The sequence below is a fragment of the Nesterenkonia sp. PF2B19 genome (genome assembly GCF_001758425.2).
In the GTDB taxonomy this organism is placed as follows: domain Bacteria; phylum Actinomycetota; class Actinomycetes; order Actinomycetales; family Micrococcaceae; genus Nesterenkonia; species Nesterenkonia aethiopica.
The window spans coordinates 1-57,671 of sequence record NZ_MDSS02000014.1; the positions used below are offsets into that span (position 1 = coordinate 1).

Genomic DNA, 57,671 nt, shown 5'->3' on the forward strand with positions numbered 1-57,671 from the left:
GGCGGAGCCGCCCCGCGGACCAGCACGAGACCGCCGAGACCACTGTCAGCCCGCTGCCGGCCGCCGAGCTGCACGGTGAGGGAAGCCTCGTCGCGCGGCTGCCGGTGCCGGCGGGCTCCGCGGCCAGGCTTCAGCTGCGCGTCACCGTGGACGGCGCCCCGGCCCATGACCCGCTGCTGGACGGCACGACCCTGCCCAGCCCGCCACGGGAGGAGCTGGCGGCCCGCAGCGTCTTCCGGCTCGGGCCGACGCGGGACACGGGGGAGCCGCAAGGTGCTGGGAAACGGCAGGACACGGGGGAGCGGCCGTGGTCCGCACAGCCCACGGAGGAGCTGCTGGCCGCCGCCCGCACTGGCGACCTCGCCGCCGAGGACGCGCTGGTGGAGCTCGTCTACGCCGCCTCCCGGCACACGGTCATCTCCTCCACGGGGATGCTGCCGCCGAACCTGACCGGCCTGTGGCAGGGCACCTGGACGCCCGCCTGGTCCGGGGACTACACGCTCAACGGCAACGTCACGCTGGGCGCCACCGCTTCGATGATCTCCACCGGCATGCCGGAGCTGCGCCTGAGTCTGCTGCGCCTGGTCTCCCGGCACCTTCCGGCGTTCCGCGAGAACGCCCGCCGGATCTTCGGGGCGGAGGGAGTGCTGCTGCCCGCCCGGCTGAGCACCCACGGGCACGCCAGCCACTTCTCGGTGGGATTCCCGCATCTGTTCTGGCTCGGCGGCGGCCCCTGGGTGCTGCGGCAGGGCTGGGACCTGTTCTCCGCCACCGGGGACACGGCCCTTCTGCCGTGGCTGTGGTCCTTCGCCCAGGAGGTCATGCGCTGCTGCGAGACCGCCGTCCACCACCACGACGGCGTCGCCCACCTGGTGCCCAGCTACTCGCCGGAGAACACCCCGCGCGGGGCGGCGAACCCGCTGGCCGTGGACGCCACCTCCGACATCGCCGCGATCCGCGATGCCGCCGTCGTGGCCACGCGGATCGGCCGACTGATGGGGGACGAGTCGCACGCCGCGGACTGGGCTGGGCTGCGGGAGAGCCTCCCGGTGCCGCGGCTGACCTCCGAGGGTGCGCTCGCCGAGTGGGCGCACCCCGGCTTTCCGGATGAGCCGCACCACCGGCACACCTCTCACCTGTACCCCTTCGGGACGGAAGGGGACGAGGCCTTCGCCGCTGAGGAGATGCGGGCTGCGGCCCTGACCACGGTGCGGCAGCGGCTCGCCTACCGAGAGTCGGACCCGCCGGAGAGCATGGAGATGGCCTTCGGCCTGTGCGAACTCGGCGTGGTGGCCGCCCGACTCGGTGACGCTGACCTGGCCCTGCGGGTGGTGCACACCCTCGCCGGCAACTACTGGCGTCCCAGCATGATGTCCACCCATGACCCCGGATCCATCCTCAACGCCGACGCCTCCGGCGGGTTCCCCGCCGTGGTGTCCGCCATGCTGCTGACCAGCGGCCCCGGCCAGGCCGTGCTGCTCCCTGCCCTGCCCGAGCGGTGGCCCACTGGTGCCGTCACCGGCCTGTGCGGGGCGGAGGGGCTGGCCCTCGAAGAGCTCGCATGGGACGCGGACCGGGCCCGGGCGACTCTGCGCCGTCGCCCCGGCTCCCAGGCGGCCTGGCCGTCACCGTGGCTGAACATCGTCGCAGGGCGCGGGTGGCGGCACGCCGACGGCGGCGAGCAGCCGCACCGTGGAGCTGACCGAGGCCCCGATGACCCTGGAGCTGCGGCGCGGCTGAGCCGCCCCGAGGCCACGAGGGTCAGGCGCTGCGTGCCGCCTGCACCCGTCCCTCGCCGAGCTCCAGGAGCCGATCCACCTCGTCGGCGTTGACCCGGCGGTCCACGACGACGGCGAGCATCTCCACCGGGTACACCTCACCGGATGCCAGCTCCAGCGGGGCGTCCCAGGCCAGTGCTGGGCCCAGGCCGATGTAGTCGGAGGCCCGGACGAACCACGGGACCGGGTCCGCCGACTGCTGGGCCAGCACCAGGCTCGTCCAGTCCTCGCTGTGACGGACGGCCACTGAGACCCACCTCGCCGGCGCACCGTGGATGTCCTGGGCGCCGGCGGAGTTCAGGACCTCCACCTCGTCCCCGGAGGCCAGCCGCCAGAAGAATCCACCGTAGCCCGCCCCCGGACGGCCCCGCACCGCCGGGCTGGAGATGGTCAGAGCGTGCTCGGCCCGCAGCGCGGAGGACCAGCGCAGCGCCCAGGCCTCCGTCTCCTCCAGTCCGGCGCCGGTGACCTCGCGCTGCTCGTGCAGCTGCGGTCGCTGGTCCTGGTCGATCCAGCGGATCTCCTGACGCAGCGTGGCCCCGCGGTGCAGCATCTGGGCGTGGTCCACATGCTGGTGCCCGTGGTTGGGCAGCAGCATCGGGCCGTGCTCCGGGTCGAAGGTGCGGCCTCCCCAGTAGGTGGTGCCGTCCACATCCGGGATGGTCAGCGAGACGCCGTAGTGGTGGCGGTGGTCGTCCGGGCTGCGGTCCGTAAGCAGGCGCCCGCGCAGGCTCCGCACCGGGTGCAGGTGGGGACGCGGGCTGTGGACCGTGGGCATCCGCTCGCCGCCCATGCTGTGGGCCAGGACCAGCTCCCCGAGCTCCAGCTGCCAGCTGGCACCGCGCGCGGACCAGCGGGGCCCGCCGTCGTCGTCAGCGTGCCGGTGGGCCCGGCCCGAGAGGTCCGTGGAGGGAGCGGTGAGCGCGCGCGGGGGCGGCACGGGACCGGTGCTGGTGCGCACCGTCAGCTCCGGGACGAAGGTCTCGGGCGCCGGCCGGAGGCGGGCACGGGCCCGCCGGCGACCACCTCGGCCAGCAGCTGCCAGGCCCGGCGGCCCAGCTCCGCGTGGGGGACGTTGACCGTGGTCAGCGCAGGGTTGGCGAAGCGAGCGAGCTCGATGTCGTCGAAGCCGGTGACCGAAAGGCCGTCGGGCACCCGCACCCCGGATTCGTTGAGCCGCGCCAGCAGCCCGAAGGCAGTCAGGTCATTGAACGCGACCACCGCTGTGGCCTCAGAGGCCAGCACCTGGTCGGCGGCCTCGAAGCCGGCGTCGATCGTCGACCCTCCGGCCAGGTGGTCCACCCGCAGCTCGGGGCGGCGGGCCACGGCATCCGCCAGCGCCTCCCGGCGAGGGATGTCGGAGATGCTGCCGGCCGGTCCGCGCAGATAGGCGAGATGCCGGTGGCCCAGCCCGGCCAGATGGTCCACCAGCCGGTGGATCCCCTGGGCGTGGTCGATGACCAGGCTGGGGATGTCCTCATGCGCGGTGGTGCGGTTGACCAGAACCACCGGGCGCAGCTGGGGGAGCAGCTCCTCCAGGGCCTCCTGCGGCATCCGCGGGTTCACCAGGATCACCGCATCGCAGCGGGCCCGGGCCTCCTGGGCGACGGCGGACTCGTCTGCGGTGCGGTCGGCCGTCTCAGCCACCAGCGTGCGGTAGTCCTCCGCCTCCGAGGCGTCCATGACGCCACGCAGCACCTGATGGAACATCGGATTGCGCAGATCCGGCACGACGACTGCCACCGTGCTGGAGCGGCCCAGGGACAGGCTGCGGGCCAGGGTGCTGGGCCGGTAGTTCAGTTCCGCGGCGGCCTCCCGCACACGGTCGGCGATGTCCGGGGCGACGGTGGACTGCCCGTTCATCACCCGGGAGACAGTGGCCCGGGAGACACCGGCGGCCGCGGCGACCTCGCCGATCTTGGGGCCGTCCTTCAGCACCCGTCCCATCACACTCTCCTGCCGTCCATGCAGACCGTCACGGCCGAGAATACCCCGTGGCCCACGGTGCCCGTCGCGGAGCGGGCACCGCCGGTCAGCGGAGCAGGGCGCCGGGCGAAGAGTCCCACCTCCGCCCCGATCCATCGGCCCTGCGTGGCCGTGAAGCCCGGGTCCACCTGGCGCCAGGGGTCCTGAGGGTGATGGCGCCAGAAGAAGGTGATCCGGGCGTCGTCGTCATGCGTCAGGGCCAGCTCGGCGGCATCGGAGGCGCGCAGCTCGGCGACGGTCGCCTCCGCTGGGCCCGCTGCGGAGGCGTCTGGCGAGGCGTCTGCCGATACGGCGGCGTCAACTGCCGCGCCGCCGGTGCGGCAGACCAGCCAGGTGCCGTCCTCGCGATGCTCCAGGCCGAGCCAGGTATAGGTGTCTCCCAGCACCGCCAGGCCCGCCTGGGCGCCGGGGCTGGGATCCTCCAGGTGGAGGCGGGTGGTCCACCGGCCCGCCCGGCCGGGCAGCTGCTGCCCCAGCACGGCGCCGTGGCGACGGAGGTCGTCCCCGGCTGCGGGCAGGGCGCGCAGCCTCGCGGTGCCGTCTCCGGGCAGGTGCAGCCAGTCTGGCTCGGGGTTGGCCTGCCAGTGCCAGCGTGGTGCCAGCACGGCGCTGCGGAACTCGTCGCTGCGGGACGGTTCGCGCTGCGCGAGGGAGCCAGGGTGCGGCACCGGGTGGGGGACCGGATGCTCGAGGACCGGACGTCCGCTGACCTCGTCCACGGGCTCTCCCAGCCGGGGCCAGCCGTCGTCGTCCCACCGCATCGGCTGCAGGTGGACCACCCGGCCGAACGGGCCGCGGTCCTGGAAGTGGAGGAACCAGTCCTCCCCGGCCGGCGTGGTGACCCAGGCGCCCTGGTGCGGGCCGTTGACGTCGGTGTCGTGCTGCTCCAGGACGACGCGGTGCTCATAGGGCCCGGCGATGTCCCGGGAGCGGAACACATACTGCCACCCGGTGGCGACCCCTCCGGCCGGAGCGAAGATCCAGTGCCAGCCGTCGCGGCGGTAGATCTTCGGGCCCTCCAGGGTGGTGCAGCCGGGGATGGCGTCGCCGTCGATGATGACCCGGGATTCGCTCAGCGGCCGACGCAGCTGCGGGTCCACCTCCACCAGGCTGATGCGGTTCTTCACCCCGGCGCGGCTGCGCGCCCAGCCGAAGACCACATAAGCCCTCCCGTCTTCGGCCCACACGGGGCACGGGTCGATGAGTCCGCGGCCCGGCAGCAGCAGATGCGGCGTGCTCCACGGGCCGCGCGGGTCCTCCGCGGAGGTGACGAAGAGACCATGGTCGGGGTCGGGGTGGACGATGTGGAAGACGCCGTCGTGATGCCGCAGGCTCGGCGCCCAGACTCCTCCGCCGCGCCGCGGCACGGCGAAATGCTCCGACGGCGGCACCGCGGGCAGCGCATTGGTGACGTGCTCCCACCTCACGAGGTCCCGGGAGTGCAGCACCGGCAGGCCCGGCGCCCGGTTGAAGCTGGAGGCGATCATCCAATAGTCCTCGCCCACCCGGACGGCGTCCGGATCCGGCCAGTCGGCGTTGAGGATCGGATTGCGATAGGTCTCATGAGTCGCGGCGGGCGTCGGGGGCTGGGCTGTCTCGACGAGCTGGGCTGTCAGGCGGGGGTGGTCCATGGAGTCCTTCTCCTCCTGCCGGGCCGGACGGAACAGGTCGGCCGGACCGCGCAGGATCGTACGGGCGGGACGGTGGGCCGCCCCTCTCGCACCAGAGGGGCGGCCCAGGGGAGAGGCGCACCGCTCAGGCGCCTCGCCCCGGTTCGGGGGTCACTGGAGGTCGGGGGTCACTGCAGGGCCGTCTGCATCTCGGCCATCATCTCCGCGGCGGCCTGCTCCGGGGTGAGACGCTCGAAGTACACCTCGGACTCATAGCGGAAGAGGGTCTCACGCATCGTGGAGAAGCCGATGGCCGGCACCGGCTCCGGCTCGCCGAGCTCCGGTTCGATCTCCTGGACGAACTCCGCAGAGTGTGCGTCGGCGGCGTCGAGCTCGGGCAGCACGGCAGCGCGGACGTCTTCGTCTGCGGGCAGACCGCGGTCGGTCAGCGAGATCAGGCCGGCCTCCTCGGAGCTGATGACGTGCTCGATGAACGCCCGGACCTCCTCGGGGTGCTCGGTGTCGGCCGAGGCGGAGAGCAGCATGGCGGACTTGAACCACATGCCGCTGTCCTCGGCCTGTCCGGTCTGCGAGGGGAAGCGCAGCAGCTGCATCTCGGCGCCGCTCGCATTGGCCAGCGTGGGCAGCTCGTTGGTCCACCAGCCGCTCAGGGCGACCTGTCCCAGCCCGGCCAGGGACTGTTCCGGGCCCAGCTCCATGTCCTCGGCCAGCGCGTCGGCCGGCGGCATGCCGCCGTCGTCCATGAGGTCCAGGACGTACTGGAAGTAGTCGGCGGCGTGCTGCTCGTCGAAGCCGAGCTCGCCGTCCTCGGTGGTCAGGTGGGCGTCGTGCTGGCGCAGCCACACCTGGAAGGCGCCGGGCTGGTTCAGCGAGACCGCGCCCCAGGCGTCGTCGAGGTGGTCGCTGAGCTCCACCGTGAGGTGGTGGTAGTCGTCCCAGGTCCAGGTGGTGTCGTCCGGCATGTCCACACCGGCCGCCTCGAAGAGGTCCGGGTTGGCCACCAGGGCGAAGGAGTTGATGCCGATCGTCACGCCGTAGAGACCGTCACCGGTGCGCCCGTTGTCCACGATGTCCGGGTCCAGGCCGTCGACGTCCACGGCGGAGAGCTCCAGCAGGGCGCCGCGGTCGGCATACTCCCGCAGGTACTTGTCGTCCATCTGGACGACGTCGGGCATGTCCCCGGCGGCGGTCCGGGTGGCCATCTGATCCCAGTAGCCGGAGTCCCCGTAGGCCGTCTCCACGGTGATCCCCGGGTGCGTGGCCTCGAAGGATTCGATGATCTCCTCGGTGAGCTGGAGTCGGTAGTCGGATCCCCAGAAAGCGAACTCCAGGGTCACGTCCCCGGAGTCCGCCTGCGCGTTCCCGCCGTCGCTGCAGGCGGTGAGCCCGACGACGGCCGCCAGGGCGAGGCCCGTGGGACGAAGCCGCGGGGGTGACGGGGTCCGCGGGGAGCACGTGCTCCAGGGCGAGAGCTGGGGGTGAACGTCATGGTCTCCATCCGCGTCATCATGCTGAGAAACCGGTTTCTCATGGCTGTTGGATCCCGACGTTAGTGAGGGGGACGGGTGGAGTCAAGGGTCAGGGGAGGCTGTGACGGTGCCGGTGCGGCATCGTGGGATGCCGCGCGTGCGGCCGGGCGAGACGCGCCTACGATGGGGGGATGCCAGAGTCCAAGGCCACCATCGTCGCGATCGCGCATCAGCTCGGCCTGTCCAAGACCACAGTGTCGGATGCGTTGAACGGCACCGGACGGGTCTCGCCGGCCACGGTGGCTCGGGTACGGGACGCCGCTGAGGAGGCCGGATACGTGGTCAACCGGGCCGCGCGTGCGCTGCGGCAGAAGCGAGCGGGGGCCGTGGGCATCCACCTGCCCGCCGGCTCGCGAGAGCTCGACTTCTACATGCAGTTCACCTTCGGCGTCAGCGACGTCGTCGGCGAGGCTGACCTCGATCTCAGTCTGCTGCACCGTGGCCGCGGCGAGGAGCGTGGCTTCCACCTCGACGGAGCGCTCGTGCTCGACCCGACGCCCGAGGATCCGGTGCTCGCCGCTCTGCTGAGGGCCCGGGTCCCGGTGGTCACGGTCGGCCGTCACCGCGGAGCCGGCGCGGAGCAGGTGGCCGGCATGATCCGGGCGCGTCATGAGGAGCTGCAGCGCGAGGCGCTGGCCACGCTGCCTCCGCGCGGCCGACGCCGCCCGGTGTTCCTCGGGATCGACGAGGGGCTCCCCGCCTCCTGGGCGCTCGAGGCCCGCGCGGCCTATGAGGCCTGGTGTCAGGAGCATGACGTCGAGCCGTGGGTGGTGGAGGTCTCTCCGGAGCTGCGCATCCCGGAGCTGTCCGACCTGGTCGGCTCCGTGGTGAGCGACGGCGCTGATGCGATCGTCTGCTGCGCCCAGGGGTACGCGGCCCAGTCTCAGAGCATCCTGCAGGGCCTCGGGCTCGAGCCGGCCGGGACGTGGATCTGATCTCCTTCGCCGGTGACGAGCTCCACGAAGTGCGTGAACCACGGATCACCGCTGTCGCGCTGGAGCCGCGGGCCTACGGGACCGCTTCCGCGGACCTGCTGCTGGAGGTCATGGCGCGGCCGCAGGAGAGCGCGCGGATCCGGGATTTCGACGGCGCCCATGTCGCGCCGGCCGAAAGGCCTCCGGGAGAGTGAAGTTGCTATGGTCCTCCCATGGGTATGACACAGACGAGGGGTCCCCACGGATCTGACGTTGGGCGCTCCTCGAGCGGCCTGGCGGCGGTGCTGGTGGCCGCGGTCCCTCTGATTCTGACCGGCTGCGTCACGTTGTCGGAGCCGGGAGAGCACGACCCTGATGCCGATCCCGACGCGATCGCACCGGCCGAGCAGGACCCTGCTGACGACGGTCGCGCTCCGGGCGACGACGGCCTGACGGTGGAGGCCCTGCTGGACGTCGAGACGTTGGAGACGCTGGTCCCCTCGGGCCGGGACGTCCCGGACGGCTACACCCTGGAGGAGCCGAACGCCTCCGAGGACGACCCCGACTGGACCTGGGAGGACTGGCGCAGTCAGATCGCCGGGGAGGACGTCCTCGATGACTGGGAGGCCTCCATTCCGGACGACGCCGACCCCGTGCAGGAGGCGCTGTGCACCGCCTCCATGGCCGAGCACCGCCAGGCGATCCTCGACACGATCGACGCCCTCGAAGCCTCCGACGCCGCGGATGCCACCGGGAACTCCTGGGTCTGGGAGACCTACCGGGGCGAGGACGGGGAGGTCATCGAGGTCACGCTGGAGGGGTATCCGGCCGTCGTCGGCGGTGACCTCGACGAGGCCTGGCATCAGCGCTCCGTGGACTGCTGGCCCGTGATCAACCACGCCCAGGAGGATCCTTACGCTCGACACCTGGAGCTGGACGGGCTCCTCGGCGTCGCGATGGGGTCCACGGACGAAGGCACCGAGATCAATGTGACCGCGGACCACGGCCAGCTGTGGGTGAACTACACGGCGCTCTCAGAGCGGCCCGGCGACGTCGATGCTCTCCTGACGACCGTGCAGGAGATCCACTCACACATCCTGGATCGCCTCGGCGCGCACGCCGACTGAGGCGTCATCGCCGCAGCACGGCCGGCCGTGCCAGCCCGGCGACCTCCACCGTCGGCCAGCGCTCGTCCACGCTGAGCACATCGATCCAGAGCCCGCTGTCGTGTCCCGCGGCCCCGCCGCCGGCGGCGCGCAGCACCACGGTGTCCTCCACCTTCGCGCCCAGGCCGAGCTCCGCGCTCCAACCGGTGGGGTTCCACGCGAACGGCTGGTTCTCCCGGATCAGGTCCGGCACTCCGGGCGCCACGCGAGGATCCCGGCCCTGGTACCCGGCGGCCCCGCCCTGATGATGCTTCGTCCACTCGTCGGCGGGGAACCCATGCCGCACATAGGACTCCTGCAGCGTCTCCAGCACCGACTCCAGACGGGCTCCGGGGCGCAGCGCGGCGAACACGTCGGCCTCCACGCCGAGGATCCGTGCATCCAGGTCGTCCTCCCCGGTGACGGCGCCCCCGAAGCCCACCCAGCGGGTCACGTCGGCGATCAGCCCCTGACGGCGCGCGCACACCACCGCCATGGCGCGGCGGCCCAGCGGCGCATCGGTGGGCAGCGGGTGGCGGTGGGCCGCTCGGGACTCACCGTTGACCAGCAGCACCACCGGGTCGGCGCCGGCGGCGATGATCCGCGGCGCCAGGGCGGCGGCCAGCTGCCGCTCGGTGGTCTCCGGGGTGACCTCGGAGAGCACGTCGGTCAGTGCCTTCGCGGAGGACCGGCACAGCGCCCGGTAGCGCTCCACCTCGACGTCCAGCAGCGAGGCTCTCACCGCTCGGAGCTGCTGGGCCGCCCCCGCCTCCCGGACCAGCGTCCAGCCGGCGGCCTGCGGCAGTCGCCGACGACGTCGTCCACATCGGCGTGCCACGGCAGCTCGTGCAGGCTCACGGTGCCGGCGTCGAGCAGCGCGGCCAGCGGCGCCAGCTCCTCGTCACGGATGCGGGCGAGCTCATTGGTGAACACCCCCACCGAGACGCCGTCGCGGTGCACCACGGCCCGCAGGATCGGGGCGCCGGCGAGGCTGATGTGCACCCGCGCCCCGGCCAGCAGCCAGGAGATCGCTCCTTCGGTGTCCAGCACGACGGCGTCGGCGCCCACCTCCTCCAGCACTCCGGTCAGCCGTGTGTGCTTGGCGTGGAACTCCTGCTCGGGGGTCATACTCCTCCTCGTGGTGGGGTGATCGGCGTTGCCTCCGCGGTGTGGGCCCTGATGAGCGACGATCAGCGCTCACACGGGCCCGCTGCGCGGACTCATCGTGAGACGCGGGTCGCGGTCAGCTCTGCCGACAGTCTGCTCCCCAGTGCGGCGGCTTCCGCACGGTCCAGCAGACCGTCGACGACGACGGCCCGCACTCGGCGTGCCACCGGCTCGCCCGGGCGAGCCATCACGGGGGCGTCCCAGGCCAGCGACCTGCCGATTCCGGGATAGCCGGAGTATCGCACGAACCAGGGGTCCTCGTCGGCGGAGGCCAGCACCAGTGTGGCCTCCCCGGCCCCCAGATGGGGGGCGATCTGCGCGGTGTCGAAGCGCCCGCTGATCGCCAGCCAGTCGCTGACGCTGCCGTGGACATCCTCCTCCCCGGAGGCCTGCGCGGTGAAGATCTCGGCCTCCCGCAGGGCGGGAAGCCGCCAGAAGAAGCCGCCGTAGCCGCCGCCTGCGCGCCCGTTGGAACCGGGGCTGCCCAGCGAGACCTCCCGGTCCACGGCCGGTGCGAGAGCGAAGCGGAAGTCCAACATCCATGACCGTTCGTCGCGGCCGGTCACCGTGACCTCGCGGTCCTCCTGCAGCAGTGTGGCACCGGTGCGGTCGATCCATGCCAGCTGCTGGGCCAGCCGCTGGCTGTGCGCGTCGTCGTCGAGCTGCTGCGCACGGATGACGATCCGGCCGTGGTCGTCGCGCCAGATGTACCGGCCGTCCTCCCGGGTGTAGGTGCGCCCGCCCCAGAAATTGGTGCCGTCCACATCCTGCAGTGCGACGCCGACGCCAGGTGCCAGGTGTGGTCCAGCGGCTGCTGATCGGAGACCAGCACTCCGCCGCGCGTGCGCACCCGGTCCAGGAAGGGCCGTGGGGAGTCGGTGGGGGAGATGTCGTCGCCGGTGCGCAGCTCTGCCACGGTCTGCGCCTCACCCGCGTCGGCGCCGGGAAGCGCCAGGGAACCGCTCGTGGCGGCGGGGGCCGCCCAGGGTGCCCCCAGCGAGGAGAACGTGGAGGGGGCCTTCACCGCGCGGGCGGCATAGTCCTCGATATGCGGGATCACCGGGTGCCGCTCGGGGCCGGAATCCACCTGCTCCACATGCTCCTCGCCGATCTGTGCCGGATCCTCCGCGGTGCGGACCGCCTCCAGCACGCGCATGAACGCCCCGGACTCGCGCAGCGGGGAGAGCAGCCTCTCGGCCTCCCCGGTGCGCACGTCGATCAGGTTCTCCAGCAGGTTGCTGCGCTCGAACTCCAGCGTCCGCGGCTTGCCGGCCTCCCCGGCGTTGAACGGCGCCTCCCGGTTGGGTGTGATCTCCAGCCGGTCTTCGGTGTAGTAAAGCACCGCGTGGCCTTCTGTGCCGTAGATCGTCACCCACGGCGGCCGGTGGTCCTCCGGCGCGCAGAGCGTCAGCGCCGCGGTCACGGGGATTCCCTCGGTGGTGCGCAGCGAGACGGTGGACGTGTCGTCGGCCTCGATCTGGTGGGCGTGCAGCAGCTCGGTGCCCAACTGGGCGACGTCGTCGGCGTCCCGGGCGCCGGCGATGTGCAGGGCGGTGCGCACTGCGTGGGCCAACGGGTTGGTGATCACTCCGTCGACCACCTGGACGCCGTCGAGTACCCGTCGGCCCGCCCAGGGAGCGCGGGCGTAGTAGGCCTCCCGGCGCAGCCACAGCCCGGTGGCTCCGACCGCGCGCAGCTGTCCGATGGCACCCGGGGCGTGGGGGGCGGCCAGCAGCTCCTCCAGCGCGGGCAGGGCATGGGACCCCAGCGACTGGAAGCCCACCTGGATGCGCCGGCCGAGCCGATCGGCGGCGTCCAGCAGCTCCTCATACTGGGCGAAGGTCGCCGTCGGCGGCTTCTCCAGCAGCACGTCGGCGCCCATCTCGAGCGCCTCCAGTGCGAGGTCCCGGTGCGTGTTGATCGGCGTGGAGACGATGACGACGTCGGGGCGGTGCCCGGCCTCGCGCGCCTCGGTGAGCGTGCGGTGCACCGGGATGTCCCCGCGGACCTCTGGGCCGGGGTCGCTGTAGCTGGCGCCGGCGATCAGCCGAGCCTTGCCCGATGCGGCCAGGCGCTGCAGGTTCAGCAGATGCTGGCGGCCGAAGCCGTCCAGGCCGACCAGCAGCACCGACGTCGGGGCGGATCCTTCAGCGGTCATGGCTCTCCTCGGAGTGACTGGCGCATCGAGTGGCCACGAATCCCGGCATCTGCTTCCCCGACACGGCGTGTCAGCCGGGAGATCCCGTGGTTCGTGGCCACTCGATGGGTGGGGATGGTCAGACGGCGGCGGACGGGGTGTGGGCGGACGCGGCCGTCAGGAACGGCTCCACCAGGTCGGCGTAGCGCGTCTTCATCGTCTCCAGCGTCACGGCGGCGTCCTGGGCGTTGATCTCCTCGTTGAAGATCTCCACCTCGACCGGTCCCGTGTAGCCGGCCTCGGCCACCCACCGGGAGATCGTGGGGAAGTCCACATGGCCGTCGCCCATCATCCCGCGGGACTTCAGGGCGTCGGCGGCGATCGGCAGGTTGAAGTCGCACACCTGGTAGCTGGCGAGACGACCCTCGCGGCCGGCGCGGGCGATCTGCTCCTGCAGCTGGGGGTCCCACCACACATGGAAGGTGTCGACGACGACGCCGACCGTCTCCGCCGGATGCGGGGCCGCCAGGTCCAGGGCCTCTCCCAGCGTGGAGAGCACCGCACGGTCCGCCGCATACATCGGGTGCAGCGGCTCCAGCACCAGCCGCACGCCGTGCTCGGCGGCGTAGGGCAGCAGCTCGGCGATGCCGTCGGCCACGCGGGCGCGGGCGTCCACGATCGACTTGTCCGCCCGGTCGCCCTCCCCGCCCAGCAGGTGCGCGGCGGAGGGGAGCCCGCCGACCACCATGATCAGCTCACCGGTGCCGATGGCGGCCGCCTCACGGATCGCCGCCCGGTTGGACTCCAGCGCGGCGGCCCGCCCTGCGGCGTCGGCCGGGGTGAGGAATCCGCCGCGGCACAGCGTGGTGGCGCTCAGTCCGGCGCCGGAGATGATCTGCGCGGCCTTCTCCGCCCCGCCTGCCTGCTCCAGCAGGTGACGCCAGGGGCCGATGTGGGAGAGCCCGGCGGCGGCGACGGCGTCGACGGCCTCCTGCAGGGACAGCTGTGGGGTGGTGCCCGTGTTCAGCGACAGCTCGAAGCTCATGCGAGGCCTCCGGTCTTCAGCAGGCTGGCCATGCGTTCGGCGGCCAGCTGCGGGTCGGGGAGCAGCCCGGCCTGGTCGGCCAGGACGAAGGTGTGCGCCAGGTGCGGCAGCGAGCGTCCCGCGTGCAGTCCGCCGACCAGCTGGAAGCCGGACTGGTGTCCGTTGAGCCAGGACAGGAAGGCGATGCCCGTCTTGTAGTAGAACGTCGGGGCGCTGAAGATGTGCTTCCCCAGCTCCCGGGTGGAGTCGAGGATGGCGCGCCCGCGGGCCGCATCGCCGGCGTCGTAGGCCTGCAGAGCCGTGGACGCCGCCGGGTAGATGGCGGCGAAGATGCCCAGCAGCGCATCCGAGTACGCCGTGTCGTCGCCGTCGATGAGCTCCGGGTAGTTGAAGTCGTCGCCGGTGTAGAGCCGCACGCCCTCCGGCAGAGCGGCGCGCAGGCGCTTCTCGTGCTCGGCGTCCAGCAGGGAGACCTTCACGCCGTCGACCTTCTCCGGGTTCTGCCGGATCAGGGTCAGGAAGGTCTCGGTGGCCTCGGCGACGTCGTCGGATCCCCAGTAGCCGGCCAGCGCCGGGTCGAACATGGGGCCGAGCCAGTGCAGCACCACCGGCTCCTGGGCGGTGGTCAGCAGGCGGGTGTAGACGTCCAGGTAGTCCTGGGCCCCGGAGGCGACCTTGGCCAGGGCGCGGGAGGCCATGAGGATCACCTTCGCCCCAGAGGTCTCCACGACCTCCAGCTGCTCCAGGTAGGCGGCGAGCACGGTCTGGATCCCGGCCTCGCCCGGCTCCACGGAGGCCGGGTCCACCTGGTCGGTGCCGGCGCCGCAGGCGACGAGGTCGCGCACGGTGCGGCCGGCCAGTGCCGGGTAGGTGCCGGCCTCGACGACCGCCGCGGCCTCCGCCGCCGAACGACGGATGAGCTCCTTCGTGGCCTCATAGTCCAGGCCCATGCCGCGCTGGGCGGTGTCCATGCGTCGGCGACGCCGAGCCCGTAGGACCACAGCTCGTGCCGGTAGGCCAGCGTGGCCTCCCAGTCCAGCTGGGCCGGCGCGCCGGGGACGTTGTCCGCGGACATCACCGGCACCACATGGGCGGCGGCGTAGACCTTCCGGGAGGTCAGGGGCTTCTCCGGGCGGGTGAACGGCCCCAGGGAGGGGTCGGCCTGGCCGGTCATGGTGTACTCCACGGTGCCGCCGTCGAGCGACGGCAGCGTCAGCGTGGGCAGGGGCGTGGTCTGCTGTGCGGGGGCGCTGGCAGTGCTGGTGGTGCTGGTGGTGCTCACAGGGTGATCTCCGGGATGTCGAGGGTGCGGCGCTCGGCGTGGGACTTCAGGCCGAGCTCGGCGAGCTGGACGCCGCGGGCGGCGGAGAGCAGGCCGAACCGGTGGTCACGGCCGGCGACGACGTCGGCGAGGAACTCCTCCCACTGCAGCTTGAAGCCGTTGTCCAGCTCGGCGTTGGCGGGGACCTCCATCCACTGGTCGCGGAAGGACTCGGTGACCGGGAGGTCCGGGTTCCACACCGGCTTCGGCGTGTGGGCGCGCTGCTGGGCCACACACTTGTTCAGGCCGGCGACGGCGGAGCCGTGGGTGCCGTCGATCTGGAACTCCACGAGTTCGTCGCGGTAGACGCGCACCGCCCAGGAGGAGTTGATCTGGCCGACCACCTGGTCGCCCTGCGGGGTCTCCAGGTCGAAGATGCCGTAGGCGGCGTCGTCGGCGTCGGCGTCGTAGGGCTCGCAGTTCTCGTCCCAGCGCGTGGGGATGTGGGTGGCGGTCCTGGACGTGACGGACTTGACCGTGCCGATGATGCCTTCGAGCACGTAGTTCCAGTGGCAGTACATGTCGGTGGTCATGGAGCCGCCGTCGGCCAGACGGTAGTTCCAGGAGGGGCGCTGGGCGGGCTGGACCTCGCCCTCGAAGACCCAGTACCCGAACTCGCCGCGCAGGGAGAGGATGCGGCCGAAGAAGCCCTCGTCCACCAGGCGGCGCAGCTTCACCAGGCCGGGCAGGTAGAGCTTGTCGTGGACGACGCCGGCGGTGATGCCGGCGGTCTTGGCCTGGCGCGCCAGGTCCACGGCCTCCTCGAGGGTCTCGGCGGTGGGCTTCTCGGTGAAGATGTGCTTGCCGGCGGCGATCGCCTTGGACAGCGTGGCGGGGCGCAGGGAGGTCATGGAGGCGTCGAAGACGATGTCCACTGACGGGTCGTTGATGGCCCCGTCGAGGTCGGTGGTCCAGTGCTCGACGTCGTGCCTGGCGGCGAGCTCCTTGATCTTGGACTCGTTGCGACCGACGAGGATCGGCTCGACGGTGACCTTGGAGCCGTCGGCGAGCGTGATGCCGCCCTGGTCGCGGATGGGGAGGATGGAGCGCAGCAGGTGCTGGCGGTAGCCCATCCGGCCGGTGATGCCGTTCATGGCGATGCGGAGGACGCGGGGCTCAGTCATGGAATCGGGGCTCCTTGCAGGGGGTCTGGCGGGGCGATGATGTTGGAATGCGCTTTCCACGGTAGTATCGCTCCAAAGAGTGTGTCAACTGTCACAGGCAGGAGCTTCAGATGGCTGTCCGTCTGGCCGACGTGGCCAAGGCCGCCGGGGTGTCCCAGTCCACGGCCTCCCGAGTGCTCAACGGATCCACCCGTCGGCCCAAGCCCGAGATCGCCGACCGCGTGCGCGCGGCCGCCGAGGAGCTGGGCTATTTCCCCAATGCGCAGGCGCAAGCGCTTGCCCGATCCTCGGCCGGCCTGATGGGCCTGATCGTCCATGACATCGCCGATCCGTACTTCTCTTCGATCGCCCGCGGGGCGCAGCGCGGCCTGGCCGGGACCGGCGTCCAGCTCATGCTGGCCTCCACGGAACGCGAGGCCGCGGCGGAGGTAGAGGCGGTGCGCGCCTTCATGTCATACCGGACCGATGCGATACTCCTGGCCGGCTCCCGCGGCATGGAGGACGACGCCCTGCTGCAGAAGGTGCTGGAGACCTATCAGGACAACGGCGGGAAGGTCTCCATGATCGGTCAGCCCTTCCCGACCGCCGGCGGTGTGCAGATCGACAACGAGGCCGGGGCTGCCGCGCTGGCCTCCGAGCTGCTCAAGCTTGGGCACCGGCGCTTCGCCGTGCTCAGCGGAGAGCAGGAGCTGTCCACCTCGGCGCAGCGCTCCGACGGGTTCATCGCCAAGCTCAAGGCGGCCGGCGTCGTTCCGGAGGTGGTCAAGGAGGGCACCTTCACCCGCGACGGCGGCTACTTCATGATGGGCGAGCTCATCAGCTCCGGTGCGGTCTCCGCGGCGGAGGGGTCTGAGGGGGGCGGGCCGCTGTGCGTGTTCTGCGTCAACGACGTCATGGCGCTGGGTGCCCTGGCGGCGATCCGCGAGGCGGGACTGCGCGTTCCCGAGGATGTCGCGCTCGCCGGCTTCGACGACATTCCGACGCTGGCCGACCAGTTCCCCTCGATCACCACCGTCCGGCTGCCCCTGGAAGAGATCGGCCGGATGACGGCGTCGATGACGCTGGCACCCGGGGATGCCGAACGCCGCATGGTGGTGGAGGGCGCCCCCGTGCTCCGGGAGAGCACCCGGCTGCCCTGAGGCCCCACCGACCCGCCGATACGCCGTCTCCGCCCCGTGGTGGTTGCCTTCGGGGATCATCATTGACCTGTGAGGTGAGTCACCTTAGATTGTCAGGACAAGGTGAACGATCACTCTCCAGGGGGACATCATGGACCATCGCCGTTCCACGCCCGTGCCGCGCCGCCGCCGTCGCGCCACGGTTCTGACCGCCGGCCTCGCCGCCGCCACGCTGGTGCTCGCCGGCTGCGGAGGACAAGAGGGCGACGACGGCGACGTCACCCTCCGCTTCGTCTGGTGGGGCTCGGACGCCCGTCACCAGAACACCCAGGAGATCATCGATGCCTTCGAAGCGGAGCACCCGCACATCAGCATCAATGGAGACTTCGGCGACTGGGACGGCTACTGGGACCAGCTCGCCACGCAGACCGCCGCCGCCGACGCCCCGGACATCATCCAGATGGACGAGCTGTACCTGCGCGAGTACGCGGACCGCGGCTCGCTGCTGGACCTGGACGAGGTGGACACCTCGCAGATGGACGAGACCGTGGTGGACAACGGCCGCACCGAGGGCGGCCTGTACGGAGTGACCATCGGCATCAACGCCTTCACCGTCCTGGCCAATCCGGACCTCTTCGAGGAGGCCGGGGTGGACATGCCGGACGACACCACCTGGACTTGGGGCGACTACCGGGACATCGCCGTCGAGCTCAGCGAGGGCCTCGACGGCGCCTGGGGTGCTGGCGGCTTCGACGAGACCGGCGGATTCCAGACCTGGGTCCGCCAGCAGGGCGGACATCTCAGCGATGAGGACGGGCAGCTCGGCTTCACCGCGGAGGATGCCGAGAGCTACTTCGAGTACCTCGTCGAGCTGCTGGAGGCCGGAGCCACGCCGTCGGCCTCCGCGCTCGCGGAGGACCAGGGAGTGGGGCCGGATCAGTCGCTGACCACCGCCGGCCAGGTGGCGATGCGCGCCTGGTGGTCCAACCAGTCGGTGGCGCTCTCCGAATCGGCGGGCACCCAGCTGGAGCTGCTGCGGTTCCCCAGCCACACCGGCAGTGCCGAGGATGCCATGCCCTGGTACAAGTCCTCGATGTTCCTCTCCGGCAGCGCGACCACCGATCACCCGGAGGAGGTCCAGCAGTTCATCGACTTCTTCGTCAACTCGGAGGAGGCCGCGCTGATCGACATGGCCGAGCGTGGCATCCCGCCGAACAACGAGATCCGCCAGGTGGTCACCGAGGAGCTGGACGGCGCCCAGCTGGTCATGGCCGAATACATCGACGAGATCGAGGGCGAGCTCGGTCCTTCCGAGCCTGTGCCGGCCATGGGCGGGTCCGCGTTCCAGCAGATCCTCTACCGGTACCAGGACGAGGTGCTCTTCGACCGCATGTCTCCGGCCGACGCCGCCGAGGCGATGGTCTCCGAGATGGAGTCCGAGATCCGGTAGCGGGCTGCGCGCCTCTGTCGCCCTGCCCCGCGCGCCCCGTCGCACCTGTCCCGCGCGCCCCGTCGCACCTGTCCCGCTCCGCCGCGCCCTCCCCGTCCAGATCTCTGATCCCCACGCAGATGCGAGGGGCTCGAGAATCTGGTCGGGGCGCGCGGGCGCCATTCCCGCGCTGTATCGCCGCATGCCGCATCGGCACCGGAAAACGCTCTCCTCAGCATTGAGCAGTGACTCATCTCACACATAGGGTCAGGGGGTCCTATCGCCCACTCCCTGAGGAGATCCATGGATTCCCCACGCCGCCGCATCCGCCGCGCACCGCTGGCGCTGCTCACCGCCTCGGCGCTGCTGGCCACCACGATCACCGGCGCCACTGCTGCCACGGAGAGTGCCACCGGCCCCGAAGACGCCGACCGCTGGCACACCGCCCACACCGGAGTGGGCTCCGGCGGCGAGGTCATCACCCACGACGACGGCACACTCACCTTCGACGCCGTCGGCAACAGCGGCAAGATAGCCGACTCCGAGGACGGTTTCTGGTACCACTACACCGAGGTCGACCCGGAGACGGAGAACTTCACCCTGGAGGCGACCTTCGAGGTCGAGGACGCCTCCGGCAAGGACAATCAGTCCGGGTTCGGGCTGATCGCCGTCGACGACTTCATTCCGAACTCCGGCGCCGCCCGGTACTTCAACTCCGCCGGGACGCAGGTCGCGAAGTACCACACCAGCCTCGACGGCGAGACCGGCACCCGCTACGGCACCCCCGGCGGGAAGGTCGTCCACGGCTATACGGAGGCCCCCACGCAGAACTCCTCGGACCGGGACATGACCGATTCCCGGGCCTTCGACTGGCACCACAAGGACGGCCTCGTGGAGGGGGGCAACACCAACCCGCCCCGGTTCGAGGCCGGGGACGTCTACGAGCTGAGCCTGCGGAAGTCCAACACCGGGTTCCACGCGATCTGGCACCGCGACGGCGAAGAGCTCGAGTCCATCAGCTACGACCCGAACATGCTCCTGGTCCAGGACGAGGAGCGCTACTACGTCGGGCTGTTCACCGCACGCAACATCCGCACCGCCGTCACCGACTGGAGCTTCACCACCATCCACCCGGACGACGACGAGGATCCGCTGGAGCGTCCCACCGAGCAGGTGACGCCGACCCTGTCCGCAGACATCACCAGCACCACCCCGCACGCCGAGATCGAAGTGCCGCTGCTCGCCGACGCCTACGGCGAAGCCGTCATCCTCGACGAGGACGGCGAGGAGGCCACCGAGACGGTGGACCTCGAGCCCGGCCAACGCGAGCTGGTGGAGCTCGCCGGACTGGAGCCCGGGGACAACTCCTTCACCGCCCGGCTGACCCCACACGAGGAGCAGCCGCACTACGAGAACTGGGAGGAGCTGGCCTCCACCGATCCGGTGGAGCTGGAGCTGAGCTTCCATGTGGCCCGCTACGGCGACCCGGGAGAGTCCCTCCACGTGGCCCCGAACGGCGACGCCGACGGTGACGGCACCCAGGCGGACCCGCTGGACCTGCCCACCGCGGTCGCCTATGCCCAGCCGGGTCAGCAGATCGTGCTGGCCGAGGGCACGTATCGGCCGCAGGAGGCGATCGTCGTCGAGCGGGGCCGCGACGGCACCTCCGAGCAGCCCATCACGCTGATGTCCTCCCCCGAGGGCCGCGCCACGCTGGACCTCTCGGAGTCCTCCACCGGCGGCCTGGTGCTGCGGGGCGACCACTGGCACCTCCATGACCTGGAGATCACCCGCTCGCGCGGCTATCAGAAGCCGCTGCTCATCCAGGGCCACCACAACGTGATCGAACGGATCGAGACCCACCACAACGGGGACACCGGACTGCAGATCTCCGGCAACGGCAACGAGCCGTTCGAGATGTGGCCCTCCCACAACCTGGTGGTCTCCTCGGAGTCGCACAGCAACGCGGACCCCAACGTCAACGACGCCGACGGCTTCGCCGCCAAGCTCACCGTGGGGGAGGGCAACGTCTTCCGCCACACGATCTCGCATCACAATATCGACGACGGCTATGACCTCTATGCGAAGTCGACCACCGGGTCGATCGGCACCGTGACCATCGAGGACTCAGTGGCCTACAGCAACGGCTGGCTCGAGGAGCAGGGTCTGGACGTCCTGCGCCAGGGCAACGGCTTCAAGCTCGGCGGCGAGTCCATGCCGGGGGACCACCTGCTGCGCAACTCGGTGGCCTACAACAACCTCTCCCACGGGGTGACCTCGAACTCCGGCCCGGATGTGCGCCTGCAGGACGTCACCACCGTGGGCAACGGGTTGGTCTCCGAGGAGATGGGTGGGTCCGGCATCCAGCTGCACACCAACGCGCCGGAGACGGCCTATGAGATCACCGGTGCGCTGTCCTGGCGGGGCAGCCGCGAGGACTCGCTGCAGCTGGGCCAGGAGGACACCTCGCTGCTGCAGGACCCGAGCAACTACTTCGACGGGCAGCGGGCCGGTGAAGACGACTCCCGCCCGGCGGAGGTGACCGAGGACTGGTTCGAGTCCGTGGACGTCGACGGCGTCCGCCCCGAGATCGGTGAGGACGGTTCGGTGCAGATGCACGGTCTTCTGGAGCTGACCGACGTCGCCCCCGAGGGCACCGGCGCGCGCATCGGCGCCATCGAAGAGCCCACGGTCATCGAGCTGATGCCGGAGGTCGGCAGCGGCTCGGGTGACGGCGGTTCGGGCGACGGCGACCGCACGCCGCCGCGCGGGCCGGGCAACAACAACGGCAAGGGCCATGGCGCCGGGGAGCATCCGGTGCACGGCTGAGCGACGCTGCCGGCGCTGCCCACGCCCCACCCAGATTCTCGATCCCCAGGCAGGTGGTCGGGGCTCAGCGATCTGGGTGGGGCGTGTCGGTGCATCGGACGATGCGCGACGGGCATCGCCGAATATGAATCGATTCATTGACTGTGCTGTGTATCATACATAGCCTGATGAGCAACCTGATCGCACAGGGGCGGGGCGCGAGATTGAATCGTTACACTTCGGGATCGGAGCCCCATCACCGCATACACGAGGGGACACGCATGAAGCACACGAAGCTGGTCACGCTGACCGCGGCGGCCGCCGTCGGGGCCGTGACGCTCACAGCCTGCGGCGGCGGAGACGGCGGAGGCGACGCCGGAGGGGACGAAGAGGTCCACCTCCGCGTGGCCTGGTGGGGATCCGACCACCGGCACGCCAACACCCAGGCGATCATCGACGACTTCACCGAAGAGCACCCGCACATCACCATCGACGGTGAGTTCAACGACTGGACGGGCTACCAGGACACCCTGGCCACCCAGGTCGCCTCGGGCGACGCTCCCGACGTCGTGCAGCTCGATGACGAGTTCATCCGCGAGTACGCCGACCGCGGCGCCCTGCTGGAGCTGACCGACGTCGACACCTCCGGCATCGACCCCACGATCGTGGAGGGCGGCCAGTCCGAAGGTGTCCAGTACGCCATCCCCACCGGCGTCAACGCCCTGGTCATGATGGCCAACCCGGAGCTCTTCGAGGAGGCCGGCGTGGAGATTCCCGATGACACCACCTGGACCTGGGACGACTTCATCGACATCTCCTCGACCATCCAGGAGGAGACCGGCGCCTACGGCACCAACAACCCCATCGCCCAGACGCTCATGGTCTGGCTGCGCCAGCAGGACAAGGGGCTGTTCACCGAGGAGGGCCAGCTCGGGGCGGAGTCCGAGGACATCGAGGAGTACTTCACCTTCCTCGAGGAGCTCATCGACGAAGGCGGCCTGCCGAGCGCCTCGGAGATGGCCGAGGAGGAGTCCGCCGTCATGGAGGACTCCCTGATCGCCACCCACCGCGCCGCGATGGGCATGTCCTGGACCAACCAGCTGCCCGCCCTGACCGAGGCGGCCGGAGTGGACCTGATCCCGCTGCGCTTCCCCAGCCCCACCGGTCAGGCCGAGGACAACGGCCTCTGGTTCAAGAACACCATGCTGCTGGGCGCCACCGCAGGGACCGACCACCCCGAAGAGGCGCAGCTGTTCATCGACCACTTCATCAACTCGGTGGACGCGGGCATGCACAACATGATGGACCGTGGACTGCCGTCCAACGACGAGGTGCGCGAGGCCGTGGTCGAGGAGGTGGACGGGCAGGACCTGGTGGTCGCCGAGCTGGTGGACGCGCTCGGGGACGAGATCACCTCGGCCGAGCCCATGCCGCCCGTCGGATTCACCGGCATCTCCGACGAGCTCTCCCTGCGCAGCCAGGACGTCTTCTTCGGCCGCATGGATGCCGATGAGGCCGCGGAGTCCTTCGTCGACGCCGCGAACCGCATCCTCGAGTGATGGGCATCCGCACCGCACGCCTGACCGGCGCCGCACTCGCCGCCGTCGTGGCCCTCACGGGCTGCGGCGCCGGCGGTGCGGGCGACGGGGACGCCGCAGCGGCGGACGAGGACGTCACGCTCCGCTTCGCCTTCTGGGGCTCGGACACTCGGGTGCAGAACACCGAGGCGATCATCGAGATCTTCGAGGAGGACCACCCGCACATCGAGGTGGTCATCGAATACAACGACTGGGACGGGTTCTGGGACCAGCTGGCCACCCAGGCCGCCGGAGGCCAGGCGCCCGACATCTTCCAGATGGACGCCCCCTATCTGCGTGAATACGGGGAGCGCGGCGCTCTGCTGGACCTCTCGGCGGTGGACCTGAGCGCAATGCCGGAGGAGATCATCGAGTCCGGCACGGTCGACGGCGAGTACTACGGGCTCGCCTCCGGAATGAACGCGGTGGCCGTGGTGGCCAATCCGCGGCTCTTCGAGGAGGCCGGCGTCGAGATGCCCGACGACTCCACCTGGACCTGGGATGACTTCGCGCAGATCGCGGAGCAGATCAGCGCGGAGCTCGACGACGTCTACGGCGCCTCCGGGCCCGCCGAGCCGCAGTCTCTGCAGGCCTGGGTGCGCCAGCAGGGCGTGCAGCTCACCGACGCCGACGGTCAGCTCGGAGTGGAGGTCGAGCACCTCGAGGAGTATCTGCGCTTCACCGACGAGCTGCGCCGTTCCGGGGCCTACCCGCCGGCGGAGATCATGGTGGAGGAGCTCACGGCCCCGCAGGACCAGTCGCTGGAGGCCACCGGCGGCGCGGCGATGGCGTTCAGCTGGACCAATCTGCTCGGTGCCCTGCGCGATGCGGGCGGGGAGGAGCTCGAGCTCCTGCGCCTGCCCAGCCCCAGCGGAGACGTGGCCGACGCCCAGCAGTGGTACAACACCGGCATGGTCTCCGCCTCGGCGACCACCGAACATCCGGAGGAGGTCGTGGAATTCCTGGACTTCTTCGTCAACGACCTGCGGTCGGCGGAGATCAACATGACCGACCGCGGTCTCTCCGCCAACACGGAGATCAGGCCGCAGCTGATGAACAGCATGGACGAGGCCAATACGGCCGCCACGGAGTTCATGGACACCATCGAGGACGAGCTCGGCGAGCCGGTGCCGGTGCCCGCCACCGGCTTCGGGCAGCTGGCCGACATCATCCACCGCTATGAGGCCGAGGTGTTCTTCGAGCGCATGACCCCTGCCGAGGCGGCCGAGGCCATGCACGCCGAGTTCGAGTCCACCATCGGCTGAGGACGGCCGACGCCGGGCCAGCCCGGCATAAGACGCGCCGCCGGGTCCCTGTGATCCGCCCGGCGGCGGAGGCCCCGCGGGGTCTCATGGAGGGGACGGCCTGGTGCGAGGTCGTCCCCTCCAGCACGACCACCCATCCGACACCGTTGAGAGGCACTCCATGACGCCGGCCGCTTCCCCCGCCCAGACTCGCGCTGAGACCCCCGCCCAGACTCCCGCAGAGGTTCCCGCAGGGGCCCAGGTCGCTCGGGCGGAGCTGCTGGAAGGCTTCCGTGCCCCCGACCCCGCCGCCCGCCCCATGATGCGCTGGTGGTGGTTCGGTCCCGACGTCGTCCGGGACGACCTGGTACGGGACCTGGACAGGATGCGCGAGGCCGGCCTGGGCGGCGTCGAGGTCGCCGTGGTCTACCCGCTCAGCGCCCGGACGGACCGCTACCTCTCGGAGACCTTCCTGGCGGATCTTCGGTTCGCCGCCGAGGCCGCACAGCAGCGGGGCCTGCGCTTCGACGTCACCCTGGGCTCCGGCTGGCCCTACGGCGGGCCCCATGTGGACGAGTCCACGGCGGCCCGGAAGATCAGCTGGACCCACGAAGAAGTCCCGATGGCCGCGCATCGGCTGCCGATCCCCGCCGTCTGGCCCGGCGACGAGTTCATCGCCGGCTACATCGGCGACGGCACCACCCACGAGACGCCTCAGGCCTTCACCCCGCTGGCGACCGACGGCGGGGACTTGCTCATCCCGGAGGGCCGGGGGCCGCGGGTGGTCCTCATCGCAGTGTCCCGGCTGACCCGGCAGGCGCTGAAACGTGCCGCCGTCGGGGCCGAGGGCTGGGCGCTGGACCACCTCTCGGCCGAAGCTGCCCGCGCCCATCTCGACGCCGTCGCGGAGCCGCTGGTCGAGGCCGTCGGGGTCGATCGGATCGGCACCGTGTTCTGCGACAGCCTCGAGGTCTACGACGCCGACTGGACGCCGCGGCTGCCGGAGGAGTTCGCCGCCCGACGCGGCTACGACGTCGTGCCTCACCTGTGGAAGCTGCCCCTGCCCGGGCAGGAGGGCGCCGCGTTCCGCGCGGACTACCACCGCACGCTCACCGAGCTGCTGGAGGAGAACTTCATCCGCGTGATCGGCGACTGGGCCCGGCAGAAGGGTGTGCCGTTCCGGATCCAGGGCTATGGGGAGCCTGCCGCCACGGTGAGCTCCTACCGGCACGCGGACCGCTATGAGGGCGAGGGCTGGGGCTGGGACGTGGTCACCGCCTGCCGGTGGGCCAGCTCCGCCGGGCAGATCCACGGCCAGCAGGTGATCTCCTCCGAGGCCTGGACCTGGACGCACTCGCCGTCCTTCCGTTCCACCCCGCTGGACATCCTGGCCGAGGCCCAGGACCACCTGCTGATGGGCATCAACCAGTTCATCGGCCACGGCTGGCCGAACTCTTCGCGGCCCGAGGACGGCAGCCTGGGGCGGGTCTTCTACGCCTCCGGGGCTCTGGATGATCGCAACACCTGGTGGGCCGCCGCTCCGGCCCTGTGGGGCACCGTCCACCGGCTGTCCTGGCTGATGCGGCAGGGGCGCCGCCTCTCCGACGTCGGGATCTACGTGCCCGCCCGGGACGTCTATGCCGGATTCGCCGCCGCCGGCCGCCGCGACCTCTACAAGGAGACCCGGCAGCACATCGGCGACGAGCTGCCGCATGCGCTGCGCACCGCCGGGGCGGACTTCGACCTGTTCGACGACGACGCCGTCGCCCACCTGGATCCGGGGCGGTTCCCCGTGGTGGTGCTTCCGTCCGCCCGCGACATCCCCGAGCCCACGCGGGCCTGGCTGGCCGCCGTGGTGGAGGCCGGCGGGGCGGTGCTGGACCTCGGCGGCACTGCGCGGCTCGGGGTGAGCGTGGACTCGGCCGCTGAGGCGACCCGGTGGGTGTCCGGCCCGGTGCGCCTGGCCGGAGCCGACGGCGCGCCGAATGAGACCGTCGCCGTGACCACCCGGCAGCTGGGGGCGGGCCGATCGGCCCTGCGGGTGCACTTCGTGGCGAACACCGGCTCCGCGCCTGCCGAGGTGACGCTGTCCTTCCGACAGGACCCCGGGCGGGACCCCGCCGGGTCCACGGTGGAGCGTTGGGATGCGGAGACCGGTGAGGTGCTCAGCGTCCATCACCTGGATCCGGGCGGCGAGGGCGGCGACCTGCCGTTGCGTCTGGAGGCCTATGAGGCCGCCGTGCTGATCCAGCACGACGGCGAGCCTCAGGAGGGTGACCAGGTGAACCCGAGCAGCACCTCGGCGGCCGGGGACGAGGCCGCCGTCGAGCTCACCGACTGGCAGGTGCGCTTTCCGGACGAGCCGGAGCCGCGTCCCGTCTCGCTGCCGCATCAGTGGGAGCAGGTGCCCGGGCGGGAGCTGTACTCCGGCGCCGCCGAGTACACGACCACCCTCCGGGTGGACGACGACGCCCGGCAGGTGATCCTCGACTTCGGAGCCGCCGAGCCGCATGAGCTGGCCGATCCCGCCTCCAGCGGACTCATGGAGGCCTCCTTCCGGGCCGAGGTGACTCCGCCGGTGGGCGTGGTGGCGGTGGTTCGGGTGGACGGGCGCGAGGCCGGCGTGGTCTGGCGGACCCCGTACCGGGTGGACCTCACCGGACTGGTCACCCCCGGGGGCACCCATGTGCTCACCGTGGAGGTCGCCAATGTCACCAGCCACCGCCTGGCCGCCGACGACGCCCTGACCCGCATGGTGGAGACCGCCCGGGAGCATCACGGCCGCCGCTTCGGCATGCAGGCCCTGGAGCTGGCGCTCGCCGACGTCGCCTCCGGGCTGCTGGCGGTGCCGCGGCTGCGGGTGGGCCGAAGGAGCCGTCTCCGCCCCGTTCGATCGACACCCCTCGGGTAACGTCTGATCATGCGTATCGCCGCCATCGCCGACGTCCATGGCAACTGCTTCGCCGCGGAGGCCGTCCTTCAGGTCCTCGATGCTGAGCGAGCCGATGTGCTCGTCAACCTCGGAGATCATCTCTCCGGAGGTGTCGCTCCGGCGGAGACGGCGGACCTGCTGATGCGTGTCGGCATCCCCACGATCGATGTCCGGGGAAACCACGAGCGGCAGGTGCTCGAGACGCCGCCCGAGGACATGGGAGAGTCCGACCGACTGGCCCATGATCAGCTGGAGGACCACCACCGACGCTGGCTTGCCGAGATGCCGCTGACGGTGGAGATTCGCCCCGACGTGCTGGCGTTTCATGGCACGCCCACCAGCGACACGGAGTACCTTCTCGACACGATCACTCCCGACGGCGCCAGGGCGGCCGAGCCTCACGAGGTCGAGGAGCGTCTCGGGGGATTCCTCTCCTACGACCTGTTGCTGTGCGGGCATACGCACCTGCAGCGGGCTGTCACGCTCTCCAACGGCTCACTGGTGGTGAACCCGGGCAGCGTCGGCTATCCGGCCTATGACTCCTCGACGCCGTACCCCCATGTGATGGAGGCGGGCACGCCGCACGCCCAGTACGCGATCATCGATGACGTCTGTGGTCGGTGGAGGGTCGAGCTGCGCTCCATTGCCTATGACTGGGACCAGGCGGCCGCCCTGGCCCGCCACCATGGACGGAGGGATGTGGAACATGCCCTCCTCACGGGTCGAGTGCTGGGGTGAGGCTTCGAGTCTTCCGCTCTCGGCGTCGTCCATGAGATCAATGAAGCCTGACCACAGAAAGGCGAGCCCTTCCATGACCCCAGGTCACCAGCACATCGTCCGTCCCGGCGACATTCTCCCCGGTTCAGGGATCCGCTTCCCCGAGCCGGACTGGGAGTCCAGCCCGTACACGGGATACACGCGCGCCCACTGGGAGGCGATGGCGGACCACCTGGTCGGCTCGGCCTGGCAGTGGGCCAGCCCGGCCGGGGCGCATCTGAACCTGCCGGGTCCCGCATCGCGTAGCGGGGTCCGCTCGGACGGCCTGGAGGGCTTCGCCCGCTCGTTCCTGGCCGCCGCTTTCCGGGTCCGCGGGGCCGACGGTGCGGACCCGCACGGCTGGCTGGACCGCTACGCCGAGGGCCTGCGGGCAGGGACCGCGCCCGCGGGGTCTCCGGGAGCGGAGCCGTGGCTGACCATCCGGGACCATGACGTCCAGGGGCAGCCGATGGTGGAGTCCGCCTCCATCGCGCTGTGTCTGCGCCTGACCCGCCCCTGGCTGTGGGACCGGCTCGACGAGGACGTCCAGGACGCCGTGGAGTCCTGGCTGCGCGGAGCGATCACCTCCCTGCCGGCGGCCAACAACTGGTACCTCTTCCCCTACTCGGTGGCCGGCTTCCTGGAGTCCGTGGGCCGTGGGGACGAGCTCACCGCGGCCGCCCGGGAGCGGGCCCTGCACCTGCTGGAGCAGTGGAACCTCGGGCAGGGCTGGTACACCGACGGCGACGGGCAGAGCATCGACCACTACATCGGCTGGGCGCTGCACCTCTATCCGGTCCTGGACGACCACCTGCGGGGCGAGTCGGGGATCCACGGCTCCCGCCTGGAGGAGTTCCTCCAGGAGTACCGGCACCTCTTCGGCGCCGACGGCGCCCCGCTGTTCCAGGGCCGCTCCATGACTTACCGGTTCGCCGCCGTCGCCGCCGTCGCGCTGGGGGCGGTCACCGGGGACACGCCGATGCCCCCGGGGGAGTCCAAGCGGCTGCTGAACGCCACCCTGCGCCACTTCCTGGAGCATGGCGCACTCACCGAGCACGGGCTGCTGAGCCTCGGCTGGCACGGTCCGCATCCGGCCACGGTGCAGCGCTACTCCGGGCCGGCCTCCCCGCTGTGGGCCGCCAAGGCGTTCGTCGGGCTGCTGCAGCCCGATGACGCACCGCTGTGGCGCAGCGTGGAGGGGCGCCGACCCCTGGACGACCATGACGTCGCCTTCGGCATGTCCGCCACCGGCTGGGCGGTGCAGGCCACCCGTGACGACGGCGTCGTGCGGATCCACAACCACGGCAGCGACCACCTCCGCCCGCACCAGGGGGAGGAGTCCGGCGTGGAGGATCCGCTCTACTCCCGGCTCGCGTACTCCACGGCCACCGGACCCACACCGCGCGGCGAGGTTCCGGACAACCACGTGGCCATCCGTTTCCGCGGGCGCACCAGTGTGCGCCGTCGGATCCACCGCATCGGGGCCGGTGGGGGCGGCGGATGGGCGTGGGCGGCCTCCTGGCACACGCCGATCTTCCCGCAGGGTGCACCGGCGATCCCCGGGCTCCGCGTGGAGTCCTGGGTGGTGGCCCGGGGAGCCGACGAGGTCCGCATCGACCGGATCATCGGTGCATGCTTCCCCCTGGAGGTCCAGCACACCGGCTGGGCCGTGCAGCCCGGCGGACACCTGCGCTCCACCCTGCAGGGGCTGCACGGCTGGCACGGCGAGGAGACGCTGAGCTCCCCCGCCGGCACGGCATTCGCTGAATGGTGCGAGATCCCTGCGCTGCAGGCCTCGCTCAGCGGCTCCGTCACGGCCGGGCCGGCCGTGCTGGTGTCGCACGCCCGCGTGACGGGCCGGACGGCCGATGTTGCCGCCGGTCATGCCGAGGGTGACACTGGCTCCACGGGAGACGCTGACGTGAGGGCCGACGCCGACGGCAGGGTCGACGCTGACGGCAGGGTCGACGCTGACGCCCCGGTCGGCGTCGTGGATCTGACCGTGACCCCGGAGGAGGTCTCCTTCCGCTGGGCCGGCGAGCCGGCGCTCATCACGGTGCGGTTCGAGGCCGCAGAGGTCCGGCGCTACGACGAGGGAGAAGGATCATGACCTGGAGGCTGAGCTTCAGCACGCTGGGGATGCCCGGCCGGCCCGTGGTGGAAGCGGTCCGCACCGGGCTGGATCACGGCTGCGACGGGATCGAGCTGCGCGTGCATCCCGATGAGGAGGTCACCCTCGGCATGGGGGAGACGGCCGCCCGGGAGGCGGCGAAGCACGTCACCGACGCCGGACTGCAGATCTCCTGTCTGGCCGGCTATGCGCGGGTCTGCGGCGGCGAGGATGGGGACGACGACGCCGTCATCGAGGAGCTGCGCGCACTGATCCGGCTCGCCGAGGTCATGGAGGCGCCGGCGATCCGCGTGTTCCCCGGCGGGACCTCCGCCGGCCGCCCGGCCGCGCGGCGCAGGATCGAGGCGGTGCTGGAGGACCTCGAGGCCACCGGGGTGCAGCTGCTGTTGGAGACGCACGACTCCCACCCGACCGCCGAGGACGTCCTGGCGCTGCTGGGGCCGCTGGCCGACGACGCCCGAGTCGGCGTCATCTGGGACGTGCTGCACCCGTACATCAACGGAGAGGAGCCGGCAGACTCCGCCCGCCTGCTGGGTGAGAACGCGCACTACGTGCAGGTCAAGGACGCCTCGATGGAGCGCGGGTGGGGTCCTGCCGTGACCGGGGAGGGCGACCTGCCGCTGGAGGAGATCGGGCGGCTGCTGGCCGGCGGCTCCGGCTGGATCTCCCTGGAGTGGGAGCGCGCCTGGTATCCGGAGATTCCGGAGATCGCCGTGCCGCTGGCCGCCACCGCCGCATGGTTCGAGAAGACCCTCCGGTGAGGCCAGCCCCGGGACCGGGATGGTTCCGCCGGCAGGTGGAGGACCACCTCCTTCCGCGGCTCCAGGCGCGAGGTCTCGTGATGCACAGCGTGGTGGTTGTGCACGCCGGGGAGCTGCAGCATGAGACGTACTGGCGGCCCTACGGACCCGACCGTCCGCATCGGCTCTACTCGGCGGGCAAGTCACTGGTGGCGCTGGCGGTCGGGGTGCTCCTCGACGACGGCGCGCTCAGCCTGGATGACCGCATCATCGACCACTTTCCCGAGCATGCCGACGGCGCCCACCCATGGATCCGGGCCATGGAGGTTCAGGACCTGCTGACCATGCGCACCGCGCACGGGCAGAGCACCTACACCCAGGTGGCGGACGCGGACTGGGTCCGCACCTTCTTCACGGTGGCGCCGACCCGGCCTCCCGGCGCCGTCTTCGCCTATGACACCTCCGCCACCCTGGTGCTCACCGCCCTGGTGGAGCGGCTGACCGGGCTGCCCTTCGAGGAGTTCTTCGCCGCCCGCATCGGCCGCCCCCTGGGCATGGGGCCGCTGCGCGCCCTGCGCAGCCCGCTGGGGCTCCCGGAGGAGGCATTCGCCGGCCGACCCACCTGGCGGGAGGTCGTGGAGAACCCGGGTGGCGTCGCCCATGGCGGTTCGGGGCTGTTCGCCGCCCCGCGGGACCTGGCGCGGATCGCCCAGCTGTGCCTCCAGCGCGGTCGGTGGGGCGATGAGCAGCTGGTCTCCGCCGAGTTCCTGCAGGCCGCCACAGCGGTGCAGACGCCCACGGTCACCGGCGGCTTCGTGCATCCCGAGGCACAGTGGGGTTATGGGTACCAGATCTGGCGCTGCCGGCGAGAGAGCTACGCCGCCTGGGGGATGGGTGGTCAGATCATGCTGGTGGTGCCCTGGCTGGACGCCGCCGTCGTCGTGACCGGAGACAACCAGCACCTCGAGTCCGACGCGCAGCTGCTGCACGACGCCCTGTGGAGCGAGCTTCTCGAGCCGCTGGCCGCGTGGACGCGCAGCGGCCGGTCTCCCGAGCCTGAGTCTCCTCCCGAACTGGAGCCTGAGCCCGTCCGGACCCGGGGGCTCACGCCGGTGGCCGGCGTCGCGCTGCCCGCGTCCGCGCCGCGCGACGCCGAGAGCTTCCGCGTCCGCGTCCGCCTGGAGGGGGCGTCGTCGGCAGAGTTCGACTCCCTGGAGCTGACCTGCGGCACGGACGGCGGAGAGCTCCTGCTGACCACCGCCGACGGCGACCGCAGGGTCTTCCCCTACCGCGTGGGAGGCCACCGAGAGCACCCGCTGCCCGGCTACGGCTACGAGACCCACACCTCCGCGGCCTGGCAGGGGAATGCGTTCTTCCTGCACGCCCATGTGGTGGGAGACTGGCTCGCCCAGCTGCAGGTTCTGGTCCAGCTCGCCGCGGATGCGGACGGCGCCCCCGACGTCGTGTGCCGGATGCAGGCCTCTGCTGAGCACTTCGCCCAGGAGTACGAGGGCCTGCTCATCGGGCGGAAAGACTGACGCCGCGATGCTCGGGTGCTCACCTGAGCGCGGTCACCCATACGCGGTGAGAATCACTGCATGTCCAAGGGGCAACGGCGAAGGCCGGTCAGTCCGTTGACGCTGTCTCCGACACCGCTCTACAGTCAGTGGAAACCGCTTGCCCAGTGATGGTGGTCACACTCTCACAGCTCGGGGGCCGGCGGTGACTCGCACCGTATCGCTCGATGAATGAGGACTCCATGACGACCTTCACACGACTGTCCAAACTAGTGGCGGTGACCTCGCTGTCAGCACTGGCGCTGACCGCCTGCGGCGGAGACGCCGACGGCGGTGGGGAGGCCGGCGGGGACGAGGACGTCCAGCTGCGCTTCACCTGGTGGGGCTCGGACTCCCGCCATCAGACCACCCAGGAGATCATCGACGCCTTCGAGGAGGAGCACCCGCACATCTCGATCTCCGCCGAGTACGGCGACTGGTCCGGCTACTGGGACCAGCTGGCCACCCAGTCCGCCGGCAATGACATGCCCGACGTCATCCAGATGGACGACAAGTATCTGCGCGAGTACGCGGACCGCGGCGCCCTGCTGGACCTCAGCGACGTCGACGTCTCCGAATTCGACCAGGACGCGGTGGACAACGGCCGCACCGAGGAGGGCCTGTTCGGCATCACCACCGGCATCAACTCCCTGGCGCTGATCGCCAACCCGGAGCTCTTCGACGAGGCCGGCGTCGAGCTGCCTGACGACACCACCTGGACCTGGGACGACTTCGCCGAGATCAGCGCCGAGCTGAGTGAGAACCTCGACGACGGCTACGGCACCAACGACCCCAACGAGCCCGGGGGCTTCCAGGTCTGGCTGCGTCAGCAGGACAAGCACATGACCACCGACGAGGGGGAACTCGGCTTCGACGCCGACGACGCCGCCGACTACTTCCAGTACTACCTGGACATGGTGGGTGAGGGGATTCCCTCGGCCGCTGTGATGTCGGAGAACCAGTCCAGCGGCCCGGACCAGTCCCTGCTGGGCACCGGTCAGGTGGCCATGGCGCCGTGGTGGACGAACCAGATCAACGGGCTCTCCGAGGCCTCCGGCGTGGACCTGGAGCTGCTCCGGTTCCCCAGCAGCACCGGCAGCGCGGAGGACAACGGCATGTGGTACAAGTCCTCCATGCTGATGTCCGCCGCGGCCACCACGGACCACCCGGAGGAGGCGCAGCTGTTCATCGACTTCTTCGTCAACTCCGAGGAGGCGGGGATGCTGAACCTGGTGGACCGCGGACTGCCCGGCAACAACTCGGTCCGCGAGGCTATCCTGCCCGAGCTCGAGGGCCCTGACCTGGTCTCAGCTGAGTTCATCGCCGACATCGAGGACGAGCTGGCCGGGCCCGAGCCGGTCCCGTCCCTGGGCTTCTCCGGCCTGCAGGACATCATCTACCGGTATGAGATGGAGGTGTTCTTCGAGCGCCAGTCGCCCCAGGATGCTGCGGAGAACATGATCTCGGAGATGGAAGCGGAGCTGAACTGACACCCCGGATCACCGCCGCAGAGAAGTGGATCTCCCGGGACGGGGAACCCTGGTTCCCCGTCACCGGGGAGATCCACTTCAGCCGGATCGCGCCCGAGCACTGGTCTGATGTGCTCGGTCTGGCGCGGTCCGGCGGACTCACGTCGGTGGCCAGCTATGTGTTCTGGCGGCATCATGAGCCCCGCCTCGGTGAGTTCGACTGGAGCGGTGCGCGGGATCTGCGGCGTTTCGTGCGGCTCGCCGCCGCCCACGGACTCGACGTCGTCGTCCGGCTGGGCCCGTGGTCCCATGGCGAGATGCGCCACGGAGGCTTCCCGGACTGGCTGGTGGACTCCGGCATCCCCCTCCGGCAGGACCACCCCGAGTACCTGCGCTTGGTGCGGCGGCTCTATGGCAGATCATCGCCCAGCTGGAGGGGCTGACCCACGACGACGGCGGCCCTGTCATCGCCGCGCAGATCGAGAACGAGCTGGCGGATCAGCCGGAGCACCTGGCCACGCTGCGGGGCATCGCCGAGGAGCACGGGCTCCGCGTGCCGCTGTGGACCGCCACCGGATGGGGGCGAACCCTGCTGCCCCGGCGGGACCAGGGGCTTCCCCTGCTGCCGGTCTGCAGCGGCTACGCCGACGGCTTCTGGGCGGACTCATCCGTCGAGCAGCTGCCCTTCGCCGCCGCGCACTTCCACTACGAGGAGGTCCGCGACGACCTCGACGACGGCCAGCCCAGTGAGATCCAGCCCAGTGCGGTGCTGGCCAGTGCCGCCGACGCCCCGTTCATCACCTGCGAGCTGGGCGGCGGCATGCATGTGGCCTATCACCGCCGCCCGCTGGTCACGGCCGAGGACGTCGCCGCTCTCGCCCTGGCCACAGTGGGCAGCGGCTCCGTCTGGCAGGGCTACTACATGTACGCGGGAGGCAGCACCCCGGACGGGGATCAGGAGTCCCAGGAGGCCGGGCAGCCCCAGGATGTGCCCCGCATCAGCTATGACTTCGGCGCGCCGCTCGGCGAGCACGCCACCGTGCGGGCGCACCACGGGATGCTCCGCCGCCAGCACCTGTGGCTCGCCGCGGAGGGCTCCCGGCTGGCCCCCATGCGCAGCACGGTCGGGAGCGGGGTCGCGGATGATCCACGCAGCCTGCGCTGGGCGTGCGCACCGACGGCGAGTCCGGCTGGCTCTTCCTGAGCACCTATCGCCCCCACGGACACCTCGACCCCCAGCCGCAGCTGCAGCTCCATCTGGGTGCCCGGGAGGGGCTGCGCCGGCCCCAGACCGTTCCTGCCCGGCCGATCGACCTCCCGGCGGGGGTCTCCACCGTGTGGCCGGTGAACCTCCCGCTCGGCGGGCCGGAGGGCCCTGTGCTGCGCTGCGCCACCGCCGAGGTGCTGACCCGGCGTCGAATCGAGGGCGGCTCCGCCGAGCTGCTGGTGCTGACCGCGCGCGGCGCGCGTCGCGTCCAGCTGCTCCTCGCCGGTGAGCCGGAGATTACCGGCCCCGGCCGCAGGTCGGTGACCTCCACCGGCGACACGCTGCTGGAGTTCAGCGCCGTGCCGGGCCCGGAGGACCTGGTCCGCTGCGGAGAGGTGCGCATCATGATCCTGGACGAGACCGACGCCGATCGACTGGGTGTGCTGGCTGACCGGATGGTCCTGAGCTCCGCACCCGTGCACGCGGATCCGGAGTCCCCGGGCGGGCTGGTGGTGCACACGGAGGAGTCGGAGGTGGAGCTCGCGGTCTTCGACGACGCCGCGGCCCGGTGGCGGCGTCGTCGCGTCCACGCTCCGCGCGCGGCGACCAGCTGGTGCTGCTGATGACCTGGCCCCGCCGGCCGCGGTCCCGGTGCCACGAGCCGGCGGCCCGGAGGGCCGGCTCGCCGCACCCGAGGACTTCAGCGGCGCCGCCGTCGTCGAGTTGGACGTCCCTGCTGAGCATCTGGCGGAGGACGGGCGGCTGCTAGTGCGTGTCGACTGGACGGGAGATGTCGGCAGGGCCTGGATCGGTGACAGGCTGGTCAGCGAGCACTACTGGCACGGGCGCGTGTGGGAGCTCGAGGTGACCGCCTGGCGGGAGGAGCTGCGGGCCGCTCCGCTGGTCCTGGAGCTGCTGCCGTGGAGCGCTGAGAGCGGGGTCTGGGTGCATCCGTCCGTGCGTCCGGTGCGGACGGGCGTGCATCTCAGGAGGGCGTGGCTGGTGCGCCGCGCACGACATCTCGTCGCTCCATGTTGATTCTTGTTTGATCATGGTGGTTTAATGGCTGTGACGTGAACCACCTACCTCTGTGAGGTCCCATGCTGGCAGCCCAGCGCCAATCCCGCATCGCGGAGATCGTCCAGACCGACGGCGCCGTGAGCGTCACCGCTCTGGTGGAGCAGTTCGGCGTCTCCGACATGACGATCCGCCGTGACCTGGACGCCCTCGCCGCCCAGGGCGCCCTGGTGAAGGTCCACGGCGGGGCCGTGAGGGCCGAGACCCGCCGCACCGAGGAGCCCGGCTTCGAGGCCAAGTCCGGCCAGATGGAGGCGGAGAAGGCCGCGATCGCCCAGGAGGCGGCCCAGCTGGTGCGCCCGGGCACGTCCGTGGCGCTCTCGGCAGGCACCACCACGTGGGCCCTGGCCCGCCTGCTCCGCGAGGTCGAGGACCTCACGGTGGTCACCAACTCCACCCGCATCTCCGACGTCTTCCAGGCGGAGCCGCGCGCAGACCGCACGGTGATCCTCACCGGCGGCGTCCGGACACCTTCCGACGCCCTCGTCGGACCACTGGCTGCGGCCTCTCTGCGCAGCCTGCACGCCGATCTGGCCTTCCTTGGCGCCCACGGGGTGTCCGTGCCGGAGGGCTTCACCACGCCGAACTACCTCGAGGCCGAGACCAACCAGGCCCTGTTGGCCACAGGGCAGCGACGCATCCTGTTGACCGACCACAGCAAATGGGGCGTGCTGGGCATCTCCACCTTCGCCGAGCTGACGGAGGTGGACATGGTCATCCTGGACGGCGCGCTGCCGGCGGAGGCGGCGGACGCGCTGCGCGACCACATCGACGAGGTGCGTCTCGTCAGCCCGCGTACGGCGCGTGCCGCCGGCTGATCGGCCCGTCCCCTCGCCCCACCCCTCAGGAGAGAACACCGGTGAACAGAACCCAGGCCACGCTCGCCGACGGCCGCGAGATCTTCTTCTACGACGACGTCGCCCGCACCCGTCAGGTGCATGACACCCGCGATATCAGTCGCCCCGGCGGCGGCTCCGAGCTGCGCTGGGACGCCTATCTGGGCGAATGGGTGGCCGTGGCGGCCGCGCGGCAGAACCGCACCCACAAGCCTGCCACCAACGACTGTCCGCTGTGCCCCAGCACTGAGGAGCGGGCCACCGAGATCCCCCAGTCCGACTATGACGTGGTGGTCTTCGAGAACCGCTTCCCCTCCCTGGCCGGCGGGCCCGCCCTGCCCCCGGACTTCGCGGAGGCGGCCATCGCCGCCGGAGAGGACCTCACCACAGTGCGTCATCCCGGCGCCGGACGGTGTGAGGTCGTCTGCTTCACCCCCGAGCACACCACCTCGCTGGCCCAGCTGGACGTGCGGCGCCTCCGCACCGTCGTCGACGCCTGGGCGGACCGCACCGCCGCCCTGCTGGCGATGCCCGAGGTGGATCAGGTGTACTGCTTCGAGAACCGGGGCGAGGAGATCGGGGTGACGCTGCATCACCCGCACGGCCAGATCTACGGCTACCCGTTCCCCACTCCCCGGACCTCGAGGATGCTGGAGCAGGCACGAGCGACCCGCGAGGCCACCGGAGAGGACCTGTTCGCCCGGACGCTGGCCGCCGAGCGGGCCGCCGGGGAGCGGGTCATCGCCGACAACGAGCACTGGACCGCCTTCGTGCCGTCCTGGGCCCGCTGGCCCGTGGAGATCCACCTCATGCCGCACCGCAGCGTGCGCACCCTGCCGGAGCTGACCGACGACGAGCGGGACGCCTTCGCCGCGCTGTATCTGGATGTGCTGCAGCGCGGGGATCGGCTCTTCGCCACGCCGCTGCCCTACATCTCCGGCTGGCAGCAGGCGCCGGCCTCCGCCGAGGGCACCGACTTCCGGCTGCACCTGCAGCTGTTCTCCATCCGGCGGGCGGACACCAAGCTGAAGTACCTGGCCGGCTCCGAGTCGGGCGTCGGGGTGTTCATCAATGACATCCCGCCCGAGCAGATGGCTCAGCGACTGCGGGAGGCAGGTGAGACCCGGTGACGGAGGTGCTGCTGGAACGCGCAGAGGCGGTGCGGGAGGAGTTCCGGAGGGTCTTCGGCGAGGCCGCCGACGGCGTCTGGGCCGCCCCGGGGCGGGTGAACCTCATCGGGGAGCACACCGACTACAACGACGGCTTCGTCCTGCCCTTCGCCCTGCCACAGGCCACGCTCGTCGCCGCCCGCCGGCGCGCGGACGGCCTCGTGCGGGCGCATTCGCTGTTCACGGGGGAGACCGTCGAGTTCGCGCTGGAGGAGCTGAGGCCCGGCGGCGTGGACGGCTGGGCGGCCTATGTGGCGGCCATGTGCTGGTCCCTGCGTACCGCGGGCCAGGCAGGTCTGCTCGCTGAGGACGTCGACGTCGCAGGCGTGGACCTGCTGATCGAGTCCGACGTCCCGCACGGGGCGGGGCTGTCCTCCTCGGCGGCGCTGGAGTGCTCCGTGGGGCTGGCCGTCGCCGACCTCGCCGGCGCGGCGGTGCGGCCCCTGGAGATGGCGCGCCTCGCCCAGCGTGCCGAGAATGACTACGTGGGCATGCCGTGCGGGCTGATGGACCAGATGATCTCCATGCTCGGGCAGGCCGGGCATGCGGTGCTCTTCGACACCCGCAGCCTGCAGCCCACCCCGGTGCCGCTGGCCCCGGAGGGCGACGCCGAGGTGCTGGTCATCGACACCAGGGCCCCGCATCGTCTGGTCGATGGGGAGTATGCGGCCCGACGTCGGCAGTGCGAGGAGGCGGCCCGCGTCCTCGGTGTGGAGTCGCTGCGGGTGCTCAGCGACACGGAGGCCGACGTCGCCGAGATCCTCACCCCGGTGGAGGACGAGGTGCTGCGGCGCCGGGCCCGGCATGTCCTCACGGAGAACCGTCGCGTGATCGAGACCGTCGATCTGCTGCGCGCCGGCGACCTGGCCGGCGTCGGGGAGAGGATGCGCGCGTCTCACCTGTCCCTGCGGGACGACTATGAGGTCACGGTGGAGGAGATCGATGTGGCCTTCGAAGCGGTCTCCGCCCAGGGCGTGCACGGCGCGCGCATCACCGGAGGCGGCTTCGGCGGCTGTGTGATCGCCCTGGCTCCGGTGGGGCTGCATGAGCGGGTGCGGTCTGCGGTGAGGGAGGCCTTCGCTGCGGACCGGTTCACCGAGCCGGAGGTGTTCCGGGCACCGCCGGCCGCCGGTGCCCGCCGCGTGGTGTGACGGGGGTGACCCACCCGGTCACGCCCGCAGGTCGAGCACCTGTCGCAGGCCCTCGTCGACTCCGTCCATCAGGTGAGCAGGCACCTGACCGACAGGGTGAGCATCGAGGTCCCGACGGTCGACGGTCATGAGTGCCGTGACATTGGCGACGGAGTCACGAGGAAGACCCGTGAGGGCTGCTGGCAGGAACCTGTTGCCCGGCATGGCAGCGAGTGCGGTGTTGGAGGTCAACGCCACGACGATCGTGGTCGCCAACCGACTGGCATTGTATGAATCGTCCTGGATGATCAGCACGGGGCGCCGCTTGGCGGGGGCGCTCGAGGTCGGAGGCGGGAGGTGGCACCAATGGATGTCGCCCCTCCTCACCATTCGTCGTCCCCGTCAGCCATGCGATGTCCGGAGGCGACGGCGAAGCGAGCCGATTCGTCGGCATTGACCACATCCACGACGCTGTCGATGGTCGCTGTCGTGTCGTGGGCATCGAGCTCGTCCGCGTAGCGCTCGGCGGCCTTCGCGTAGAACTGCGACCTGTTCATGCCGTGTCTCAGTGCCACGCGCTCGGCGCGTTCGAAGGTCCCGTCGGGTACTGATATCGCAGTCTTCATGAATCGAGTATAACCGGGTATGACTCGGAGCTCCAGGAGCTCACCGCTTGTGCTCGAGCAGCTGGATGAGATTGCCGCAGGTGTCGTCGAAGACCGCCATGATCGCGGGGCCGATGTCCATGGGCGGCTGGGTGAACTCCACGCCGCGGGCGGTGAGGCGCTCGTGCTCGGCGGCGACGTCGTCTACGGCGAAGGAGGCGAACGGGATGCCGTCAGCCACCAGCGCCTCCTTGAACGGAGGGACGGCCGGATGGCCGCTGGGCTCGAGCACCAGCTCGGTGCCGTCGGGGTCTTCGGGCGAGACCACGGTGATCCAGCGGGCCTCGCCCATCGGGATGTCGTGGCGGACCTGGAAGCCCAGCACGTCGGTGTAGAACTGCAGTGCGCGGTCTTGGTCGTCGACCATCACGCTCATCTGGTGAAGTCTCATCGGGGTTCCTCCTGGTCAGGTGGGGTGGTGTGCGTCGGGATCAGCCAGCGGTCCACGATCGGCTGCAGCGGGGCGGTGTTGATGCGGTGGATCTTGTAGCGGCCGCGCCGGGAGGTCTCCACCAGCCCGGCCTCCTCCAGGACGTCCACGTGCTGGGAGATCGCCTGCCGGGACGAGCTCAGCTGGTGCTTCGCGTAGAGCCGGGAGCAGATCTCGAAGAGCGTCTGCTCCTCGTTCTCCGTGAGTCCGTCGAGGATCGCCCGGCGCGTGGGGTCGGCGAGGGCTTTGAAGACGTCGGCCATGCCCGCACATTACGCAAGTGACTGATTGCATGTCAAGCATTCCAGGGCCGTCATTCCCGTCGGGGGTGACGGTCCTCTGGCAACGTCGGGCCTATATCGATACAGTGATGCTGATCACCAGTTCATGCCAGACCTTCCCATGCCTCAAGGAGAGACGATGTCTCAACCTGTCCGGATCGCGGTCATCGGCCATGCTTCATGGGTGCGGCCCATCTGCACGCCTGGCGCACCGCGCCGCGCTTCTTCGATCTCCCGCGTCGGCCCGAGGTCGCGCTGCTCGTCGGACGGGACGAGGCCCGCACCCGCGCGGCGGCCGAGAAGCTCGGCGTCGAGGAGATCGCCACCGACTGGCGCGACGCCGTGACCCGGGAGGACATCGACGTCGTCGACATCTGCACCCCCGGTGACACCCACGCGGTGATCGCGGAGGCCGCCCTGGCCGCAGGCAAGCATGTGCTGTGCGAGAAGCCGCTGGCCAACTCGGTGCAGGAGGCGGAGTCCATGGCCGCCGCCGCGGCGCAGGCGGCCGAGCGGGGTGTCCACACGTTCTGCGGCTTCAGCTACCGCCGCACCCCGGCGCTGGCCCTGGCTCGCCGCTTCGTGGAGGAGGGGCGGCTGGGCGAGATCCGGCATGTGCGGGCGCAGTACCTGCAGGACTGGCTCTCCGACGCGGACGCGCCGCTGACCTGGCGACTGGACAAGGAGACTGCCGGCAGCGGCGCCCTGGGCGACATCGGCGCCCACTCCATCGACGCCGCCCAGTGGGTGACCGGCCAGCAGATCGACGGCGTCTCGGCGCTGCTGCACACCTTCGTCACCTCCCGCCCGGTCTCCGGCTCCGCGGAAGGGCTCGGCGCGCCGGGGACGTGACCGGGGAGCGCGGGCCGGTGACGGTCGACGACGCGGCCGCCTTCACCGCCCGGTTCTCCGGCGGCGCGGTGGGCGTCTTCGAGGCCACCCGGTTCGCCCTGGGCCGGCGCAACGCCAACCGGCTGGAGATCAACGGCTCCCGAGGCTCGGTGGCCTTCGACTTCGAGCGGATGAACCAGCTGGAGTACTTCGACGGCGATGACCCCCAGCAGACCCAGGGATTCCGGACCATCCAGGTCACCGACGCCGTCCACCCCTACACCGACCACTGGTGGCCGGTGGGTCACGGCCTGGGCTACGGGGACCTCTTCGTGCACCAGGTGGCCGACGTGCTGACCGCCCTGGATGCCCCCGAGGGTGCCCGGCCCGACTTCGGGGAGGCCCTCGACGTCCAGCGCGTGCTCGACGCCGTGGAGCGCAGCGCCGAGGATTCCAGCCGGTACACCTCCGTGACCCGCTGAGGGCCGCCTGATCGCCTGACCACCCCTTCGTCTGACCACGTTTTCGTCTGAGGAGATCCATGACCAAGAGAGCGCTCATCGTCCGCGGCGGCTGGGACGGCCACCAGCCCATGGAGGCCACCGAGCTGTTCCTGCCGTTCCTTCGGGAGAACGGCTACGACTGCCAGGTGCACGATTCCCCCGAGGTCTACGCCGATGCGGACACGATGGGGGAGGTGGATCTGATCGTGCAGTGCATGACCATGTCCACCATTGAGGCCGACCAGCTCACGGGCCTGCGCACCGCCGTCGCCGGTGGGGCCGGTCTGGCCGGCTGGCACGGCGGCATCGCCGACTCCTACCGGAACAGCGACGGGTACCTGCAGCTGATCGGCGGCCAGTTCGCCCACCACCCGCCGGTGGCGCCGGAGGAGCGCACGGGTGAGCAGTCCGACTACTACATCCCGTATCGGGTGGACGTCCTGGAGAAGGACCACCCGATCACCCGCGGCATCGAGAGCTTCGACCTGGTCACCGAGCAGTACTGGGTGCTGCACGATGACCTGATCGACGTGCTGGCCACCACCACGCTGCCTCGTCGGGACTTCGACGATTGGGAGCGCCCGCACGTCAACCCGGCCGTGTGGACTCGCCGCTGGGGGAAGGGGCGGGTCTTCGTCTCCACTCCGGGCCACCGGGTGGAGGTCCTGGAGCATCCCAGTGTCCGCACCATCATCGAACGGGGGATGCTGTGGGCGAGTCGATGAGCGAGGAGATGAGCGATCAGGGAGGCCAGGTGCGGCCTGGAGCGGAGCACGTGCGTCTCGGCATGGTCGGCGCCGGGAACATCAGCGGCCAGTACTTGGAGACGATCAGCCGGCTGGAGGCCCTCGAGCTCGTCGCCGTCGCGGATCTTGACCTGGACCGTGCGCGAGCCGTGGCCGAGCCCCACGGGGCGGCCGCGGAGGACCTGGACGGGCTGCTGGGGCGTGACGATGTGGACCTCGTGCTCAACCTGACGGTGCCGCAGGCCCACGCCGACGTCTCCTCCGCGGCGATCCGTGCGGGCAAGGGCGTCTACGCGGAGAAGCCCTTCACCGCCGACGTCGCCTCCGGGCGCGAGGTGCTCCGGCAGGCGCGCGAGGCCGGGGTGGTCATCGGCAGCGCCCCGGACACTGTGCTGGGCACCGGGGTGCAGACGGCCCGCGCCGCACTCGACGCCGGGCAGATCGGCACCCCCATGAGCGCCACGGCGACCATGGTCATCCCCGGGCACGAGGCCTGGCACCCGAACCCGGACTTCTACTACCAGCCCGGCGGCGGCCCGCTGCTGGACATGGGCCCCTACTACCTGACCACCTTGGTGACCCTGTTGGGTCCGGTCCGGCAGGTCATCGGTGCCGCCGGCGCGCTGCGGGACGAGCGGGTCATCGGCTCCGGCCCCCGAGCCGGGGAGCGCATCCCGGTCACCACGCCGAGCCACGTGACCGGCGCGCTGGTCCACACCTCGGGTGCCATCTCCACCGTGGTGATGAGCTTCGACGGCGCGGCCACCCATGCCGCGCCGATCGAGATCCAGGGCACCGCGGGCGCGCTCGCAGTGCCCGACCCCAACCGCTTCGACGGCTCCGTGTCCCTGTTCCGCGGCGGTGCCGGCTGGCAGGAGCTGCCGGTTGCGGCCGGTTACCGGGAGGCCGCCCGCGGCTATGGGATCGCCGATCTGCTCTGGTCCGGCGCCTTTGACGGGGACCCCCTGCGCGGGCGGGCCCAGGGAGAGCTGGGGCTTCACGTGCTGGAGGTCATGGAGGGGCTGCTGTCCTCGGCGACGGCCGGTCGGGCCGTGGACATGACCACCACGACGGAGCGTCCGGAGCCGGTGCCGCTCAGCTCCGCAGCGCATCCGGCAGCAGCGCAGCGTGCGCGGTGAGCAGCTCCTCGGTCATCTCACGGATCTCCTCCACCGTGAGCAGGGCGGCGGTGAGCGGGTCCAGGGCGACGGCGTGATGGACGTGCTCGCGCGAGCCCTCCAGAGCTGCGCGCACGGCCAGCTCCTGCACGTTGACGTTGGTCCGGTTCACCGCGGCCAGCTGCGGGGGCAGATCGCCGAAACGGGTGGGCCGCACCCCGGCGCCGTCCACGAGGCAGGCGACCTCCACGCAGGCTGATCCCGGCAGGTTCGTGATCACGGAGCCTTGGGAGCCGGGGGCGAATCCGGCGTCGCTGTTGGGGACGTTGCCGTGCACCACGGCCGGCCGGCCGGTGACCATCGCATTGACGATGATCGCCCCGTACTCCACTGACGGCTTCAGCTCCGCCTGCAGCTCGGCCAGTTGATCGCTGAGATCCCCGGATTCGTCATGGGCGGCACAGATCTCGTAGTAGTCCCAGCGGCTGGGGATGTACTCCTCCACCAGCTCCGGAGTCTTGCGGAAGTAGGGCAGGTATTCGGAGGCGTGGTGGCTGGACTCGGTCTGGAAGTGTCCGAAGGTCTGCATGATCGCTGTGCGGACCTGCTCGTTGCCGCCCTCGTAGTCGCTGGCGGCGTCAGCTTCGCCACTGTGGTCGCCGTCGTCGGCGGTCAGCGATGCCGCCGCCCGTCCGCGCCGGTGCCGGGCGCCCATGACCTCTCGCAGCCGCGGGTACAGGTCCTCCTCCCCGCGGCGGAAGGAGAGGATCCAGGCCTGGTGATTGATGCCTGCGCTGGTGAAGGTGACGTCCTCATAGGGCACGCCCAGGGTGCGGGCCAGCATCCGGGTGGTGCCCTGCACGCTGTGGCACAGCCCCACGGTGCGGAGCCCCTCGGCGTTCAGGTAGGCGGTGGCCATGGCCATGGGGTTGGCGTAGTTGATGAACTGCGCGTCGGGGCACAGCTCGAGGGCGTCCTCGGCGATCGCGTCGTAGGCGGTCACGGAGCGCAGGAAGCGGAACACGCCGCCGGGGCCGAGGGTGTCGCCCACCGCCTGGTCGATGCCGTGGCGGCGGGGGATCTCGACGTCGTGCCGGTAGGACTCGATGCCGCCCACCTGGAAGGTGATGATGACGACGTCGGCGCCTCGGAGGGCTTCGCGGCGGTCGGTGGTCTGCTCGACGACGGTGGGGAACCCGTGATGCTCCACCAGGCGACGGGCCGCGCCGGCGACGCGGTCGAGCCGCTGCGGGTCGATGTCCATCAGGGCCAGCGTCGCGCCGCGCAGGGCGGGGAAGCTGACCAGGTCTCCGATGAGGCGGAAGGGGAACACGAATCCTCCGGCGCCGATGATGGCGATCCGGGGTCCTGCAGGTGCGTGCTCGATGCTGACGGGGGCGGGGGCTTCTGCTGTGATGTGGCTCATAGTTGCTACGCTAGACCGGGTGATGTTGAAGAAACTTCCGGATATCCCCCCAGATCCTCCTGGATCCTCAGCTGTGCAGGACATGCCTCCGGCGCTGTGGGTCCGGCGCGGCAGTCCCCCGGTGATGGAGCGGGCGCATCGGCATGATGATCTCGAGGTCAACATCGTGGTCAGCGGTCAGCTCGACTACCTGCTGGGCGGACGCCGGGTCAGCATCGGTCCCGGGCAGATCGCCCTGTTCTGGGCGGCCTTCCCGCATCGGCTCATCGACCCCGGTGAGGCGGACGTCTGCTGGGTGCACCTGCCGCTGAGCACCGTGCTCAGCTGGGGGCTGGGTGAGCGGGACATCGGGATGCTGCTGCGGATGCAGCCTGTGGTGGTGCCTCTGGAGGACGTGCCGGTGCGCGCCGTCGACCTCTTCGAGGTGTGGCGCACCGAGCTTGCCGGCGACGACGCCGAGATCGCCCTGCTGGAGGCGCAGGCTCTGGTGCGCCGGGTGCTCGCCTGCCACCGTGCGGGCACGGAGCCCTCGCCGTCTGCGCCGGGCCAGGGTGCGGCCGAGCATGCGGTGGTCATGGCGCGCTTCCTGGCCACCCATCACCGCCGTCCCGTCACCGTGGCTGACGCCGCCGGGGCCGCCCACCTCTCGCCCACCTATGCGATGGGCGTGTTCAAGAAGGTGCTGGGCATGACCGTGGCCGACTATCTGACCATGTGCCGGCTGGCGGAGGCCAAACGCCTGCTGCTGACCACGGACTGGTCCGCCGCCGACGTCGCCCACGCCGCCGGCTTCTCCTCGCAGAGCAGCTTCTACGTGCACTTTCGGCGCGACGCGGGCACCTCGCCTTCCGGGTATCGCCGGCGGTATGACTCCATGCCGGACTGACATGCTGGGCGGCGTTGACCGTGACATGGGCCACTCATAGTCTTATGGAACGATTAAATCCCGAGGAAGGCCCGCCATGCCCCGGCACGTGTCCCATCCCTTCTCACCTCGCGGGCTCCAGAGCGTCGCCTCCTGCGGAATCGGCGCCCTGGTGCTGACCTCCTGCTCCGCAGGGGACGCCGGCACCGCCGACGGCGACGTCGACCTGCGATTCTCCTGGTGGGGCAGCGGCCTGCGCGTGGAGCGGACCGAGGCCATCATCGACGCCTTCGAGCAGGAGCATCCGCACATCAGCATCGAGGGCTCATACTCGGACTTCGGCGGCCACTGGGAGCAGCTGGCCACGCAGACCGCAGGCGGCGACGCCCCCGACATCATCCAGATGGACGACAAGTACCTGCGCGAATACGCCGACCGCGGCGCGCTGCTGGATCTCACCGACGTGGACACCTCCGGCATCGACCAGGATGCCGTGGACAACGGCCGCACCGAGGATGGGCTCTTCGGCATCACCACGGGCATCAACTCGCTGGCTCTGGGGGCGAACCCCGAGCTCTTCGCCGAGGCGGGGGTGGAGATGCCCGACGACGAGACCTGGACCTGGGAGGACTTCGCCGCAATCACCGAGGAGCTCAGTGCGAACCTCGACGACGCCTACGGCACCAACGAGACCAATGAGCCCGGCGGCTTTCAGGTCTGGCTGCGTCAGCAGGGCCAGCACCTGACCACCGACGAGGGAGAGCTGGGATTCGAGGTCGACGACCTCGCCGAGTACTACGACTACTGGCTGGAGCTCCTGCACGCCGGGGCCATGTCTGCGGCCGGAGTCATGGCGGAGAACCGCGGCGCCGACCCGGAGCAGCAGCTCATCCACACCGGGCGGGTGGCTCTGGCGCCGATGTGGACCAGCTCGCTGGCCGGGATCTCCGAGTCCGCAGGAGTGGACATGGAGCTTCTGCGCTTCCCCAGCCTCACCGGCAGTGCGGAGAACAACGGGCTCTGGTGCAAGTCCTCCATGTTCCTCTCCGCGTCCTCCCAGACCGAGCACCCGGAGGAGGCGCAGCTGTTCATCGACTTCATGGTCAGCGACGTCGACGCCGGCCTGCTGGGCCTCACCGACCGGGGCCTGCCGGCCAACCCGGCGGTGCGCGAGGCGGTCCTGGACGCCATCGACGGTCAGGACCTGGTCTCAGCCGAGTTCATCGCCGACATCGAGGACGAGCTCGCCGGGCCCGAACCGGTGCCTGCGCTGGGATTCTCCGCACTCCAGGAGATCATGATGCGCTACGAGGACGAGCTGTACTTCGAGCGGCTCACCCCGCAGGAGGCGGCCGAGCGCGTCCATCAGGAGATGGAGGGCGTCCTTGACTGAGGTGTCCGGGCCTGACGCGTCTGTGCCTGAAGTCTCCGTGCCTGAACTCTCCGTGCCTGAGCTCTCTCCGCCCGCGACGCAGGCGCTCGCCTGCCTGCGCGAGGCTGACCGATCCGCTCTCTCCTCCGCGCTCGCGGAGGGGCTGGCCGCCACCGGGGCGGGCTTCGCCGCCGTCGGGGGCCCGCTGCAGGAGAGGTGGGGCCAGGCGCTCGCGGACCTGGACGCCTGCCTCCGGAAGCAGCGTGGGGTCACCGTGCTGCATGAGGGCGGGGCGTACGACGGCGCCTGGGTCGAGTCCACCGGCACCATCAGTGCCGAGGTGCTCTCTCGGTTCGCCCCGCAGGCCGCCGCCGACACCTTCGCCCTCTTCGCCGAGCACCAGCGCGACGACGGGCTCATCCCCTATAAGGTCACGCGGGACGGTCCGGTCTTCAGCCAGATCCAGATGGTCACCCCGCTGGCCCGCTCCGTGTGGACCCACCACCGCCTGCACACCGAGAGCACCGCGTGGCTGCGCCGGATGTATGAGGCGATGTCCGCGCACGACGCATGGCTCGCCGCGCACCGGGACACCCGCGGCACCGGGGCGGTGGAGGCCTTCTGCACCTTCGACGCCGGCCATGACCTGTCCCCGCGGTTCTGGTTCGCCCCGGACCGATGCCTCGGCGGCGAGGCTTCCCGCTGCGACCCCGAGGCGCCGGGGATGCCGTACATCGCCCCGGACCTCACGGCGAACGTGGCCTGCCAACGGACCTATCTGGCCCAGATCGCCGAGGAGCTCGGGGAGGACCCGACGCCGTGGCGGGCGGCCGCCGCCGCCAGCGGGGAGGCGCTGTTCGCCCACTGCTGGGATGCCGTGGACGCCGCCTTCTACGACCTCGACGCCGCGGGGCAGCCGGTGCGGGTGCTCAGCGATGTGCAGCTGCGCGTCATGGCCTGCGAGATCGGCGACGACGACCTCTTCGCCGAGGTGCTGCGCCGCCACCTGTTCGCCACCTCCCGGTTCCTGTCCCACTACGGGCTGACCTCCCTGGCCATGGACGACCCTCGTTTCGACGGCGACCACACCCGCAACTCCTGGGCCGGGCCGGTGAACATGCTCACCATGATCCGGGCGCCGCATGCCTTCGAGCATCACGGCCGTCCCGCCGAGCTGGCCGTGCTCCTCAAGCCCGTGCTCACCGCGCTGGCCGTCGCGGACCGCTATCCGCAGTGCCTGGACCCGTGGAGCGGGGAGGCCGGCTACACCTCCCGCTACTCCCCGGCGGCGCTGTGGCTGCTCGACGCCGTCGAGCGCATCTGCGGCATCCTGCCGATGCCCTCCGGCGGCTTTGCGGTCACCTCCCTGGCGCCGACCCGACTGGAGCACGGCGCCGCGGCCGAGGCGGTGGCCGCCTCCCGCAGGCTGGGCGGGGTGGCCTGGGAGGCCGTGTCCGACGACACCGGCACCGTGCTGCTGCGCGACGGGGCGGAGCATCTGCGGATCCCGCGCGGTTGGCGGGCCGAGCTGACCGAGGACGGCACGCTCACCGCCGTCGTCGGGGTCGCTCCGCGGCCGGTGACAGGGCGGCTGACGGGACCGGGCGCGCCGGGCGCCCCGGACGGCGCAGCAGGTGGCGGTGAGCTCACCCTGGCTCCGGATGAGCGGGTGCGCTGGGCCGAGGGGGTCGTCGTGGGCCGCGGCGGACCGACGTTCATCGCTCCCCGAGCGTGAGGGGCGTCTCGGACGGCGCTTTCCCGGGCGTATTGACAGGTGAGTGGGATCACATCTATCGTGAGAAAAAATCGTTTCAATTCTCTGGGACGAGTTGCACCCCCTCACCTAGACGGAGAATCCCATGCCCCTCACCGGATCCCACCTGTCCGGCCGCATCGGCCGCTTCACCTCGCTCGCCGCGGCGGCCACCGTCGGCACCCTGGCCCTGACCTCCTGCGGCGGAGGCGGCGACGACGACGGCGACGTCGAGCTGCGCTTCGCCTGGTGGGGTTCCGACTCCCGTCATCAGGCCACCCAGGAGATCATCGACGCCTTCGAGGAGCAGAACCCCGGCATCACGGTCACCCCGGAGTTCGGCGACTGGTCCGGCTACTGGGACCAGCTGGCTACTCAGACCGCCGCCGGCGAGATGCCCGACATCGTCCAGATGGACGACGCCTACCTGCGCGAGTACGCCGACCGTGGTGCCCTGCTGGACCTCGACCAGGTGGACACCTCCGGGCTGGACCCGGACGTGGTGGAGAACGGTCGCACCGAGGACGGGCTGATCGGCATCACCACCGGCATCAACGCCATGGTGATCATGGCCAACCCGGACGTCTTCGACGAGGCAGGGGTCGAGATGCCGGACGACTCCACCTGGACCTGGGACGACTACCTGGAGATCACCTCCACCATCACGGAGAACGTGGACGGCGTCTATGGCGCCACCGGCCCGGGCCAGCCTGCGGACCTGCAGATCTGGCTGCGGCAGCAGGACAAGAACCTCACCACCGAGGACGGTGAGCTCGGCTTCGAGGAGTCCGACGCCGCCGAGTACTTCGAGCACCTGCTCGAACTGATGGAGGAGGGCGGCTACCCGCCGGCCTCGGTGATCGCGGAGGACCAGACCCCCGGTCCGGACGAGTCCATGACCGCCTCCGGCGAGGTCGCCATGGGCATGTGGTGGACCAACCAGCTGGCGGCGATCTCCGGGGCCGCAGGCGCGGACATGGTGCCGCTGCGCATGCCCTCCCACACCGGCAGTGCCGAGGACAACGGCATGTGGTTCAAGTCCACCATGCTGATGTCGGTGGCCTCCACCACCGATCACCCGGAGGAGGCCCAGCAGTTCGTGGACTTCATGATCAACTCCGAGGAGGCCGGCGAGGCCAATCTGACCGACCGCGGTCTGCCCACGAACCTGGACGTCCGGGACGCCGTCGTCGACCAGATCGACGGCGCCGACCTGACCTCGGCTGAGTTCATCGAGGAGATCGACGCCGAGATCGGCGACCCCGAGCCGGTCCCCGCCATGGGCTTCTCCGGGATGCAGCAGATCCTTCAGCGCTACGAGCTGGAGGTCTTCTTCGAGCGGCTCTCCCCGGAGGACGCCGCCTCCCAGATGATGTCCGAGATGGAGAACGAGCTGCGCTGACCCTTCCGCGCTGACCCTTCCGCGCTGACCTGTCCTCGCTGATCAGGCGTTTCGTCCCCGTCGTCTTCGCGTGTCCGTGGAATCCCACGAGGACACGCGAAGACGACGGGGACTGACGCACATCCGTCCCCACCACCAGGAGATGCGACGCATGACCGCCTCGGAGCACGACGCCACCGCCCGCGACACCACCCGCCTCGGCTGGCCCGCCGTGCACGGCCTCGCCTACGGCGGCGACTACAACCCCGAGCAGTGGCCGCAGGACGTCCGGGAGGAGGACGTCGAACTCATGCGGCAGGCCGGGGTGAACCTGGTCAGCGTCGGCATCTTCTCCTGGGCCATGCTCGAACCCCGCGAGGGCGAGTATGACTGGGGCTGGCTCGATGACGTTCTGGACCGTCTCCATGCGCAGGGGGTCTCCGCGGCGCTGGCCACCGCCACCGCCTCGCCCCCGCCGTGGCTGACCCACCGTCACCCGGAGATCCTGCCGCAGGATGCCGACGGCACGATCCTCTGGCCGGGTGCACGGCAGGCCTATTCCGTGTCCTCCCCGGTCTTCCGCGAGTATGCGCTACGGATGACCCGGGCGATCGCGGAACGCTATGCACAGCACCCGGCCCTGGCCCTGTGGCATGTGGACAATGAGTTGGGCTGCCACAACGCCCATGACTTCTCCGACGACGCCGCGGCGGCCTTCCGCGCCTGGCTGGAGGCCCGGTACGGCACGGTGGAGGAGCTCAACGCCGCCTGGGGGACGGCGTTCTGGTCCCAGCGGTACAGCAGCTTCGAGGAGGTCCTGCCGCCGCGCAGGGCCCCGATGTTCGTGAACCCCACCCAGCAGCTGGACTTCCATCGGTACTCCTCGGACGAGTTCCTGGCCTACTTCCGGGAGATGAGGGCCATCCTGCGGGAGGTGACCCCGGGCGTCCCGGTGACCACGAATTTCATGTGCACCACCCGGTCCAAGACCATGGACTACTTCTCCTGGGCCGCAGAGATGGACGTCATCGCCACCGACCACTACACGATCGCCGACGACGACGAGCGGCACATCGAGCTGGCCTTCAGTGCGGACCTGACCCGCGGTGTGGCCGCAGGACGTCCCTGGATGCTGATGGAGCACTCCACCAGTGCGGTGAACTGGCAGCTGCACAACCGCACCAAGTCCCCGCAGGAGATGCTGAGGGACTCGCTGGGGCATGTGGCCCGCGGGGCGGATGCGGTCATGTTCTTCCAGTGGCGGCAGTCGGCCGCCGGGGCGGAGAAGTACCACTCGGCGATGGTCCCGCATGCCGGCCCGGACTCCGACGTCTTCCGCACCACCGTCCGGCTGGGGGAGGCGCTGCGGGCCCTGGAGCCGGTGAAGGGGTCCACCGTGCGGGCGCAGGTGGCGCTGGTGTTCGACTATGAGGCCTGGTGGGCCTCCGAGCTGGACTCGCACCCGCGCAATGACTTCTCCTACCCGGAGGAGGTCATGCACCTCTACCGGGCGCTGTGGCTGGCCGGGATGACGGTCGACGTCGTCCATCCCTCCGCCGACCTCTCCGGCTACCGTGCCATCGTGGTGCCCTCCCTGTATCTGGTCCGGGAGGAGCACGCGCAGGCGCTGGCCGACGCCGCCGAGGCCGGAGCGTCGGTGCTGATCAGCTTCTTCAGCGGCATCGTGGACGAGCACGACGCCGTCCGGCTGGGCGGCTACCCCGGGGCGTTCCGTGAGCTGCTGGGCATCCGCACCGAGGAGTTCTGGCCGTTGCAGGGCGCGGAGTCCCACGCCCTCCACGGCGGCGGCCGTGGCGAGTTCTGGGCGGAGAACACCCATCTGGAAGGAGCGGCTGAGGTGCACACCTGGGCCGAGGGCCCGTTGGCCGGGCGGCCGGCGGTCACGCGTCGTCCGGTGGGCCAGGGTGCGGCCTGGTATCTGGGCACCCGCCCCGACGCGGAGACGCTGCAGTCCCTCGTGGGCCGGGTGCTCGATGAGGCCGGCGTGGCGGCTGAGGCCGAGGCGCCGGAGGGCGTCGACGTCGTGCGGCGCCACGGCGAGGACGGAGCGACGTACCTCTTCGTGCTCAATCACACGGCGCAGGACGCCGTCATCGGCGCCGACGGCCGTGAGCTGATCACCGGCGCCGAGGTGGCTGGAGACCTCACCGTGCGGGCGGGGGAGGTCGCCGTCGTCGCGGAGGGTTGCTAAGGTTCCGGCACGGCCACGCGAGTGCCGCAAGGAGGCGCCATGGACCTGCCGGAGAGCTTCGTCATCCGCGAGTCGGGCTCACGCATCCTCAATCCTCTGGACCCGGCCAAGCTGGACCAGCTCGGTCGCTCCCTGCGTCTGCCGCCCGGCAGCCGCCTGCTCGATCTGGCCTGCGGCAAGGGGGAGGCGCTGTGCACCTGGGCGCGTGATCTCGGGTTCACCGGCACCGGCGTGGACATCAGTCGGGCGTTCTTGGCCGACGCGGAGGCTCGTGCGGAGGAGCTCGGCGTCGCGGAGGCGGTGCGCTTCGTGCACGGGGACGCCGCCGAGCACGTCGCGGAGGAGCCGGTGGAGGTGGTCTCCTGTCTGGGGGCCAGCTGGATCGGCGGTGGCGAGAGCTGGGAGACCCACGTGAGCGGCACGGTGGCCCTCATGCGCCGCAGCCTGGCCCCGGGCGGGATGCTGCTGCTCGGTGAGCCCTGGTGGCGCAGGGTCCCGGAGACGCGGGAGGCGTTGGACGGATGCTACGCGAGTTCCGTGGAGTCCTACGCGGAGCTTCCTGCCTTGCTGGATCTCCTGGACCATGAGGGCTTGGACGTCGTGGGCGCCACTGTGGCGGATCCGGACAGCTGGGACCGCTACGCCGCTCCGCAGTGGCTCTCGGTGCGACGCTGGTTGGACCGTCATCCGCATCACCCGCTGGCCGACGAGATGCGGGAGGATCTCTCGGTCGCCCCGCGGCGCGATCTGCTGCACCAGCGGGAGCATCTGGGCTGGGGTGTCTTCACTCTGATGCCACGGTGAGGCGGCCCTGACCTCAGAGCTCGTCGAGCAGCTGCTCCAGCCGGGAGATCTCCGCGGTCTGGTCGGAGTGGACGTGGCCGGCCAGCTCCTGGACGGCCAGGTCGATGCCGTGCGCCTGGGCACCTTCGCTCATCTCCAGGGCGCCCTCATGGTGGACGATCATGCCTTCGAGGAAGAGGCGGTCGAACTCCTCGCCCTCGGTCTGCCGCAGCGCGGTCATCTCCTCCTGGCTGAGCATCCCCGGCATCGGGGTTTCGCCGTGGGAGTGGGTGTCCGGCGAGGGGATCTCGCCCTCGGCGACCTCCCGGGCCTCCTGGGGGACCGGCTGGTCGCGGGCCTCCAGCCAGTCCGCCATGTAGCCGATCTCGCCCTTCTGGGCCAGGTGCATCCGTTCGGCGAAGGTCTTCAGCTGCTCGGACTCTGCGCGGGCCGGGACCAGGGCGGTCATCTCGAGGGCCTGGGCGTGATGGGCGATCATCATGGTCATGAACTCCGCGTCCACGTCATTCCACTCGTCGCTGAGGCCCTGTACGCCCTCATAGTCCTCCGGGTCCACCCGCTCGGTGTCCTCGCCGGGCCCGGAGGACAGCAGGACCGAGGACGACGGCGCGGCCGCCTCCTCGGGCTCCGGGCCCTCGTTCCCGCAGCCGACGAGGGCGAGTGCGCCGCCCAGCAGCGCTGCGCACAGGGCCGTCCGCGGCCGGTCAGATGTCGGCCGTACGGCCGTTCCTTCGCGCTGACCTGGGGTGATGCGGGCGAGGCGTGTCACAGAGAAATCTCTCCATCGATAGGTGATCAGGCGAACAAATATGTCGTCAACCCTAGACCTGAAGCAGTTGATTCGTAATACTACCTCTATCCGATCTAGGAGGTGTTGACGCCCGTGCGTCTTCCACGAATCACTCGACAACAGGCGAAGGCTGGGGCGGGGGCGACCATGTCCGTGCTGCTGGCAGGAGCTGTCCTGTCCCTGTCGGCCCCTCTCGCCGCCGCCACTCCGGACGACGGTTCCACCGTCCCCGAGGACGCCTTCAATGAGGACTTCTTCAGCGAGGAGGAGGTCAGCGAGGAGGCCTTCGATGAGGAGGAGGTCATCGAGCGGCTGAACCAGCTGGAGAGCGGCCCCGGGGAGCCCGACGTCGGGCCCGGCGAGGTGGCCAGCCACAATATGGAGCACCTGAGCAACGTCCCGAAGAATGGGCCGCTGCAGTCCACCGGCTCCGACATCGCCTTCCAGGGCGAGTACGCCTATGTGGGCAACTATGACGGCTTCACCGTCTACGACCTCGCCGACCCGGCGAACCCCGAGCAGCTGGTGCAGGTCCACTGTCCGGGCCCGCAGAACGACGTCTCAGTCTACAAGGACGTCCTGGTGCTCTCCGTGGATGCCCGCATGGAGGACGACACCTGCGGCGCCGACCGCACCTCCGACACCGAGGAGTACTGGGAGGGCCTGCGGATCTTCGACATCAGCGACCCTGCCGAGCCGGAGTACGTGAAGGCTGTGGAGACCAAGTGCGGCTCCCACACCAACTCGCTGGCGCCCTCGAAGAACGGCAACATGCTCTACGTGTACGTCTCCTCGTACTCGCCGAACCCGGCGCTGGCGAACTGCCAGCCCCCGCACGACCTGATCTCCGTGGTGCAGATCCCGGTCAACGCCCCGCACGCCGCAAAGGTGGCCTCCGAGCCGGTGCTGTTCCCCGACGGCGGCTATGAGGGTGACGACCGCGGCGGATACACCGAGACCAGCGGCTGCCACGACATCACCACCTACATCGAGCATGACCTGGCCGCCGGCGCCTGCATGGGCGACGGCATCCTGATGGACATCTCGGACCGCAAGCAGCCGAAGGTCATCAGTCAGGTGCGCGACGTGGAGAACTTCGCGTTCTGGCACTCGGCGACGTTCAACAACGACGCCAGCAAGGTCGTCTTCACCGATGAGCTCGGGGGTGGCGGCTGGGCCACCTGCACCGAGGAGTTCGGCGAGACCCTCGGCGCGAACGCCATCTATGACATCGTCGACGGTGAGCTGGAGTTCGCCTCCTACTACAAGATCCCGCGCATCAACTCGGAGAACGAGAACTGCGTGGCGCACAACGGCTCGCTGATCCCGGTGGAGGGTCGGGACCTGATGGTGCAGTCCTGGTACCAGGGCGGCATCTCGGTGTTCGACTTCACCGACTCGGCGAACCCGGAGGAGGTCGCCTGGTTCGACTGCGGTGAGGGCATCAGCGACGGCGGCACCTGGTCGTCGTACTACTACAACGGCTATGTGTACTCCTCGGACCTGTCCATCGGCTTCGACACGTTCCAGCTGGACCCGTCCATCGACGGTGACGCCCGCCGGGACCTGCCCGAGCTGAACCCGCAGGGTCAGGAGAGCTTCTGATCACCCCTGGCTGATCCACCCCTGGCTGATCACTCGTGACTGATCAGCGCTGACCTGCACAGACGGAAGCGCCGAGCCGGATCACCGGCTCGGCGCTTCTGCGTGTGGGGAGGGTGGGGTCAGCCGTTGAGCTGGATCTGCCCGTCCACCCGTCGGTTGAGGTGCCACGGGTTGGCGGCCTGCACGGGGGCGGGCAGCAGCTCCTCGGGAAGGTTCTGGTAGGCCAGGGGGCGCAGGAACCGCTCGATCGCGAGCGTGCCCACGCTGGTGGTCCGGGAGTCGGAGGTCGCGGGGAACGGACCGCCGTGGACCATCGCGTGGCCCACCTCGACACCGGTGGGCCAGCCGTTGGCCAGGATGCGCCCGGCCTTCTGCTCCAGGACCGGCACCAGGGGCCGGGCGGTCTCGTGGTCGCCGTCGGTGAGGTGCAGGGTGGCGGTGAGCTGGCCCTCCAGGCGACCGGCCGCGGCCAGCAGGTCCTCGACGCCGTCATAGCGGACCACCAGGGAGGCCGCGCCGAAGATCTCCTCGTGCAGCACCGGGTTGTCCAGGAACTGCGCGGTGGTCGCGCTGAACACCACCGGGGCAGGGGCGTTGGCGCCCTCGCCGGTGCTGCCGCGGCCGACCAGCGCCACGCCGGCCTGCGCACCCAGCTGCTCCACACCGGCGTTCCAGGATTCGGCGATGGACCGGGTGAGCATGGTCTGGCCGCTGTGCCCGGCGGCGGCTTCACCGACGGCGGCGACGAAGGCGTCACCGGCCTCGCCGGTCGGCACGAAGACCAGGCCTGGGGAGGTGCACAGCTGGCCGGAGGATCCGGTCACCGAGGTCAGGTAGGCGGAGGCCAGGCTCTGCACGGACTCCGGGCCGCCGGAGAGTGCGCCGTCGAAGAGGAACACCGGGTTGATGGAGCTCATCTCCGCGTACACCGGGATCGGCACCTCCCTCGCCGCGGCGGCCTTCATCAGGGACACCCCGGCTGCACGGGAGCCGGTGAAGCCCACCGCCCGGATGACCGGGTCGGAGGCCAGCGCCTGGCCGATGGAGGCGCCGGGTCCGTAGATCAGGGAGAACACTCCGGGGTGCAGGTCGAAGGCCGCGACGGCGTCGGTGATGGCCCGGCCCACCAGCTCCGAGGTGCCGGGGTGGGCGTTGTGGGCCTTGAACACCACGGGGCAGCCGGCGGCCAGCGCGGAGGCGGTGTCGCCCCCGGCGGTGGAGAAGGCCAGCGGGAAGTTGGAGGCGCCGAAGACGGCCACCGGCCCCAGGGGGATGCGGCGCTGGCGGACGTCCGGCTTCGGCAGCGGGCTGCGCTGCGGGTCCGGGGCGTCCAGCCGGGCGCCCCGGAAGTCGCCCTGACGCACGACCGGAGGCGAAGAGCCGCAGCTGGTTCACGGTGCGTCCTCGTTCGCCCACCAGGCGGGCCTCCGGGAGGCCGGTCTCCGCCATCGCGCGGGCGGTGAGCTCCTCACCGAGCGCGTCGATGTTCGCGGCGACCTGCTCCAGGAAGGCGGCGTGGGTCTCCGGGGCGAGCTGGGAGAAGCTCGGGTACGCCTCGGCGGCCGCGCCGGTGGCCTCGGCGAGCTGGGACTCGTCGATCAGCGAGTAGCCCGGTTCGAGTGCCTCATCGGTGGAGGGGTCGAAGCCGGTGACGGTGCGGCCGGTGCCGGCCACGGAGCGTCCGGCGATGATCGACTGCCCGGTGAGGGCGGTTGCGGTGGTCTGTGCGGTCATGCTCAGCTCCTTGTGGGTGCGTGGCGTCTGATGTCGATCCTCTCAGACGGCGGAGAGGGCGGGGGAGGGGTTCGCGGGGCGGACTCCGGCGGCGTCGATCAGGTCGCGGAGGTCCTGCAGGTCGGCCTCGGTGAGGTCCTGCAGCGGCGGGCGGACCGGGCCGGCGTCGCGTCCGACGGCCTTCAGTCCGCCCTTGACG

General features: G+C 70.7%; 46 protein-coding genes and 5 pseudogenes (1 of these 51 running past the window's edge). 32 read left to right on the forward strand and 19 right to left on the reverse strand.

Annotated elements, in window-relative coordinates; translation table 11 throughout:
- Positions 1-1,832, forward strand: a 1,832-nt coding sequence (locus BCY76_RS18020; protein WP_201791087.1) for a glycosyl hydrolase family 95 catalytic domain-containing protein, incomplete at its 5' end; no start/stop codon positions are given.
- Here BCY76_RS18020 and BCY76_RS19030 read toward each other — a convergent pair.
- The 4 genes from BCY76_RS19030 to BCY76_RS06075 all read right to left on the reverse strand — a co-directional run bounded on the left by BCY76_RS19030 (position 1,762) and on the right by BCY76_RS06075 (position 6,732).
- Entirely contained in the window at positions 1,762-2,739 is a 978-nt protein-coding gene (locus BCY76_RS19030) for a DUF6807 family protein (protein ID WP_237090002.1), read from the reverse strand. The two genes, BCY76_RS18020 and BCY76_RS19030, sit on opposite strands and share 71 nt — an antisense overlap.
- Positions 2,740-2,741: 2 nt before the next feature.
- Complete coding sequence (locus BCY76_RS19035) at positions 2,742-3,725, reverse strand: LacI family DNA-binding transcriptional regulator (protein ID WP_237090003.1); 984 nt, start codon at positions 3,723-3,725, stop codon at positions 2,742-2,744.
- Positions 3,725-5,395: a glycoside hydrolase family 43 protein gene (locus tag BCY76_RS06070; RefSeq protein WP_083277304.1), complete on the reverse strand. Its 1,671-nt coding sequence runs from the start codon at positions 5,393-5,395 to the stop codon at positions 3,725-3,727. Before BCY76_RS06070 ends, BCY76_RS19035 begins: the two co-directional genes overlap by 1 nt.
- Before the next feature lie 167 nt (positions 5,396-5,562).
- Complete coding sequence (locus tag BCY76_RS06075; RefSeq protein WP_237090004.1) at positions 5,563-6,732, reverse strand: ABC transporter substrate-binding protein; 1,170 nt, start codon at positions 6,730-6,732, stop codon at positions 5,563-5,565.
- A gap of 323 nt (positions 6,733-7,055) precedes the next feature.
- Between BCY76_RS06075 and BCY76_RS06080 the strand changes: the two genes are divergently transcribed.
- From BCY76_RS06080 to BCY76_RS06090, 3 genes are all read left to right on the forward strand, one after another.
- Positions 7,056-7,859 (forward strand): LacI family DNA-binding transcriptional regulator, encoded by an 804-nt coding sequence (locus BCY76_RS06080; protein ID WP_085437350.1) that lies wholly within the window; start codon positions 7,056-7,058, stop codon positions 7,857-7,859.
- Positions 7,850-8,053 (forward strand): hypothetical protein, encoded by a 204-nt coding sequence (locus BCY76_RS06085; protein ID WP_070158888.1) that lies wholly within the window; start codon positions 7,850-7,852, stop codon positions 8,051-8,053. The genes BCY76_RS06080 and BCY76_RS06085 overlap by 10 nt, the downstream gene beginning before the upstream one ends.
- A 132-nt stretch (positions 8,054-8,185) precedes the next feature.
- Positions 8,186-8,965: a hypothetical protein gene (locus tag BCY76_RS06090; RefSeq protein ID WP_237090005.1), complete on the forward strand. Its 780-nt coding sequence runs from the start codon at positions 8,186-8,188 to the stop codon at positions 8,963-8,965.
- A gap of 4 nt (positions 8,966-8,969) precedes the next feature.
- On the opposite strand, the gene BCY76_RS06095 is transcribed toward BCY76_RS06090, so the two are convergent.
- The 7 genes and pseudogenes from BCY76_RS06095 to BCY76_RS06115 all read right to left on the reverse strand — a co-directional run bounded on the left by BCY76_RS06095 (position 8,970) and on the right by BCY76_RS06115 (position 15,777).
- A complete protein-coding gene (locus BCY76_RS06095; RefSeq protein WP_237090006.1) occupies positions 8,970-9,725 on the reverse strand; it encodes a M24 family metallopeptidase in 756 nt (251 codons plus the stop codon).
- Positions 9,722-10,111, reverse strand: a complete 390-nt coding sequence (locus BCY76_RS19040) for a hypothetical protein (protein ID WP_237090007.1) — start codon at positions 10,109-10,111, stop codon at positions 9,722-9,724. Before BCY76_RS19040 ends, BCY76_RS06095 begins: the two co-directional genes overlap by 4 nt.
- Before the next feature lie 92 nt (positions 10,112-10,203).
- Positions 10,204-10,914, reverse strand: a complete 711-nt coding sequence (locus tag BCY76_RS20295) for a DUF6807 family protein (RefSeq protein ID WP_336581995.1) — start codon at positions 10,912-10,914, stop codon at positions 10,204-10,206.
- A gap of 638 nt (positions 10,915-11,552) precedes the next feature.
- Positions 11,553-12,308 (reverse strand): annotated as a pseudogene (locus BCY76_RS20665) (Gfo/Idh/MocA family protein); the annotation flags it as partial.
- Between the two features lie 118 nt (positions 12,309-12,426).
- Positions 12,427-13,332, reverse strand: coding sequence for a sugar phosphate isomerase/epimerase family protein (locus BCY76_RS06105; RefSeq protein ID WP_085437352.1), 906 nt, complete (start codon positions 13,330-13,332; stop codon positions 12,427-12,429).
- Positions 13,329-14,557: pseudogene (locus tag BCY76_RS06110) on the reverse strand (dihydrodipicolinate synthase family protein). Before BCY76_RS06110 ends, BCY76_RS06105 begins: the two are co-directional and overlap by 4 nt.
- Positions 14,558-14,610: 53 nt before the next feature.
- On the reverse strand, positions 14,611-15,777 hold the full coding sequence (locus BCY76_RS06115; RefSeq protein ID WP_085437354.1) for a Gfo/Idh/MocA family protein: 1,167 nt from the start codon (positions 15,775-15,777) through the stop codon (positions 14,611-14,613).
- A gap of 110 nt (positions 15,778-15,887) precedes the next feature.
- Between BCY76_RS06115 and BCY76_RS06120 the strand changes: the two genes are divergently transcribed.
- The 18 genes from BCY76_RS06120 (at position 15,888) to galK (ending at position 38,977) form a co-directional block, all read left to right on the forward strand.
- Positions 15,888-16,916, forward strand: coding sequence for a LacI family DNA-binding transcriptional regulator (locus BCY76_RS06120; RefSeq protein ID WP_070160394.1), 1,029 nt, complete (start codon positions 15,888-15,890; stop codon positions 16,914-16,916).
- 130 nt (positions 16,917-17,046) lie between these two features.
- Complete coding sequence (locus BCY76_RS06125) at positions 17,047-18,345, forward strand: ABC transporter substrate-binding protein (RefSeq protein WP_070160392.1); 1,299 nt, start codon at positions 17,047-17,049, stop codon at positions 18,343-18,345.
- Between the two features lie 282 nt (positions 18,346-18,627).
- Positions 18,628-21,153, forward strand: coding sequence for a right-handed parallel beta-helix repeat-containing protein (locus tag BCY76_RS06130; protein WP_085437356.1), 2,526 nt, complete (start codon positions 18,628-18,630; stop codon positions 21,151-21,153).
- A gap of 260 nt (positions 21,154-21,413) precedes the next feature.
- On the forward strand, positions 21,414-22,691 hold the full coding sequence (locus BCY76_RS06135; RefSeq protein WP_070160386.1) for an ABC transporter substrate-binding protein: 1,278 nt from the start codon (positions 21,414-21,416) through the stop codon (positions 22,689-22,691).
- The gene (locus BCY76_RS06140) at positions 22,691-23,974 is read left to right on the forward strand and encodes an ABC transporter substrate-binding protein (RefSeq protein ID WP_070160396.1); all 1,284 of its coding nucleotides are present in this window, start codon (positions 22,691-22,693) and stop codon (positions 23,972-23,974) included. The genes BCY76_RS06135 and BCY76_RS06140 overlap by 1 nt, the downstream gene beginning before the upstream one ends.
- 160 nt (positions 23,975-24,134) lie before the next feature.
- The gene (locus tag BCY76_RS06145) at positions 24,135-26,864 is read left to right on the forward strand and encodes a glycosyl hydrolase (RefSeq protein WP_085437358.1); all 2,730 of its coding nucleotides are present in this window, start codon (positions 24,135-24,137) and stop codon (positions 26,862-26,864) included.
- A gap of 9 nt (positions 26,865-26,873) precedes the next feature.
- Entirely contained in the window at positions 26,874-27,623 is a 750-nt protein-coding gene (locus BCY76_RS06150) for a metallophosphoesterase family protein (RefSeq protein ID WP_070160381.1), read from the forward strand.
- Between the two features lie 73 nt (positions 27,624-27,696).
- Positions 27,697-29,751 carry a DUF2264 domain-containing protein gene (locus BCY76_RS06155; protein WP_083277524.1) on the forward strand — a complete coding sequence of 685 codons (2,055 nt, stop codon included), beginning with the start codon at positions 27,697-27,699 and terminating at the stop codon, positions 29,749-29,751.
- Entirely contained in the window at positions 29,748-30,533 is a 786-nt protein-coding gene (locus BCY76_RS06160; protein WP_070160379.1) for a sugar phosphate isomerase/epimerase family protein, read from the forward strand. The genes BCY76_RS06155 and BCY76_RS06160 overlap by 4 nt, the downstream gene beginning before the upstream one ends.
- Positions 30,534-30,622: 89 nt before the next feature.
- Entirely contained in the window at positions 30,623-32,050 is a 1,428-nt protein-coding gene (locus BCY76_RS06165; RefSeq protein ID WP_170922611.1) for a serine hydrolase domain-containing protein, read from the forward strand.
- A 221-nt stretch (positions 32,051-32,271) separates the two neighbouring features.
- A complete protein-coding gene (locus BCY76_RS06170) occupies positions 32,272-33,558 on the forward strand; it encodes an ABC transporter substrate-binding protein (protein ID WP_070160375.1) in 1,287 nt (428 codons plus the stop codon).
- Between the two features lie 29 nt (positions 33,559-33,587).
- Positions 33,588-33,980, forward strand: a complete 393-nt coding sequence (locus BCY76_RS19855; protein WP_272896822.1) for a beta-galactosidase — start codon at positions 33,588-33,590, stop codon at positions 33,978-33,980.
- A gap of 23 nt (positions 33,981-34,003) precedes the next feature.
- Positions 34,004-34,741, forward strand: coding sequence for a hypothetical protein (locus BCY76_RS19045; protein WP_272896823.1), 738 nt, complete (start codon positions 34,004-34,006; stop codon positions 34,739-34,741).
- A complete protein-coding gene (locus BCY76_RS06185; RefSeq protein WP_085437360.1) occupies positions 34,705-35,367 on the forward strand; it encodes a hypothetical protein in 663 nt (220 codons plus the stop codon). The genes BCY76_RS19045 and BCY76_RS06185 overlap by 37 nt, the downstream gene beginning before the upstream one ends.
- A 28-nt stretch (positions 35,368-35,395) precedes the next feature.
- Positions 35,396-35,782 (forward strand): hypothetical protein, encoded by a 387-nt coding sequence (locus BCY76_RS06190; protein ID WP_070159780.1) that lies wholly within the window; start codon positions 35,396-35,398, stop codon positions 35,780-35,782.
- A gap of 62 nt (positions 35,783-35,844) precedes the next feature.
- A complete protein-coding gene (locus BCY76_RS06195; RefSeq protein WP_070159778.1) occupies positions 35,845-36,639 on the forward strand; it encodes a DeoR/GlpR family DNA-binding transcription regulator in 795 nt (264 codons plus the stop codon).
- 41 nt (positions 36,640-36,680) lie between these two features.
- Positions 36,681-37,787 carry a galactose-1-phosphate uridylyltransferase gene (galT, locus tag BCY76_RS06200; RefSeq protein WP_070159776.1) on the forward strand — a complete coding sequence of 369 codons (1,107 nt, stop codon included), beginning with the start codon at positions 36,681-36,683 and terminating at the stop codon, positions 37,785-37,787.
- A complete protein-coding gene (gene galK / locus BCY76_RS06205) occupies positions 37,784-38,977 on the forward strand; it encodes a galactokinase (protein WP_237090008.1) in 1,194 nt (397 codons plus the stop codon). The genes galT and galK overlap by 4 nt, the downstream gene beginning before the upstream one ends.
- Before the next feature lie 18 nt (positions 38,978-38,995).
- On the opposite strand, the gene BCY76_RS06210 is transcribed toward galK, so the two are convergent.
- The 4 genes from BCY76_RS06210 to BCY76_RS06225 are packed head-to-tail and all read right to left on the reverse strand — an operon-like array spanning position 38,996 to position 40,314.
- Positions 38,996-39,346 (reverse strand): type II toxin-antitoxin system PemK/MazF family toxin, encoded by a 351-nt coding sequence (locus tag BCY76_RS06210; RefSeq protein WP_070159774.1) that lies wholly within the window; start codon positions 39,344-39,346, stop codon positions 38,996-38,998.
- Positions 39,340-39,582: a hypothetical protein gene (locus tag BCY76_RS06215; protein ID WP_070159772.1), complete on the reverse strand. Its 243-nt coding sequence runs from the start codon at positions 39,580-39,582 to the stop codon at positions 39,340-39,342. Before BCY76_RS06215 ends, BCY76_RS06210 begins: the two co-directional genes overlap by 7 nt.
- 40 nt (positions 39,583-39,622) lie before the next feature.
- Positions 39,623-40,012: a VOC family protein gene (locus BCY76_RS06220; protein WP_070159770.1), complete on the reverse strand. Its 390-nt coding sequence runs from the start codon at positions 40,010-40,012 to the stop codon at positions 39,623-39,625.
- Positions 40,009-40,314, reverse strand: coding sequence for an ArsR/SmtB family transcription factor (locus BCY76_RS06225; RefSeq protein ID WP_070159768.1), 306 nt, complete (start codon positions 40,312-40,314; stop codon positions 40,009-40,011). Before BCY76_RS06225 ends, BCY76_RS06220 begins: the two co-directional genes overlap by 4 nt.
- 157 nt (positions 40,315-40,471) lie before the next feature.
- Between BCY76_RS06225 and BCY76_RS06230 the strand changes: the two are divergent.
- The 3 genes and pseudogenes from BCY76_RS06230 to BCY76_RS06240 all read left to right on the forward strand — a co-directional run bounded on the left by BCY76_RS06230 (position 40,472) and on the right by BCY76_RS06240 (position 43,551).
- A pseudogene (locus BCY76_RS06230) lies at positions 40,472-41,645 on the forward strand (Gfo/Idh/MocA family protein).
- Between the two features lie 59 nt (positions 41,646-41,704).
- A complete protein-coding gene (locus BCY76_RS06235) occupies positions 41,705-42,391 on the forward strand; it encodes a ThuA domain-containing protein (RefSeq protein ID WP_070159767.1) in 687 nt (228 codons plus the stop codon).
- An 8-nt stretch (positions 42,392-42,399) separates the two neighbouring features.
- The gene (locus BCY76_RS06240) at positions 42,400-43,551 is read left to right on the forward strand and encodes a Gfo/Idh/MocA family protein (RefSeq protein ID WP_070159791.1); all 1,152 of its coding nucleotides are present in this window, start codon (positions 42,400-42,402) and stop codon (positions 43,549-43,551) included.
- Here BCY76_RS06240 and melA read toward each other — a convergent pair.
- Positions 43,508-44,956, reverse strand: coding sequence for an alpha-galactosidase (gene melA / locus BCY76_RS06245; protein ID WP_085437362.1), 1,449 nt, complete (start codon positions 44,954-44,956; stop codon positions 43,508-43,510). The genes BCY76_RS06240 and melA overlap by 44 nt on opposite strands.
- Before the next feature lie 82 nt (positions 44,957-45,038).
- Here melA and BCY76_RS06250 point away from each other — a divergent pair, with 82 nt between their 5' ends.
- The 6 genes from BCY76_RS06250 to BCY76_RS06275 all read left to right on the forward strand — a co-directional run bounded on the left by BCY76_RS06250 (position 45,039) and on the right by BCY76_RS06275 (position 53,343).
- A complete protein-coding gene (locus tag BCY76_RS06250) occupies positions 45,039-45,842 on the forward strand; it encodes a helix-turn-helix domain-containing protein (RefSeq protein WP_237090011.1) in 804 nt (267 codons plus the stop codon).
- 76 nt (positions 45,843-45,918) lie between these two features.
- Positions 45,919-47,214, forward strand: a complete 1,296-nt coding sequence (locus tag BCY76_RS06255) for an ABC transporter substrate-binding protein (RefSeq protein WP_070159763.1) — start codon at positions 45,919-45,921, stop codon at positions 47,212-47,214.
- Between the two features lie 37 nt (positions 47,215-47,251).
- Entirely contained in the window at positions 47,252-48,928 is a 1,677-nt protein-coding gene (locus BCY76_RS06260; protein ID WP_139827651.1) for an MGH1-like glycoside hydrolase domain-containing protein, read from the forward strand.
- A gap of 124 nt (positions 48,929-49,052) precedes the next feature.
- A complete protein-coding gene (locus BCY76_RS06265; RefSeq protein ID WP_085437366.1) occupies positions 49,053-50,348 on the forward strand; it encodes an ABC transporter substrate-binding protein in 1,296 nt (431 codons plus the stop codon).
- Positions 50,349-50,490: 142 nt separating this feature from the next.
- Entirely contained in the window at positions 50,491-52,539 is a 2,049-nt protein-coding gene (locus BCY76_RS06270; protein ID WP_083277453.1) for a beta-galactosidase, read from the forward strand.
- A 39-nt stretch (positions 52,540-52,578) separates the two neighbouring features.
- A complete protein-coding gene (locus BCY76_RS06275) occupies positions 52,579-53,343 on the forward strand; it encodes an SAM-dependent methyltransferase (RefSeq protein ID WP_085437368.1) in 765 nt (254 codons plus the stop codon).
- Between the two features lie 13 nt (positions 53,344-53,356).
- Here the strand turns inward: BCY76_RS06275 and BCY76_RS06280 are convergent, their stop codons facing one another.
- The gene (locus BCY76_RS06280) at positions 53,357-54,112 is read right to left on the reverse strand and encodes a DUF305 domain-containing protein (RefSeq protein WP_083277452.1); all 756 of its coding nucleotides are present in this window, start codon (positions 54,110-54,112) and stop codon (positions 53,357-53,359) included.
- A 114-nt stretch (positions 54,113-54,226) separates the two neighbouring features.
- On the opposite strand from BCY76_RS06280, the gene BCY76_RS06285 reads away from it, so the two are divergent.
- Positions 54,227-55,738, forward strand: a complete 1,512-nt coding sequence (locus BCY76_RS06285) for an LVIVD repeat-containing protein (RefSeq protein ID WP_237090009.1) — start codon at positions 54,227-54,229, stop codon at positions 55,736-55,738.
- Positions 55,739-55,857: 119 nt separating this feature from the next.
- Here the strand turns inward: BCY76_RS06285 and BCY76_RS06290 are convergent.
- Both BCY76_RS06290 and kdgD read right to left on the reverse strand, forming a co-directional pair.
- A pseudogene (locus tag BCY76_RS06290) lies at positions 55,858-57,472 on the reverse strand (aldehyde dehydrogenase (NADP(+))).
- Positions 57,473-57,514: 42 nt separating this feature from the next.
- Positions 57,515-57,671, reverse strand: a pseudogene (gene kdgD / locus BCY76_RS06295) (5-dehydro-4-deoxyglucarate dehydratase); it runs 796 nt beyond the window's last position.

Excerpts from the sequence above, each read along its gene's own strand:
- BCY76_RS19035 (WP_237090003.1), bottom strand. The coding sequence starts at position 3,725 with ATGGGACGGGTGCTGAAGGACGGCCCCAAGATCGGCGAGGTCGCCGCG.
- BCY76_RS06070 (WP_083277304.1), bottom strand. The coding sequence starts at position 5,395 with ATGGACCACCCCCGCCTGACAGCCCAGCTCGTCGAGACAGCCCAGCCC.
- BCY76_RS06080 (WP_085437350.1), top strand. The coding sequence starts at position 7,056 with ATGCCAGAGTCCAAGGCCACCATCGTCGCGATCGCGCATCAGCTCGGC.
- BCY76_RS19040 (WP_237090007.1), bottom strand. The coding sequence starts at position 10,111 with ATGACCCCCGAGCAGGAGTTCCACGCCAAGCACACACGGCTGACCGGA.
- BCY76_RS06105 (WP_085437352.1), bottom strand. The coding sequence starts at position 13,332 with ATGAGCTTCGAGCTGTCGCTGAACACGGGCACCACCCCACAGCTGTCC.
- BCY76_RS06115 (WP_085437354.1), bottom strand. The coding sequence starts at position 15,777 with ATGACTGAGCCCCGCGTCCTCCGCATCGCCATGAACGGCATCACCGGC.
- BCY76_RS06120 (WP_070160394.1), top strand. The coding sequence starts at position 15,888 with ATGGCTGTCCGTCTGGCCGACGTGGCCAAGGCCGCCGGGGTGTCCCAG.
- BCY76_RS06125 (WP_070160392.1), top strand. The coding sequence starts at position 17,047 with ATGGACCATCGCCGTTCCACGCCCGTGCCGCGCCGCCGCCGTCGCGCC.
- BCY76_RS06130 (WP_085437356.1), top strand. The coding sequence starts at position 18,628 with ATGGATTCCCCACGCCGCCGCATCCGCCGCGCACCGCTGGCGCTGCTC.
- BCY76_RS06135 (WP_070160386.1), top strand. The coding sequence starts at position 21,414 with ATGAAGCACACGAAGCTGGTCACGCTGACCGCGGCGGCCGCCGTCGGG.
- BCY76_RS06140 (WP_070160396.1), top strand. The coding sequence starts at position 22,691 with ATGGGCATCCGCACCGCACGCCTGACCGGCGCCGCACTCGCCGCCGTC.
- BCY76_RS06145 (WP_085437358.1), top strand. The coding sequence starts at position 24,135 with ATGACGCCGGCCGCTTCCCCCGCCCAGACTCGCGCTGAGACCCCCGCC.
- BCY76_RS06150 (WP_070160381.1), top strand. The coding sequence starts at position 26,874 with ATGCGTATCGCCGCCATCGCCGACGTCCATGGCAACTGCTTCGCCGCG.
- BCY76_RS06155 (WP_083277524.1), top strand. The coding sequence starts at position 27,697 with ATGACCCCAGGTCACCAGCACATCGTCCGTCCCGGCGACATTCTCCCC.
- BCY76_RS06160 (WP_070160379.1), top strand. The coding sequence starts at position 29,748 with ATGACCTGGAGGCTGAGCTTCAGCACGCTGGGGATGCCCGGCCGGCCC.
- BCY76_RS06170 (WP_070160375.1), top strand. The coding sequence starts at position 32,272 with ATGACGACCTTCACACGACTGTCCAAACTAGTGGCGGTGACCTCGCTG.
- BCY76_RS06195 (WP_070159778.1), top strand. The coding sequence starts at position 35,845 with ATGCTGGCAGCCCAGCGCCAATCCCGCATCGCGGAGATCGTCCAGACC.
- BCY76_RS06210 (WP_070159774.1), bottom strand. The coding sequence starts at position 39,346 with ATGGTGAGGAGGGGCGACATCCATTGGTGCCACCTCCCGCCTCCGACC.
- BCY76_RS06215 (WP_070159772.1), bottom strand. The coding sequence starts at position 39,582 with ATGAAGACTGCGATATCAGTACCCGACGGGACCTTCGAACGCGCCGAG.
- BCY76_RS06220 (WP_070159770.1), bottom strand. The coding sequence starts at position 40,012 with ATGAGACTTCACCAGATGAGCGTGATGGTCGACGACCAAGACCGCGCA.
- BCY76_RS06225 (WP_070159768.1), bottom strand. The coding sequence starts at position 40,314 with ATGGCCGACGTCTTCAAAGCCCTCGCCGACCCCACGCGCCGGGCGATC.
- BCY76_RS06235 (WP_070159767.1), top strand. The coding sequence starts at position 41,705 with ATGACCAAGAGAGCGCTCATCGTCCGCGGCGGCTGGGACGGCCACCAG.
- BCY76_RS06240 (WP_070159791.1), top strand. The coding sequence starts at position 42,400 with ATGAGCGATCAGGGAGGCCAGGTGCGGCCTGGAGCGGAGCACGTGCGT.
- melA (WP_085437362.1), bottom strand. The coding sequence starts at position 44,956 with ATGAGCCACATCACAGCAGAAGCCCCCGCCCCCGTCAGCATCGAGCAC.
- BCY76_RS06250 (WP_237090011.1), top strand. The coding sequence starts at position 45,039 with ATGCCTCCGGCGCTGTGGGTCCGGCGCGGCAGTCCCCCGGTGATGGAG.
- BCY76_RS06255 (WP_070159763.1), top strand. The coding sequence starts at position 45,919 with ATGCCCCGGCACGTGTCCCATCCCTTCTCACCTCGCGGGCTCCAGAGC.
- BCY76_RS06265 (WP_085437366.1), top strand. The coding sequence starts at position 49,053 with ATGCCCCTCACCGGATCCCACCTGTCCGGCCGCATCGGCCGCTTCACC.
- BCY76_RS06270 (WP_083277453.1), top strand. The coding sequence starts at position 50,491 with ATGCGACGCATGACCGCCTCGGAGCACGACGCCACCGCCCGCGACACC.
- BCY76_RS06275 (WP_085437368.1), top strand. The coding sequence starts at position 52,579 with ATGGACCTGCCGGAGAGCTTCGTCATCCGCGAGTCGGGCTCACGCATC.